Genomic DNA, 57671 nt, shown 5'->3' with positions numbered 1-57671 from the left:
ATGGAAGCCGTATAGTCACTTCCGCCCCTTCCTAAGTTCGTTATATCTCCCGTATCACGATCTTCTGCAATAAATCCAGGGACAATCGAGATACGTGGTAGGCTTTTGAAAGTATCTTTTACTAATTGATTGGTGAGTTCTGTATCAAGCCTTTGCCTTCCATGTTCCTTCTCAGTCTTAATAAACTTACGTGCATCCATCCATTTAGAACCACGGATAAGTGATGCCACAATATTAGAACTCAATCGTTCGCCATAACTTTCTATCGTATCTTGCGTTTTATGACTGAGATCATGTATGAGGAATACACCATAATATATAGACTGAAGTTGCTCAAAGAGGGTATCAACCTTATTGAATAACAGCTCTCGCTCGCTAGTATCAGTAATGATTGTGTCTATCATCTTATGATGACGATCGACCATCGCATCAAATTCTTTGCGCCAACGTTCGTCTCCTTCACGAGCTAGCAACGAGGTTTTAATCAACTGATCAGTTATTCCACCCAAAGCACTCACTACAACAATAATTGATTGGTGCTTTGCTTCTTTCTCAACTATCTGCTTTAAACTAAGAATACTTGATACGGAACCTACGGATGTTCCACCAAACTTTAATACTTTCATTACTGATTTATGTGTTGGTTATTATTTGGTATCCGCCTTACAATGGAGGAAATACAAAACTTATGGGCAAAAATAATAAGAAATATTGCAATAGCCAACGATTTTCTCGATATATTTACCTAATTTTGCGCTAAAAAGAAAGCAATATGACAGAGGATTTTCAGATACGAGTATTACCACAAGTTGCATACAATGAGGCTAATTTAAAGGCATATCTTGCTCAAGAAAAAGGATTTGATCCCGAAACTATTTATCGAGTAAGGGTTCTAAAGCGGTCGATTGATGCACGACATCGTGATATTTATGTGAATCTGAAGGTGCGTGTCTATGTAAATGAGTTCCCACAGGATGATGCGTACGTGAAGACTGAATATCAGGATGTCAGCAATAAGCCCTCTGTTATAGTTGTTGGTGAGGGACCTGGTGGCTTGTTCGCATCTTTAAAACTCATCGAACTAGGTTTGCGCCCTGTGGTTTTGGAGCGAGGAAAGAATGTGCGCGATCGTAAGTTGGATATGGCTTTAATTACCAAAACGCAGGAAGTAGACCCCGAATCGAATTATTGCTTTGGTGAAGGCGGTGCTGGCGCATATTCTGATGGCAAATTATATACACGCAGCAAGAAACGTGGTCCCGTTGATAAAATTCTAAATGTATTTTGCCAACATGGAGCGTCGACTTCTATTCTTGCTGATGCTCATCCACATATTGGTACAGATAAGCTCCCACGTGTGATTGAGAATATGCGTAATACGATTCTCGATTGTGGTGGTGAGGTGCATTTCCAAACCAAAATGACATCTTTGATACTAGATGGCAACAAGGTTGTAGGTGTGAAGGCTATTGACAATCGCAATGCGATTAGCGTTACACGAGAGTTTTTTGGTCCTGTTATCCTAGCCACTGGACACTCCGCACGTGATGTTTATCGTTATCTTGCCGACGCTAATATCGAAATGGAGGCAAAAGGTATAGCTGTTGGCGTTCGTCTTGAACATCCTTCACATCTGATTGACCAAATTCAATACCATAATAAGAATGGTAAAGGTAAATATCTCCCTACAGCCGAATATTCTTTCGTCACACAAGCACAAGGGCGCGGGGTTTATTCTTTCTGTATGTGTCCCGGTGGCTTCGTCATTCCTTCAGCAACAGGTCCTGAACAAACAGTAACAAATGGTATGAGTCCTGCCAATCGTGGTACGCAATGGTCTAATTCTGGTATGGTTGTACAACTTAATCCAGAGGATGTTGAAGGCGACGACTTACTTAGAATCATGCATTATCAAGAGAAATTGGAACATGACACATGGTTACAAGGTAACCGCAAGCAGACTGCTCCAGCACAACGTATGGCTGATTTTATGAATAACCGCCTATCTTATGATCTGCCTAAAGCAAGTTATGCGCCAGGTCTCATCTCTAGTCCACTCCACTTCTGGATGCCGTCATTCATTACCAAACGTCTTCAAGAGGCTTTTAAAACTTTCGGAAAGCAAGCACATGGCTTCTTAACAAATGAAGCGGTTATGATTGCGTCCGAGACACGAACAAGTTCGCCCGTCCGTATCCTACGTAATCATGAGAATCTCATGCACATTCGATTAGAAGGACTCTTCCCTTGTGCCGAGGGAGCGGGATATGCAGGTGGAATCGTAAGTGCAGGCATTGATGGTGAACGCTGTGCAGAAATGGCATCCGCCTATCTCGAACAAATATAGAGATACATTGCAGTCTAATAAAAAAGAAAAAGTGTCTAAAACAAATGTTTTAGACACTTTTTTCAAAAGGTGATTCCGTTGGGGTTCGAACCCAAGACCCACAGCTTAGAAGGCTGTTGCTCTAATCCAACTGAGCTACGGAACCATCATTATGGGTGCAAAGGTACTGATTTAATTCCGTACAGCCAAATTATCAAATATATTTATTGATATTTCTTCAAGAAAGAGTCAGCCTGCGAATTACCTAATTCTTTTGCTTTCTGTATATTCTTGAGTCCCTCTTCTTTCTGCTTATTCTCACATTGGGCTATACCAAGAATCAAATAAGCATCAGCTTGTGAAGGGTCGAGTTGGATAGCTTGTTGAGCTGCACTGATAGCTGCATCCATTTTATTAAGTCGTAACAACAGACTACCAGCCTCAGTAGGATACAATGCTTCTTTGGGATCTAGGCGAGAGGCTATAAGAATATCTTGTAAGGCTTGCTGCCATAAACGCCCTTTTATCTCACATTGTTCACGCATATAATAGAAATCGGCTGATAGGCGTCCTTGATTGAAGTATTCATAAGTGTAATAATCTTGCATTGCTTTACGATACTCTCCCATTTTTTCAAGTTGCTGACCACGCATATAGAAATAAGGTGCAGAAGTTGCAACATAAGGAGTATCGCAAAGTTCTATACTCTTATTGAGCAAGTCAAGGAGTTCTTTATCAGAAGCACCAAGGTGTTGACGGCTCTGTGCCATTTCAAGATAGAGTTCTGGATTATTAAAATCTGTCTTCGTCAGTGCGTCAAACTCATTATAGGCATTTGCATAATCACCTTTTGCGAAAATAATTTGTGCTTGCAGATGACGATAAGCATTAAGGGGTTTAATAGCATAAGCCTTTTTAATCTGATCTAAAGCCTTATCAAGTGTCCAATCAACTCCCTTCATCTTGTCTTTATTTGCTGGATTTACAGTATTATAATAGATTGCTCTGGCATAATTATAATAAGCCTCATCCTTCATATTTGCTTTCGCAATAGCCATTTGTAGCACTTTATCAGCCTCTATGAAATTTGATTTCCCAATCAATACATTAGCTTGTGAATTGTAGCCATCAGCAACCTGTGGGAATTTAGAAATGAAATCATTGATAGTTTCCTCATGAATATTTGCCGACTTCTCTGAAGATAACATCAACGCAACAAGAGCATCCTCTAATTTACTTGGTAAACCGATTCGAAGATTACACTGATTCATTGTGGCATCATTTTGAGATAGTCCCGTCAATGTGAAGTCCTTTGCATAGTTGACATCTACTGCACTCTTATTTGAGCCGGAAGCATTGAAGAGTCCAATGACCTGACCCTTTGTATTTACAACAGGGGCACCATTCAACTTATCCGTTGCAGAAGATGAAAGGATAGTATAATTATACTTATCCATAAACTTCTCAACACTCGAAACATTAGACTTTTCTGGAGTTCCACTCTTTGCCATCGGTACAATCCAAGTTTCTTCACCAGTAGAAACAATATTGGTAAGAGTTGCTGCATTCATTTTCCCACTAACGCAGAACTTCACAATATCATAGATTTCATTGGCACCAAGTAAACAAACAACATCATGTTTCTGTCCTTTGACATCAATGATTACAGCCTTATCAGCACCTATAAAAGGTTTCCAAGGACTCACTGCAACACCATCAGTACTAATGCAAATACCATTTGAGGTAGCCAAGATACTACCATCAGCTTTGAAGGTTGTTAATGTAAAAGCAGCATCGCCCACTTTCTTCACAGCTGAAGATTGTGCCAAGACATTGAGAGAAACTCCCAACAGTAAGATAAGAGACAGTATGAAACTTCCCGTTCTCATATTCATTATTTCTTTCATTGTGTATGTTTAATTAAGGACTATATATTTACTTCTGACTAAGATTTAATAATTCACGGGCATTCTGAAGAGCAGCATCAGAGATATCTGCACCCGAAAGCATTTGTGCAATCTCACAGACACGTTCCTCCTGATTTAATTCTCGCATGTGACTGCGTGTTCCTTCTACCGTTTCTTCTTTCTCAACCTTATAATGTGAGCTACCTAATGCTGCAATCTGTGGTAAATGCGTAATCGAAATAACCTGACGATTATTATTACCCATCTCTTGCATAATAAGTGCCATCTTCTGAGCAATCTTACCACTCACACCAGTATCAATTTCATCAAAGATAATCGTTGGGAGTTTTACAGCTCCACTAATCATTGCTTTCAAAGACAACATAACACGGGCTATCTCACCACCAGAGGCAACTTGTGCAACAGGTTCCATAGCAGTACTTGTGTTGGCAGAGAACAGGAATTGCACTTTATCTGCACCATCCAGCGACAAAGGTTTTGAGGTTATATCGACTTTGAAACGGACATTTGGAATACCAAGAGGTATCAATCGTTGACTCATTTCTTTCTCTACTACCTTACCAGCTTTAAGGCGTAATGCTGTTAACTTAGCAGCTTTCTCCGTACATAGCTTGAGTTCTTCATCTACTTTCTTTGTCAAGGATTCAAGTTCTTCATCGCTATTATCAATACTCTGTAATTGCTCTGCAATGTTATCACGAATCTCTATCAACTCTTTCTCTGTGGAAACATGATATTTCTGCTCAAGTGTGTTTAACTGATCAAGCTGCTGATTGATACTATCCAGACGAGAAGGATCAAACTCTATATTCTCTACCTCGCTACCAACTTCAGTTGAAATATCTTTTAACTCTATATGAACAGACGATAAACGTTGTACCACATCCTTTGCTTTTAGATAGACGTTCTCTATATTACTAAGACTATCTAGACTTTCTCCTAACTTATTAATAATTCCATTATCGTCATCATTCAATAAATGATCTGCCTTAAAGTATGCTGTCTTTATATCTTCCGAATGAGATAGAGTCTCACTCTCCTGTTCTAGTTCCTGCTGTCTTCCTTCTACAAGTCCAGCACTCTCTAGTTCATTAAACTGAAAGCGCATAAACTCTTCATTCTCCTGTGCTTTTGCAATCTGCTCTTTTAGGTCAGACAAACGCTGTAAGGACTCCTTATAATGTTGATAAGAAGAATGATAAGCAGAGAGAGCTGCATTATCCTGTGCTATAATATCAACAACATTCAATTGAAAATCATCCTTTTGTAAAAGCAAGTTCTGGTGCTGAGAATGAATATCTATCAATTGCTCCCCTAGTATGCGCATCATTTGTAAGGAGACGGGAGTATCATTAATAAAAGCACGTGATTTGCCACTAGCAGTTAGTTCACGACGTATAATAGTATCTTCTGGTTCAAAATCAATATCATTGTCTTCAAAGAAAGATTCAAAACCATAATGAGATAAGTCAAAATGCGCTTCTATTGTACATTTCTTCTCACCTTGTTTAATCTGTTTACTATCTGCCCTATTGCCCAGCAATAAACCTATAGCACCAAGAATAATACTCTTTCCTGCTCCAGTCTCACCTGTTATAACAGAGAAACCAGAGTGAAAGGCTATATCTAACTGATCTATTAAAGTGAAGTTCTTTATATATAGATGTTTCAGCATATACTTGCTAGTTATATTTAATACTTTAGATAATTGTTAAGTTCAGATATTGAAAGAGATAAACTTATTGCTTTATCTTATCCCACGTTATATTCTGACTGGCATTAATTCCAAAGAGAATATCATAAACTTGTTCTTTCTCTTTCTGTGTGCCTTTACCTTTATATATATTAGCTAACTCATCCTTCTTATAGTCTGTCCATATTTGAGGAAGAATACTTATAGGACGGTTCTCATGTGCTTTCTTCAAATCGTTCTCTAATGCAGTCGTAATATTCGTTCTGCCACGTTCAGCATTATTTGCCATTTCGTCTAATCCTGTCCTATAGTAATCATATTGTAGTTGACGAAAAGGCTTCATAGCCCCATCTAAATAATCATTGATGAAAGCAAACCGGTTACGAGAACTATCAAAGGCCTTCCAACCTGTGAAACTCAGATTCTGTGCATTATTCGTTAAGTTCATACAACGAAGCAATACATCTTCTCCACCCATCGGTGAGAAAGAATCAAGATCTAATCCTATAATGAGATAAGCATAATAAGCAATTAAAGCTGTTAATTGATTGTCTATATTTTCCTCATTAAAGTCTAGCTGTTCATATTGAGCAAAAGTAAAATTGAAATCACCATCTTGATTATTATAAAGTGTAGAAGTATAGGCAGAATTATAAACAGGACGATTGGCTTGTATCAATGCTGTACAAGTAAACATGTTATTGCTTACATCATATTTGTTTATTGTAATATTGAAGTTACATGCAATACGCTCATTCTTTTGAAACTGATAATGAGTCCATTGCCTCGTATTGATAAACTGTTCCAGTGTCTGTTGAAGATTCTCAAAGACAGACGCATCAGTACCCTCAATTTGATTATGATTGATGGTTACTTTCGCTTGTAGTTCCTGTGCAGTAATATCCTTACTAAAGCAAACTAACAAGCTCGTCAATAATATCACGAGCCACTTCTGACTTGGGTTTCTTGTCATAAACCTTCTTTCTATCTTTACTAATTATTGTGATTTGATTATCATCCGATTGAAATGTTGTACCAGGAATCCTTGTTGAATTCAACACAATAAAATCAGCACTCTTCCTCTCTAACTTCTTACGTGCATTGCGCTCTTCTTCATTTGTTTCTAATGCAAATACCACAAGGCATTGCTTCTCGCTTTTCATCTTTCCAATAGTAGCAGCGATATCTTGTGTTGGTATTAATGTGAGTGCTAAACTATCTCCTTCTCGTTTAATCTTATGCTTTGCTATTTGCTCTGGACGAAAGTCAGCAACTGCGGCACACAAGATAGCTGCATCACATTTAGGATACTCCCTAACCGTAGCATCATACATCTCATTACAGCTTTCAACATCTATTCGCTCTATAGCAGCAGAACAAGTCAAACTTACAGGACCAGCTATAAGGATAACCTTTGCACCACGCAGAAGACAATTTTCAGCTAAAGCAAATCCCATCTTACCCGAAGAATAATTGCCTATGAAGCGAACTGGATCAAGTCTTTCATATGTTGGACCAGCCGTAATAAGGATTGTCTTACCTTGTAAATCCCCTCTTTCTGCATATTTAGAAGTAATACTTTCTGAGAAGAAATACTCCAAAGACTGCACTATATTCTCTGGCTCCTCCATCCTACCTTTCCCTTCTAATCCACTCGCAAGAAAGCCATTAGCAGGCTCAATAATATGATTACCATAGCCACGTAATGTCTCAAGATTCTTCTGCGTTGAAGGATGTTTATACATATCCAAATCCATTGCAGGGGCTATGAATACTGGTGCTTTCATTGAAAGATAGGTTGTTATAAGCATATTATCAGCAACACCATTCGCCATCTTGCCTAATGATGCAGCAGTACATGGGGCTATTATCATTGCATCAGCCCACAAACCCAAATCGACGTGAGAATTCCAAGTACCATCCTTCTGAGAAAAGAACTCACTAATGACGGGTTTATGTGTAAGTGCGGAGAGGGTTATAGGTGTTATAAACTCCTTTCCAGCAGGAGTAATGACGACCTGAACCTCGGCTCCTTTCTTTATTAGCTCACGTATAAGCAGACAACTCTTATATGCGGCTATAGAACCTGTTATGCCTAAAACTATTTTCTTCCCTTCTAACATCCCATTATCTATTATTGAATTCACGTAAACGAATACGTGTCAACACCTGTTTTGTGTTATAAGTAAAGTCACTTGCTAACATCCAACTATAATAACCAGGATCTTTGTGTAATACTTCTGCAACATCCCATCCCTTATACTTACCAAAGTTGAATACTTCATGTTTACGAGCTTTACCAGTAGCATCAAGAAGGGTCTTACCATCTTTATCCTTCATATCTTCCCATACGATACGCCCAGCAAAATCAACAAAGTCATTCATACGCGAAAACTCTGCTAACTCGTCCATATCATTATTGAGGACACGCTCTTCCTCTTGATTGCCTGGGGCATACATGGCAACTTCACCTTGTAACACACGCCAGGTAGCTTCCGTATCTTGATCTGCACGATGCGCTACGAAGTCTTCTTCCATCTTCCTCCCACAATAGAACTTATATGCGGCGGCAAGATTACGGCGTTCCATCTTATGATAGATATTTTGTGCATCAATCAACCTACACTTAGAGAAGTCGAAATCAATCCCAGCTCGCAAGAACTCCTCTGCTAGCATTGGTACATCAAAACGATTAGAATTAAATCCTGCAAAGTCGCAACCTGCGAACTTATCGGCTAACTCCCTTGCCTTCTGCTTGAATGTTGGTGCGTCTGCAACATCCTCATCGGAGATACCTGTCAATTCTGTTACAATTGCGGGAATAGGTTTACCTGGATTAATAAAGAAATTCTCTCTCTCCTCTTTCCCATCAACATATACTTTAATATATGAGATCTGAATTATACGATCAGCTACCAAATCAAGCCCCGTCGTTTCCAGATCAAATACTATTAAAGGTTTCGTCAAATTCAATTTCATACGCTTGCTTATAAGCCCTACTACAATTAGAAAGGAGATGGCTATCTATTAGAGATATAGCCATCCCCCTGTAAGATGTATATTATTAGAATATCCTATTATTCGTTTAACAGCATTGGCATAATCAACATGAGTATGTCTTCGTTCTCTGGTTGTACGCATGGAACAATAACTCCTGCTCGTGAAGGATCAGCCAACTGAATAACTACATCATCACTCTCAAGGTTGTTTAATATCTCAAGCATGCTTGAGCCCTTAAAGCCTATACTCATTGCATTACCATCGTATTCACAAGTAACACTCTCCTTTGCGCTTGTAGAGAAGTCTATGTCTTCAGCGTTCAACTCTAACAAGCCAGTAGAAACCTGGAAACGGATAAGCTGTGATGAATCACTAGCAAATGGTAACACACGACGTAAAGCTCCAATCAGTGATTTGCGGTCGATTGTGATTCTATTAGGATTGTCCTGTGGGATAACACTATTATAATTAGGATACTTTCCTTCTATGAGTCGACAAGACAAATTACCATCAGCAAATGAGATGTCAGCGAAGCGATTGTCGAAGCGAATCACAACATCTCCTCCGTCCTTAGCTAGGACAGTCTTCAACAATGTTGCAGGTTTCTTTGGCAGGATAAAAGCTGATGGAGTCTCGCTCTTAATAGAGTAGTTCTTATTTCTAACGAGCTTATGACCATCACTTGCAACGATAGCCAAGCTGTCACTTGTTAGATCAAAATAAATACCATTCATCACTGGGCGAAGCTCATCTTGTGCTGTTGCAAAGATTGATCGATTAATACTATCAGAGAGTTTCGCTGCATCTATCGTGATTGAAGACGCATTATCAGAGATTGGCTGCACTCTTGGATATTCATCAGCGCCGAGAATTGGGAAGTTATAAGAGCCATTCTGATAAGTGATATAAATCTTCATCTCATTGAAATTCACATCAAGGGCGAGAGGCTGATCAGGGAGTTCTTTCACAGCATCAAGGATGGTCTGATTGTTAACTGCGAAGTCTCCTTCCCCTTCACAACTATCAAGAATCAAAGTTCCACACATCACATTCTCACTATCAGAAGATGTAATCGTTAATTGTCCATTATGTACCTCGAAGAGGAAACAATCAAGAATCGGAAGTGAATTCTTGCTATTAATTACTCGTGAGAGTGTCAACAATCGGCTGCTCAAGGCAGTGCTTGAAAGGTTAAACCTCATTGGTATCTTATTTTAGTTAATATTTCAATCTTTAATATCACGAAGGTAGAACCATTAACAAGTAATATCATAGGCTCTTCGCTTCAACGCACAAAAATACAAAAAAGGATGTGAAAAACAAAATTTAAGTATGAAAGTTTCCGTTTTTAGAACTAATTTATTAATTTCGCAAACACATTTAAATAAATAAGAAACCAAAATAAAGTCAGACAATGGAGTTACAAGGTAAAATTATCGCAGTCCTCGCTCCGCGTGAGGGTACTTCTGCTCGTGGACCATGGAAGTCACAAGAATATGTCATAGAAACACATGACCAGTACCCAAAGAAGATGGTCTTCAACATCTTTGGAGCCGATAGAATTGAGCAATTCGCTATTAAGACTGGTGAGGAGGTTATCGTAAGTTTTGATATTGATGCCCACGAATATAACGGTCGTTGGTTCAATAACATCCGTGCATGGAACATTCAGCGTGTAGATGCTGCTGCTGTTATGGCTGGTGCACCAGCAACGGCTGCCCCTGTCACACCACAACCAGCACAACCTGCTGCGCAACAAGCTCCATTCCCTCCAACACAGGAGAGTGCTGGAAGCCCAGAGGATGACCTTCCATTCTAAGTTCAGAAACTAACAGATCATGCATATCATAAGACAGAACTCTAACATTTGGGTTCTGTCTTTTTTATTACTTATCTTGCTTGAATCTCATGTGCTTTTTACGCTTTTTCTAATACATATGTAATCATGAAATTGACACATATGTGTTAACCGATGTGACACATATGTGTTAGTGGAGGTAACACATATGTGCTAATTCGCTGATACATATGAGTTAATCAAAGGGTACTCTTCTTACAATAAGACAAGCCCTATCTGCGACGATACAGAGGCTTATCTCAAAGGTTCTCAAGCCTCCCCTACTTACTGGCAAACAATGATGGGTGGGAGGCGCAAAATAGAGGCGCAAAACAAAAATGCCCAAGACTATTAAAGTCCTGGGCATCTTATAATAAGATTCTAATTATATACTTTATGCAGCTGCTGCAATCCACTCATATACGAAGCTGCAAACTCCGAAGAGAAGAATGCCTGCCATACAAACAGCCAAAGCGAACTTCGTATTGCAATCGCTCTTGAAGGTTGGCAATGGGTTGTCTGTACGAACAATGTACATTGCCTTCACAATCTTCAAATAGTAGTAGAGCGAGATAACTGTATTAATCAATGCGATGAAGACAACAGCGTATGACCAGGCTCCCATCGTGGTATTAATATCAGCGCCATTAACGCCAGACATAAATACGAAGAACTTTGAGAACATACCTGCGAATGGAGGAATTCCACCAAGCGAGAACATTGCTAAAGTCATCAAGAAGCTCAGACGCGGGTTAGTCTGATAGAAACCATTATAGTCGTCAATGTTAGTCTTACCGCCATTATTCTGCTCTACAACAGAGATAATCGTGAAGACTGCCATATTTGCAACAACATAAATCAGAACGTAATAGCTCAATGCACTCACCGAGCTAGCCCAGTCGTTGCCGATAGCTGTCAACATGATATAACCTGCCTGAGAGATAGAACTGAACGCCATGAAGCGTTTCAACTCATTCTGACGCACGGCGAAGAGGTTAGCAATGGTGATAGAAAGTACAACGACTATCATCAACAATACGTGCCAATACTCAACGATTGCACCAAAGACATGGAACAGGATACTCAACAATGTAAAGGCGGCTGCACCCTTTGAGATTACGCTCAAATAACCAGTAACGGTTGTTGGAGCACCTTGATAAGTATCGGCAGTCCAGAAGTGGAATGGAACGAGAGATATCTTGAAGCCAAGACCACTAAAGAAGAATACGAGTCCCATGATAGTGAGTGGGGTCGCATGCATCTTAGCTGTTATATCAGCAAAATAAAGCGTGCCGAACTCACCATAAAGGAAGCTAATACCATAGAGCATTACGCCACTTGAGAAGGTAGCAGTCAAGATAAACTTAGCTGCAGCTTCCGCAGAGTCATTACGATACATATCGAAGGCAACCGCACATGCCAAAGGCACTGATGCCATCTCAAGCCCGAGGAAGAACATCAAGAAGTTACCTGCACTCATCATGGCAAACATACCGAGGAGTGTTGAAACTATCAGCATATAGAACTCACCCTCCTTACCGCTCTTCGCAGCCCATACACGACTCTGAAGGACAACAATGAATGTACCCATAGAAAGGATAGCCTTCATCACGTTTACAGCAGAAGAGGTAACATACATACCACCAAATGCTGTCTGTGCTTCCATAGGGAGCAAACAAACAAAAGTATTTATCAGAAGGAGCACCGAAGCCAGCGGATTGAACCACTTGCGCTCTTCAGTCTTTGCCGTTGCAAAGTCAGCAACGAACAAAACAATCAGGATGGCAACGAGACTTGCCTCCGGAATCATCTTAAAGAAATCACTATAATTCATTACGCTAGTTTATTAAAGATTACCTAATGTTGGTACATATGTTATGATGTGGTCAAATATAGGATGAACAGCATCAATAATCATATTCTCGAAGAAGAGTGGGCAGAGACCTAAGCCTGCAACGCAGAAGATCAAGCAGCCAATAGCGAATCGCTCGTCCCATGTAGCATCGTGTAACTCATAGAACTTCTTGTTAGGTATGGTCTGGAATAGTATCTTACCAACAACACGAAGAATATAAACCGCTGTGATTACAATCGCTGTACAAGCAATGATTGTTGCTACGCGATGGAACATGCCTGCATTCTCAAACGAACCCACGAAGATAGTCATCTCAGCTACGAATCCAGAGAAACCAGGAAGACCAAGGTTAGCAAGACCTGCTACTACATAAGAGACTGCAAGGAATGGAATAACCTTCATCAAACCACCAAGATAACGTACGTCACGGGTTCCAGCACGATGATAAATCATACCAATACATGCGAAGAACAAGGCTGTCATCAAACCATGAGAGAGCATCTGAAGTATTGCACCCGTGATGGCTGTCTGTGTGGTCATAACCAATGCAAAGAGTACCATACCACAATGGGATACTGATGAATAAGCATTGATATACTTCAAGTCAGTCTGTACACATGCAGAGAGCGCACCATAAACAACCGAAATAGTTGTCAGAACTAGGAAGATAGGAGCCCATGTCTGCAAAGCATCAGGCATCAAGAACATTGCAATACGCAAGCAACCATAGCCACCAAGCTTCATCAACACACCAGCATGGAGCATTGATACGGCTGTAGGCGCTGAAGCATGACCATCAGGAGACCATGTGTGGAATGGGAATAAAGCTCCAAGAACACCAAAGCCAATGAATACGAATGGGAAGAAGATGTTCTGAATATTCTTAGGCATCGCATGCATACGTGCCAACTCTATTACGTCCATCGTGGTAGCACCACTGAAGTAATAGATACCAAGAATACCCAATATCAAAAGTGCTGAACCACCCATCAACATCAAAGTAAGCTTCATTGCTGAATATTCCTTTGGACCTGTTCCCCATACACCGATGAGAAGATACATAGGAATAAGGGCAACCTCATAGAACATGAACATCGTGAACATATCCGTTGAGATAAAGAAGCCAAATACACCTGAAGCCAAAAGTACAAACCAAAGGAAATACTCTTTCTTCATCGGCTCAAGTTGCCAGCTAGCAAAGGTTCCTGTAAAGACAATAATAGCTGAAAGCAAAATCATCACAACAGAGATACCATCAACACCCACCGAGAAGGCAATATGCATAGGCTTGAACCACATCACGGAGTTTGCCAGTAGCATTGCATCATGGTTACCAGCATTACGCTGCTGAACAAAATAGACAGTCAACCAGATAGCACCAATCAAAAGTGCCGTTGAGCCAGCTACCATCACACCACGTACCTGATTATCATTCTTGGCTACCCATAAGCCACAGAGCATCAGGACGGGGATTATTACAAATACAGTTAATATCCAACTCATTTTATTATATCAAACAAAGTAAGATTAATGTTAATGCTACAGTTCCGGTAATAAACCATACGGCATATTGACGTACATCGCCACTCTGCCAAGAACGGATTGACTCGCCTGCCTCTTGTGTACCCCAAGCCATGAAGTTGAATGTACCATCGATAACATGACGATCGAACCATGCGATTGGAATAGAGAAGCAACGGAATACTATCTTATGTGTGAAGAATTGCCATGCATCATCTATATAGAATCGGTTAAGGGCTGCCTTGTGCAGACGTGGGAAGGTACGCTGTAAGGCATCAGCTACTGGCTGCTTCTTACCCATGTACATCCAAGTAGCAAGGGCTATACCGATAACGGCTGCAATGATACTTGTTGTTGCAATGCTCCAATCTATATGAATATCATAGTTTAAGCCATTGGCACTTACGAAGTGACCAAATGGTATCCAACCAGCACATACAGAAATAGCAGCGAGGAATACCAATGGTCCCCACATTACGAATGGAACCTCCTGTGGACGACGACGATTCTCTGGATCTTGCTCATAATAAGACTCACCCCAGAAGATTACGTAGTAGAGACGGAACATATAGAATGCTGTCATACCAGCTACAAGTGTCATAATCCACTTCAAAGCCTGCCCTTCTACGCCTGGTAAGGTGTTACAAGCTGAGATAATCTCATCCTTAGAGAAGAAACCTGCAAATGGTGGAATACCAGCAATAGCTAAACAACCAATCAAGAAGCAGATGTTTGTAATTGGCATGTACTTGTGCAGCCCCCCCATATACTCCTTAAAGTTACTACCAATAATAACAATGATAGCACCAGAGCAAAGGAAGAGTAGAGCCTTGAACATTGCGTGAGTGAAGAGGTGGAACATTGCTGCCATATAGCCGAGACCACCATGGTGGAGGAACTCTGGACTATTGAATGAACCTTCTTTACTATCATAGAAGCAAACTCCAAGTGCGACAAGCATGTAAGCAATCTGTGAAATGGTTGAGAATGCCAAGCCACGCTTAATATCACGTTGAGCACAAGCTACTGCTGCTGCATAGAAGGCAGTAAATGCTGCTATCCAAGCAATCCAATGGAGCTGTTCCTGTGCGCCAAACTGAACATAGATAGGTAACAACGATGCTACTTGGAATACACCAGCAACAACCATCGTAGCTGCGTGAATCAATGCAGATACAGGTGTTGGTCCCTCCATTGCATCTGGCAACCAGATATGCAATGGGAACATTGCTGACTTACCAGCACCACCAATGAACATCAAGAAGAGAGCTGTTGGGAGTACCCAAGTCAAATGTGGGTTCTTAGCCAAGCCACTCAATGTCTCAACAAGACCTGGATTTACACTAAGATCATAGTTGAAAGTTCCTACATAGAAGCTAAAGAACAGAATACCTATCAAGAAGAACAAATCAGCAAAACGTGTAACGATAAAAGCCTTCTTACTAGCATGTACTGCAGTATGCTTTGGATAATAGAAACCTATCAACAGATATGAACAAACACCTACCAACTCCCAGAAAAGATACATCTGAAAAATGTTGGTTGCCACAACGAGTCCAAGCATAGACATCGTAAAGAGTGACAAGTAAGCATAGAAACGCTGGAAGCCGTGCTCATACTCCTCAAACTTGTAGTTCTCATCACGTTCAGCCATATAACCGAATGAATAGATGTGAACCATAAAGCTGACAGTAGTAATAACTATTAACATCATCACACTGATTGGAGAAAGACGGAAACCAATATTAAAGGTCAAAAGCTCAGTAAACTTTAACCATGTTAGATTAAAGACGGTAACAGTTGGATAAGTACCATTAGCTAAACGACCGTCAGTAACATGGAAAGTCTCTCCCATTGCTGTATACTCTCCCGTATAAAAGAAATAGTGATAAGCTGTATAGAGACTGAGCACAAATAACGTTCCCAACACACAGGTGCCAATAATACCAGCAACCTTGCGTGGCATCTTCATTCCGAACAGACCAAGTACAATAGCACTTAGGAACGGGAGAAGAAGTATCAAAAATGCGTAATCAAACATATTTGTTTCTCTTTATAATTTCATATTTTCAATACTGTTCACCTGATCGCTGTGGAAATGACGGTAAACATTGATAATAATAGCGAGTGCAACAGCTGATTCTGCTGCGCTTACACCAATAGAAAAGAGCGTAAAGAACATACCCTCATATCCATCAGGGAAAAGCAGACGATTGAATGCTGCAAAATTGATATCAACGCTATTAAGAACTAACTCTACGGAGATTAGCATTGCAACAAGGTTACGACGAGTTACGAAACCAAATACTCCGATAAAGAACAATAGTCCGCTAAGGACAAAGAAATATCCAACAGGTATCATTTGCTTCCCTCCTTCTTTTTATTATTCAGAATAACTAGGCCACCAATAATACATGCCAAAAGGAATACAGAAATAAATTCAAAAGGAAGTACATATCCATATTTATCTGCACTCATCAAGTTCTGACCAATGGTATCCATCGTTACTTCTTTTGACAACGTATCACCATTAACGATAGTACTATTGATTAAAGCATTCTTTAGCAATACAACAACAACAGTTGCAAAACCTACTAACGCTATTGCTGCTGCAAGAAAAGTACGCTTACCTAACCATCGTTCAGAGAGTCCTTGCAATGTACGTTTGCTCACCAATTGGATTGCAAAGATATACATCATGGTAATACCACCAGCATAAATGCTTATCTGAGCAGCACCAAGGAATGTGTAATCGAGCAGGAAATAGAGACCTGCAACACCAAAGAGCACAAACAGCAATGCTGTTGCTGCTCGCATGATACGTTTCGTCGACACGCAGAATATAGCTGAAGCCAATATTACAACGGCGAGAATCGCAAACATAATTAATCTTGCCATATCCCTTACTCCTTATTTCTTTTTAGTATTGAATGTTCCAACTTTCCAATCTGCTCCACCTTCAATAAGTTTTGGTAGCGAACCACCATTATATATTTCCTTATCAAGATGAAGAACTAGCTTAGAACGATCAAACACAGCATTTTCAAAATCATTTGTAAACTCAATTGCATCGAAGTTGCAGGCATTAACACACAACTCACAAAACATGCAATCACCTAAGTCATACTCATAATCAACGAGCTGTTTCTTCTTCTTACCTGTCTCTTCGTTGGTAACCATCTCAGAAAGAATCTTGATAGTACCATTAGGACAAGCCTTCTCACACATTGTACAAGCAGTACACTTGTGATTCTTTTCTTCGTCACGCTTGAAGACCAAACGGCCACGGTGACGCTTGGCTACGTGAAGGGTTGTCTTGCGATTCTCAGGATACTGCTCGGTAGACTTTGGTGTGAAGTATTCCTTCATGGTCACCTTCATACCCGTAGCAAGTGTCTTGAGTGCGCTCCCGACCTCACCAAAATATGATTGTTTTTTATCTTCCATTCTCTTTAACCATTAATAGTGAATCGTCCAACCGAATGCAACACACACTGTCATCAACACAAGGATAACCAATGATAGTGGCATAAGATACTTCCACTCTAATTTCAGAATCTGATCGATACGGAGACGTGGGAATGTCCACTTAATCCACATCAGCAAGAATACTACTGCGAATGTCTTACCAAGGAACCAAACAATACCTGGAATACAATCCATAATAGCATCAAAGCCATCAAAACCATCCAAGCCAATGTTCAAAGGGGCCCAACCACCTAAGAATACAGTAGCTGCAATACCTGCTACAACAAAAAGATTAAGATATTCTGCCAAGTAGTAAAAACCAAATCCCATACCACTGTACTCTGTATGGTAACCTGCAGTCAACTCACTCTCAGCTTCTGCCAAGTCAAATGGACCACGGTTAGCCTCTGCATTACCAGCAACACAGAATACGAGGAAAGCCAAAGTAGCAGGAACATGTCCCTGTACGATTAACCACCGCAAAGGACCAGTCTGTGCTTCAACAATACCTGAAATCTGCATTGTACCAGTGAGAATAACTGCAGAAATTAAACAGAGTCCCAAAGACAACTCATAAGAAATCATCTGTACCGCACCACGCATAGCAGAGAGAACAGAGTACTTATTATTACTTCCCCAACCTGCAAGGAAGATTCCAAGAACACCAATTGAACTAATAGCTGTTACAAGGAATATACCCACATTAAAGTCTAAGATATTAGCTCCTTTATTCCATGGAAGGAAAGAGAAAGTTCCTACTGAAGCAATAATAACCAAAAATGGAGCAAGATAATAAAGCAATTTATCAGCCTTATCAACTGCAAAAATCTCTTTGATTAACATCTTCAATACATCAGCAAAGACCTGTAAGGTTCCCCACCAACCTACTCTAACAGGACCTATACGGCACTGGAAGTAAGCACAAACCTTACGCTCCATAAAGATAAGTACTATTGCAAGTAAAGCATAAGCAAGAAGTATTGCCAGTCCCACCGCAACGCACTCAATCAGAACGGTCCAGAAGTTACTCAAGCCACAAGTGACACGTAGTAATTCGTCGAACCATGTTGTTACTATTCTAAAATCGAACATAGTATGATTTTAATTCTTAATTGATTACTTTTATGATAAACCTTGTTAACGGTCAATATCAGGGATTACGAAGTCAAGTGCAGCACCAGTAGTAACCAAATCGGCTATCTTCTGACCACGCAACATCTTATCCATAGCACCAACAAGTGTCAATCCCATTGGACGGAACTTCAAACGATAAGCAGTTTTATCACCTCTTGAATCTAAATAAGCACCAAATTCACCACTTGCACCCTCAACAGAGAAGTACCACTGACCTTCTGGAACTTTAATAATTGGCTTCTGCTTGATATAGAACTCACCCTCAGGAATATTATCAATCAATTGCTCTATAATATTGAGACTCTGATAGATTTCCTTAATATGACAGAAGTAACGATCCATAGAATCACCATTTGTCAATGTAATCTCTTCAAAGTTCACCTTATCATACATCGCATAAGGATGATTCTTACGAACGTCATTTTTCCAACCGCTAGCACGACCAGCAGGACCAGTCACACCATAGCTGATACAATCTTCTTCGTTCATAACACCAACACCTTCGAAACGCTGATGTGTAATTACGTTATCACCAAAGACATCAACATACTCCTGAATCATTGGACGAAGATACTTACAGAGTTGCTTTACATTTGATACAAAGTTTGGATCAATATCAGCCTGCAAACCACCTATTCTATAATAGTTCTGTATCAAACGACCACCTGTTGTCTCCTCCATTACATTGAGGACATGCTCACGGTCACGCATACCATAAAGGAATGCTGTAAGAGCACCTAAGTCCTGTGCACAACAAGCTGTATAAAGAAGGTGATTATCAATACGCTGTAACTCATCCATAATAGTACGGATATAGAGAATACGTTCCGACAATTCAATTCCCATACCCTCTTCTATCACACCCACAAGTGCATGACGATGCATCATAGCTGACAGGTAATTCATACGGTCAGTCAATGCCAATGTCTGAGGATAAGTAAACTGTTCACAAAGTTTCTCTATACCACGATGGATATAACCTAAGTGTGGATAGATATTAGTAACTGTCTCACCATCTAATACTGTTTGTAAACGAAGTACACCATGAGTAGAAGGGTGCTGAGGACCAATATTAACAACAAAGTTGTCATCAGTAAACAAAGCATGTTGTGTTCCTACGAGTTCACCATTCTTGTTTAAGTTCCACTCTGTTGTTGTATCAAGTTCAACATCGTCTTCCGTAGTATACATATTCTTTGCAGGATCCATATCGTAATCCTTACGAAGAGGATAACCCTTAAAGTCATTGCGTAAGAAGAGACGACGCATATCTGGATGACCAAGGAACTTAATACCATAGAAGTCATAAACCTCACGTTCCAACAAGTCGGCATCAGCCCATAACTTAATAACAGAAGGAATTACATATTCCTCTCCTACCTTCTTTGCAAGCTGCTTTACAGAACAACGCTCATGTGTTTTTGTATTCTCAAGAATATAAATACATCCAAGCCCTTCTTCTGCACCAAAGTCTTCACCGACAACAGTTACAAGGTAATCGAAATGCTTCTCATTCTTCAACCTTGCCATTTCTGTAGCAAAGCTATCAAAACCGAATTCTTTATTTTCTAGTTTCATTCTCGCGTACCTTATATATTATATGTTAGTTGCACTTTCGTCAGCAGCCTTCTTTGCAGCATCTATCTGATCGATTTCCTTACCCAACTTCTCAACATCATCTTTTGTTACAGGCTGGTTAACGACAATCGTTTCCTTCTTAGGTGCTGCCTCTACTGGAGCAGCAGAAACAGGCTTTGCTGCAGGTTTTGCTGCAGGGCGAGCAGGCTTAGGAGTTGGCTTATGTGCCTCTTCCCATGCAGCTTCACGCTTCTCTTTAATCTCTTCAGGATCAATACCCAATTTCTCCTTAAATATCAGTTCGGCATTACTCTTACCCAACTCACGCTCTTCAGCTGTCTGCTTATGATTAACACCCCCAAAGAATTTCTCAACTTTAACCTTACGCTGAAGTTGCATCATTCCGTAAATAATAGCCTCTGGACGAGGAGGGCAACCTGGGATATATACATCCACTGGAATGATCTCATCAATACCACGCATAACATGATAGCTATCCTTGAAAGGACCACCAGAAATAGCGCATCCACCAACAGCTATAACATACTTAGGCTCTGCCATCTCATCATACAAACGTTTCAATGCTGGTGCCATTTTATTAGTAATAGTACCAGCACACATAATCAAGTCTGCCTGACGAGGAGAGTTACGTGTAACCTCAAATCCAAAACGAGAGAAGTCGTAACGTGCACAACCAACAGCCATAAACTCAATACCACAACAAGAAGTAGCGAAAGTCAATGACCACAGAGAATTACTACGCCCCCAATTTATAAGTTGATCCAAGTTACCTAAAACGAGGTTAGTACCACCATCGTTCAGTTCGCTTGCCATCTTACTGAGCGTATCATTGTCCTTCCATTCATCGTATGGAAGAGACTTGATTTTTGGCTTCCTTATTTCCATTCAAGCGCTCCTTTCCGCCATGCATAAGCAAGGCCAAATACTAATACCAACATAAAGAACCCAATGGTAGCTAGTGCTAAAGGTCCAAATGTCTTAACAACAACAGCCCATGGGTATAAGAAAACTGTTTCCACGTCAAACATCAGGAAGAGGATTGCAAAGAGATAGTATCCGATATGCACTGGTAACCAAGAGGTTCCATAAGTCGGAATACCACACTCAAAAGGCTCACCTTTCACCGGATTGTACGAACGCGGACCAATCAACTTAGCTATGGCATACGCTGCCACTACCAAGAATGCGGCCGTTATCAGAACGGTAACAAAAAGTGTGAAATACATAAACTTTATATAGCTATAATTTAAATATGCAATCTTGTTCTTGTGAAACTTGTTTTAAAACAAATGCAAAGATACAAAAATATTTGAAAAGCAAAGCAATTCTATTAAAAAACATACTCTTATTGCAAACTCCACTTTACAAATAATCTGCTAACGGTTCCTTATTACTCATTCATCTTCCTTATTTTTAACTCTCTTTATAGCTAAAAGTAAGAGAGGAAAGACAGAATAAATTAACGATGATAGTCTATCAGCCCATCAATCGGAGAAGCAAGTACTTTATCAACACTATAACCGAATGATTTAGCGCATTTTCTCAACTGCGTTTCATAAGCAGCAGCAACGCCTCCTACAGCTGATATAGAATATACTGAAGCGTTAGAATATCTCATAATATTCTTTTCAAAGAAGGTAGCTAAATTAGACAATACGAGTTCTTCTAACTCTGCCTTCTCCAAATTAGCATGAATAAACTTTGAGATACTAGCTAAATAACGATTAGCTAAAGGTTGACGATAGACTTTACTGATTATATCTGAATAAGTCAAGCCTGACCATGACAAGTAGGTTTCACCTACTTCTTTAGACAAGCTCCCTTTAAAGATACCATTCAGGAACAGCTTTCCTAGAACCGCTCCACTTCCTTCGTCACCGAGGATATAACCCAAAGGCGGAACATTCTCTACAATCTCTTTACCACTGTATAGACAGCTATTAGCTCCCGTCCCTAAGATACAAACTATACCTGCATGATGACCACAAGTAGCTCTTGCTGCACCTAATAAGTCGCTCTGTACCTCTACGTTAGCTAAGGGAAAGGATTTTGAAAGTGCTTTACACACTTTTATAGACAAATCAGCAGTACAACCAGCACCATAAAAGGCGACACTAGTAACCTCACTAATAATATCAAAAGGCTCGATGAGTTCCGCATTTCTCATGCTTTCTTTCAAAGCTGGTTTCAACTCCGTTTCCAATACGTTGAAAATTATATCCTCCGATTGATGAAAAGGATTTAAGCCCTGTGTACGAACTTTAAGGACAACATTAAAACCATCATTAGGTGTACCCACTAATGCCCAATCAGTCTTCGAGCCACCACTATCAGCTATTAATATCATTGTATCTTTTTGTATGCAAACTTACACTTTTTTATTGATTTATAAGCATTATGGTAACAGAAATAAGTCCCATGACATATCTTTAGTATCATTTTACATAAACAGCAACTGCAAAATCATAAACTTTGCTTATCTTTGCATCAATTATTGTTTAAATAAACTGTTTATCATCACAACCCAGAAGTATGTATAAAAAGATATTCTTCATTACTATCTTGCTGTTTATCATTACACTCCCAGCAAGTGCCGTATTACAGGAAGATTCATTGAAGAACTCACTCTCTGTTCTCCGTCATGAGTTAATTGCACAACATCTTGAACAAACAAAGCAATTAAACAACTCTAAGTTTATTAGTGAGCAAGTGATGAATCAGCTAAAAGAGATTGGAGAGCACTCTGCCCAGGTGTCGCTCATGCTTTATTCTCAAAAGACGGATAACATCTTTGATTTAACTTATGCCTGCCAAGAGGCTACCGAACTATGGAAGGATTTTCAGAGTAAGTCGCGCCCCTTTCATGACCTTATCACCCAGAGTAAGGAGGAGATTGCTCGTTATGATTCTCTTATCAACGTGCTCAGTACAATGTACACCTTTGGCATGACAGACAAGATGAAGACTGACCGCAACGTTTGTTTAACGCTTGCCGTTAGCATACGTCGAATGTTGCAAGAGCGTAACGACTCTTATCAAGAATATATACAATATTACCAATACAACCAACAACAACTTCAATCGCTCGATACGTATGCGCAAAAGAGATATGAGGAGATTCAGACGAGCATCTTTACAAATAGCGGAGTAAATTACTTTAAATTCCTACGCAATGCTCCAACACTTATCTCTCAAATGAGTTCTAACCTTTCTGAGAAATACACGCCACAACGAGTCGTGCAATCTCAATGGGATGTAAGGTGGCTCATTACGCTCTTTTCCATGATACTCATCTATGGTTTAGTGGCAATACTCTTCAATTATTTAAGCATTCGTTTCCTTGTTACGAAGGTAATGAAGACGAATCGGTTTGAGCAGCAGAACAGTGCTTTTCTTGCCAAGCGAACATGTATTATTATGGTGACATCAATCATTACTTTTAGTATCATACTCGTCATCATCAAGATTCTTTCGCCATCCAACTTTGTTCACATGGCATGCAACCTTTTGCTCGAATACACATGGTTACTTACTGTTATCTTTGCCTCATTGTTATTGCGTGTTAGTGGTGCACAAACACACAACACCTATCGCATATATTACCCTCTTATCTTTGTTGGGTTTACCGTCATCACCTTCCGTATTGTGATGTTGCCAAGCTCCATAGTAACACTCGTCTACCCTCCCCTCTTATTGCTCAATGCTTTGTGGCAGGCAAGGATGATTTACAAGCACCGCTTGCAAATTCCTAAATACGACTTATACCTTGCTTATTTATCACTCACGGTATTTGTCTTCTCGCTGATTAGCTCAATAATAGGCTATACCATGCTGGGCGTGCAAGCCTTTATTTGGTGGATGATGCAATTAGCATGTATATTAACAATCGCGTTCTTCCATGATTATCTTGATCAATATAGGGAGAGACATCCTGAAAAGAAATTGTCAATTGTAAAGACTTGGATTATCAGATTTATATACAATGTATTCATACCATCATCATTGGTATCATCTTTCATCATCTCAATTTATTGGGCAGCAGATGTATTCAACCTAAGTGATATAACTTGGAGGTTATTCCGTGCGAACTTCATTGATTCTGATAAGTTCAAGATTAGTATCTACTCTATCGCCGTAGTTACAATCCTTTGGTTCATCTTTAACTATCTCAATCATACGATTAGGGACGCTATAAAAGAATTCTTAAAGAAGAGTGACCCTACAACGGCTGCTGCTAGAGGTACAATGTTTATCAATGTCTTACAAGTAGTTGTATGGGGCGCATGGTTATTGACGACTTTAAGTATATTCCAAATCAGCAACACATGGCTAGTTGTTGTAACTGGCGGCTTATCAACTGGTATCGGTTTCGCCATGAAAGATATTCTTGAGAACATATACTATGGTATATCATTGATGACAGGACGAATCAAGATAGGCGATTATATTGTATGTGATGGCATACGTGGACGTGTAAGCTCTATCAGCTATACCTCAACAATGCTTGAAGCACTAGATGGATCAATCATTGCCTTCCAAAATTCACAGCTCTTTACGAAGAACTATAAGAACATGACAAAGAATCATGGATATGAGCTTGACATCCTAGAAGTAGGCGTAGCATACGGTAGTAATATCAATGAAGTTAAGAAAATGCTGATTGATGCCATCACCGCACTAGACATTACTTACAAGAAAAAGAAGGTAATGGTCTTACTAAAGAGTTTTGATGATAGCTGCATTACACTAAAAGTACTTGTATGGGTTAACGTTTTCACACAAGGACTTGATGATAGCATTATCATGGAATGTATTTATGATACGCTCAATAAGAATGGTATTGAAATTCCATTCCCACAACGTGAGATTACAATTAAGAATCAATAACGACCTAGAACTCTCACCTTTTCTACTTCATTCTAAGTCTTTCTTTAAATCCCTTGGCTGTTTTAATAAGAAACGCAGAAAATTGTTCGCGAAGAATCTAAAAAGAGTTCGCGAACAATTCGGAAATAGTTCGCGAACAATTTTTGTTTTGTTCGCGAACTATTTTTTATGCCTCTTATTATGGTGCCAAATTCGTAAAGCACGGGTGTCGGACTCGTAGACTACGGGTGTCGGATCCGTGGGGCACGAGTCCGACACCCGTACCCCACGAAAGTACATTTCGTTGATGTTAACAGTTCCGACTTAAAAGTTAGAAAGAAACTCGTATGCTGTTGGAAGAAAATTTATATGCTGTTCCCCGTAAATTTCCAACGTGTTTGCGATTTACGGGGAACGTGTTAGAAGAAAATTTATATACTGTTCCCCATAAATTTATATACGGTTAGAAATTTACGGGGAAGCGATTAGAAATAAATTTATATCAAATAAAAATTTTCGGCTAACCGTATATAATTTGAACATTGACCTTTGAGTTTTGAGTTTCGACCTTTGAGCATTGAAAAATGTTACTGTGCTTTATGTCTTTTAAAACACAGAATAAAAGCCAAAAAGAAGAGGGATATATCACTTTAAATGATATATCCCTCTCTTTATCTTCTATCTAAGGGCGATTCCTTAGAAGTTGTAATAAGCACCGAAAGTAATATTATTACCATCAAGGTTTGCACCCCATGCGTGGCTGTCCTTAGATGCGCCCTTTACCTTAATTGACTGCCAACCAGCAAAACCTACGTGAGCAACGAAGCTAACCTTCTTGTTGAGGTTTACAGCGATACCTGGCTTCAAACCTGCTGACCATGCGTTAATCTTGCCATGATAGTGTGTATAACCCAAACTACCATCAACGAAAGCGTTAACGTACTTAGAGTGTACAAATGTGTAACGAACGTAAGGCTGTACGGTGATGTAGTTACGTAGGTTATCCTGCTCAATCTCTGTAGGAGCACCCTTACCCCAACCAATTACAGTACCGATAGCAACATCTTTGTTAACATTGTAACCGATTTCTGGCAATACCTTGTAAGTAGTTACTGCATCATGAGAACCTTCCTTTGAAGAACCAATACCTACACCACCACCAACATAAACCTGGGCGTTAGCAGCTATAGCAACAAAGGCTACAGCAAGTGTCATCAAAATCTTTTTCATCTTAAAAGCTTTAATTGTTAATACTAAATATAAAATCTTTCTACCTATAATTATAACCCACATACGGGGTACATAATAACTTAAATCCGCTGCAAAGGTAAAGTGTTTTGATCGAAAACTCCAAATTTTATCAATAAGATTTGGTACATTTACGTAAACAAAGGTTAAAACCTTGTGCGTTAACCTTATTATATATAACTTTGCACAAACACTTACAAGGAGAAGTTCAATTAAGTTATGAAACAGGAGTAGTCCTACCGAATTATGAACAATAAACCCACTTTCATTGCAGGTCCCTGCGTAATTGAGAGCTCAGAGCTCCTCTGTTCTGTTGCAGAAGAGTTGGTTAGGCTTAACGAGAAATACAATATTAATATCATTTTTAAGGCTAGCTTTGATAAAGCTAACCGAACAAGTATAAACTCTTTCCGTGGTCCTGGATTGGAGAAAGGATTGAGTATGCTTTATGATATTAAGCAGAAGTTTGGTTTAAAACTACTTACTGATATTCATGAGAGCGATCAAGCAGAACCTGTAGGCGAAGTTGTTGATGTTATTCAGATTCCTGCCTTCCTTTGTAGACAAACAGATTTGTTAGTAGCTGCAGCAAAGACGGGCAAAATTGTGAATATCAAGAAGGCACAATTCTTAAGTGGACGAGACATGAAATATCCCGTGCAGAAATGCTTAGAAAGCGGTGCAAAAGAGATTTGGCTTACAGAACGAGGCAACTGCTTTGGTTACAACAATCTAGTTGTAGACTTCCGTAACATTGCAGATATGAAGGAGATTGTTCCGAATGTTATCATGGATTGCACGCATAGTGTACAACGTCCTAGCGCAGGAGACGGTAAGACAATCGGCGATCGGAAGTTTGTTCCTTCTATGGCATTAGCTGCTAAGGCTTTTGGTGCTACAGGTTATTTCTTTGAAGTACATCCAACACCAGACCAAGGTTTGTCTGATGCAGCCAATATGCTAGAGTTAAATAAGTTGGACGAATTAATTAGCAAGTTAATATGATTGAGGCAGAAGAAAGATTAACTCATGTAAGAGACTACGCTATACAATGTATCAAAGAAGAAGCTGATGCGACAATCAATCTTATCAATCAACTTGATGATAACTTTGAGAAAGCTGTCGACTTGATGTATCATTGTACAGGGAAAGTCATTGTGACAGGAGTTGGTAAAAGTGGAAATATTGGAGCGAAGATAGCTGCAACACTTTCTTCTACAGGTACACCTGCTTTCTTCGTTAACCCATTGGATGTATATCATGGTGACTTAGGGGTAATGAAAGAAGAGGATGTCGTACTGGCATTGTCTAACTCTGGTCAGACTGATGAATTACTTCGCTTTATACCGATGGTTCTCCACATGAATATTCCAATCATAGGAATGAGTGCGAATCCCCATTCACTTCTAGCTAAATACTCCACAGCCCATCTCAAGGTTTGGGTTGAGAAAGAAGCGTGCCCGCTAAACCTAGCACCAACAAGTTCAACAACAGCGGCTTTGGTTATGGGCGATGCACTTGCAGTGGCTTTGATGCGTGTAAGAGACTTTAGACCACAGGATTTCGCTCAGTTCCATCCGGGAGGTGAGTTAGGTAAGCGCTTATTGACAACTGCACAAGATGTCATGATATCAGAGAACTTGCCTGTTATCCCTAAGGAGATGCACTTAGGCGAAGCAATTATCCATGTTAGCAAGGGGAAACTGGGCTTGGGTATAGCTTTATCTGGAAAGAAAATCGTAGGTCTGATTACAGATGGTGATATCCGACGGGCTATGGAAAGATGGCAAGCAGAGTTCTTTAACCATACAGTCAAAGATATTATGACTACAGAGCCTAAGATGGTTCTTCCCAACATTAAAATTACAGAAATACAGCAGATTATGCATAGACATAAAGTACATACAGTCTTAGTATGTGATGAAGAAAAGAATCTTCTGGGAGTTGTCGATCACTATAGTTGTATGATTTAACACCTTATATTCTCATTGAGTTAATACCAAGAAAGGAGTATTCCTACAAGAAAATGACAAAAAGGAAACAAGAAAGTTATAGAAAGCCCATCATTACTTGCATTTGTACATTCATAGCCCTACTCTTCCCTTATCATCTAACGGCTAAGACCTTTGAGTATAAGGGTAATGGCAAGGAATTAGCAAATAAGGATGGGAGAGCTGACTCAATGCTTGTATGCCAATTACGTCACAAAGGAATAAGCTTTTCACATAATAACTCGGTCACTCTTCTTTGTACTGGTCAGGAGAAGTTCGATGACTTGTTCAAAGCAATAGACCAAGCACGTTCGAGCATTCACTTAGAATACTTCAACTTTCGCAACGATTCAATCAACGATGAACTCATACGCCATTTAGAGAAAAAGGTAAAGCAAGGTGTTGAAGTGAGGGCTATATTTGATGGGTTTGGGAATGCCAGTAATAACCAACCCATGAAGAAGAGTACTTTGAGGGCTATCCGCAAGAAAGGGATAGAGATATATGAGTTTAAGCCTATAGAGTTCCCTTGGATACATGATATCTTCAATCGAGACCACCGAAAGATTGTTATCATTGATGGTAAGATAGCATATACAGGTGGGATGAACGTGGCTGACTATTATATAAAAGGTACGAAAGTCGTTGGCTCATGGCACGATATGCACTGTAGAATAGAAGGCGATGAGGTAAACACTTTACAGAACATCTTTCTAAGAATGTGGTATCTTGTCTCTACGAAACAGGTGCATGGCGCAAAATATTATCGCGGTATATCGAATGCTGACTATATCAAAGGATTAAAACCTGATACTTGTAAAAGTGCTGGTAAAAAGATGGTTGGTATCATCAATCGAGAGCCACAAGTCAGCAAAGATATTATCCGTTACTTCTATGTTAACGCCATCAATGATGCAAAGGATAGTATAAAGATCATCAATCCTTACTTCACGTTAAGTCCTACTTTAAAGAAGGCTTTGCGTAAGGCTGTAAAAAGGGGTGTGAAAGTTGAGATATTGTTGAGTGTAAGGAGCGATATACCCTTAACGCCAGATTGTGGATTCTATAATGCTCATCAGCTGATGAAAGACGGATGTACGATATGGTTATACAAGGCAGGTTTTCATCATACAAAGATTATCACAGTAGATGGACAATTATGTACTGTTGGGTCTGCAAACCTCAACTCACGGAGTCTTAGGTGGGACAGAGAGGAGAATGCAGTTATCGTTGATAAATGTACAACCCATGAATTGGATACTCTCTTTGAGAATCAAAAGAAAGATAGTTTCAAGCTAACAGAGAAGCTATGGAAACAATGGCGAACTCCATGGCAACGCTTTAGAGGATGGTTTGCACATCTTCTGTCACCTTTCTTATAAAAGGAAAGGGAAAGCTTCTTAGTATTAATAAGGTACAAAAAAGACAAGACTTAATGGAAAAGTCTTGTCCAGGAACTATAAGAATTTATCATTCTATATCTTATTAATGTCAATGTAACCATGCATAACAGCATAGATAGTCAGTGCAGACACGCTTTTCACACCTAACTTATCCATAATATTCTTTCGATGTGAAATAACCGTTGTCAAGCTTATGTTAAGTTTCTCGGCAATCTCTTTATTAATCATTCCTTGAACTATCAAAGATAAGACTTCTATTTCACGATTGCTCAATATCTTATTCTTCAACACTTGTGGAAGTTCAGGTAAGTTCTTTCCACCCGAATGCCCATACTGTTCTATCTTCAAAATTGCTTTAACAAGTTCCTCCTCGGGCACATTAATACAGAAACTATGAAAGCCTGATAATTGAGAATTAGGGTTCTTGGTAATTGTTAGTACAATAGTCTTATGTATGCGTTGAGAAAAGAACTGCCTATTTTCTAAGACTATTACTTGTGCTACAAAATAGTGATAGAATGAATCTGGTTGAGCCTCTTCAAACTCTTGGAATGAAGAAAAGGTCTCTACAGACATGATTGGTATCACATTCTGCAATATCTGTTTTAAGCCTAGGACTGCAAGTGTATTAGGGTCTACGATAGCCATCTTTGGGCGACCCATTTTCTTCATTTCTACATTCTCCATACACACTGACCAAGATATAAATTAATTTTAGAAAAGGATAGTAAGAAGAAACATCATATACCCTATCTATAGATAATTATAATTTCACACTACTTATATCCACCAAATTGTTGACAATAGCATAGATAGTCAAACCCGCAGGAGAATGTATCTGTAATTTCCTTGCTATATTTCGACGATGCGTAATGACAGTATTCGTTGATATACAGAGATGGTTGGCAATCTCTTTATTAGTCATTCCTTGAGCAACAGAAACGATAACATCTTTCTCACGATCGCTAAGAACTTCATTCGATTCTGGACTCTGTGTTATCATGTTAGAGATCTTTACACTAACATCATTTTGCTTACTCTTCTGTTCTAATCGTCTAATAACAGGAATAAAGATATCATCCTCAACTAAAGCATGCTGGTCGAGCCATTCCTCACAATTATATATATCATATAATGTGGCAGTGAGACGGTTATTATGATGGGAGTCAGAAGGAAGATACTTAATGATAATGCTCTTTAACTCACGCAACTTATCATCTGTTTGGCTATGATGTTTAGAGTAGGTTTCTACATCATAAGTATCATTAGCCTCACCTTTTAATAAAGAGTCAACATAAGGGAACACATTCTTTTCCTCATATTGCATATGATTACGAATAGAGTGAGCATACTCATCATAAAGGCGAAGTATGAGTCGAGCAAGGTTATCATTCTCATCCAAAGCACCCGTCAATTCTCTTCGAATGAAAGGTAATTCGTAGTCAAGATAATAAGTGTGACTCGCTCTGAGATACTGCATAAGAGTGGGTATTGATAACCTATCAAGATCATCAAATCCTTTATAACCATTAATAGTATAATTCACAACTGACAAGAACGTATATGTATCAACATTCTGGTCATTACAAACTTCTCTCACCGTTTTATCTCCAAAGCCTAAGCTAATGCCAAAACAACCTAAACTCTGTAATAGACTATAGTTGTCTTTGATAAGGTTTATCATCTTATCATCAGGCTCATACATCTTTTGATTCTTCATCTTGTCTTTCCGTAATGATATCGTATGCAAAATAACAAAAAAAAGTTCAATAACACAATAGGAATCATCAAGTATTTAACCTAATATCCTAATTTATTAGTATTAAAAGCAGAAACAACCTTCCCTAACACATGAATTGTATTGCTTCAAAACGTACAACAAAGTACAAATATTTAGCAAAGTAATGTAAAACTATATCTAGTTAAATTACAACATAATACATTGAGTCTTATAAAGAAAAGTCTTATAACAAACAAATACAACAAAATCATGAAATATTAAAGGTACTCTTTTACGTTAGAAAAGAGTACCTTCTAAAGGCAAAAAGAGCATCTCTTTGCCCTAAAAAGAGCATATATACGAAAGAATAACAATATTATCAATCCCAAAGTTTAAAATGGAACAAATACAACAATACCTATTAATTATGACTCAACAAATGAGTTTTTCGGTCTAAAGTAATACTAAAATAGATAAAAATTCAATAGATATAGGTATTGCCTTATTCAATAAAAGAAAGTAACTTTGCGAACGAAATAATAATAAATAATAGACAAGAACTCTATGAATAATTTTACATTCGGGATTATCTTTGGAGCACTCCTAGCAGGAACGACTACTGCACAAGCACAAGTAAACGCTGCTGACTCTGTAATGAATCATGTCAAAGGAAACAAATTAAGTCTTGGTGGTTATGGTGAGGCTGCTTACTCACGCAACTTCTATAGCGATAATGGTAATCGTTATACAACACCTAGTCTCTATAAGAAAGACCCAAGTCATGGTCGATTTGATATTCCTCATGCAGTTATCTACCTTGGTTACGACTTCGGTAAAGGCTGGTCAATGGGTAGTGAAATAGAGTTTGAACATGGTGGTTCTGGTTCTGCTATTGAATATGAAGCAGATGAAGCTATTGAGTTTGAGCACGAAACAGAGAAAGGTGGAGAAGTAGAACTGGAACAGTTCTGGTTACAAAAATCATTCGGAAAAGCTTTCAATATCCGTGCTGGTCATATCGTTGTACCATTCGGCTTAGTGAATGCTCATCATGAGCCATTAAACTTCTTCACTGTTTATCGTCCAGAGGGAGAAAACACAATTCTTCCAAGTACATGGCATCAAACAGGTATCTCTTTCTGGGGACGTAAGGGTGACTTTAGCTATGTAGCACAAATGATTGCAGGATTGGATGCCTATCACTTTAGTCGTGCTAACTGGATACAGAAAGGTACGTCAAGTCCTTTCGAGTTTGAGGTCGCAAATAAATATGGTTTCCTTACACGTGTAGACAACTACACTATCCCTGGTCTTCGCATTGGTGTTAGTGCTTATGCAGGACAGGCGATGCACAATAACGTACCACACGATAGCGAGAAGGGTGCAAAGAAGAAGATTAAGGGTAACGTCTATCTTGGTAGCTTAGACTTCACCTATAATAAATACAACTGGATTGCAAGAGGTAACATCGATTATGGTTACGTTAGCAATGCAAAAGAGATTACACAACTTTCATACCCTAATGTACAATATGTTAAGCCTTATGAGTCAGGTAATGGTAAATACTTCGGAAGTCATGCTATGGCAATGATGTTTGAAGTAGGTTACGATATCTTCTCTCAGATTAATAAGATGCGTGCCGACAACCAAAAGCTTTATGTCTTCGGTCACATTGAACATTATGATTCTTATATTCACGCTACAACAAAGCAGTGGACTAACAGAACTATCCTTGCAACAGGTATCAACTACTATCCTATCCCACAGATAGCTATCAAGGCGGAGTACAACTATCGTAATCTTAAGAAAGGATACAACGATGAACCTTCTATAAATATAGGTATTGCATACGAGGGCTTCTTCCTATAAGAGAAAACACTATTATAAATTATCATTAAATAAAGATTGTAATGAAAAAAGTAACAAAACTCGCAATGTTCCTTCTTGCAGGAACATTAGCTACAGGCTTCGTATCATGTAGTAGTGATGATGATGAGCCTATTAACACAACAATTCTCACACCTGAACAGCAATCTGCTTTAAGCCAGGCTGCAAGCGAAAGTAGAGCAAACGCTAATAAAACAGAGATGGGCAAGGTTGTTGCCAACTACATTAATGAAGTTGTTAAACCTACATATTTAGACTTGGCAGAGAAGTCTGATATCCTTTATAAGGCTTGCCAGAATCTTTATCAGAAGCGTAAAGCAGGTACTTTGACTCAGAGTGATATTGATGCAGCTTGTGAGGCTTTCAAAGGAGCACGTAGAGATTGGGAGCAGAGTGAGTCATTCCTTTATGGCGCAGCTTCTGATAATGAGATCGACCCACATATCGACTCATGGCCACTCGACCATGATCAGTTGACAAGGGCATTAAATGATGCTTCCGTTATTGCTGGTATCAATGGTGAGAACCCAACCAAGTATGTTTATGACAACAATGGTAACTTCGACTCTGTGTTAGGTTTCCACGGATTGGAGTTCGTTCTCTTCCGTAATGGTAAGAATCGTACAGTAGCAGACTTCAATGCTGAGAAAGAGACAGAACAAGGTCTTACAAGTGTAAGTACTGTAAACGAAGCAGCCTTTGCAGCAGCTGTTGCAGGTGACCTCCGTAACATGACTTACCTTTTGGAATATGGCTGGTTAGGTACAAGTATCCCAACATCACACTTGAATCAGCTTGCAAATGCAATGTGGGTAGTTAATGGAACACGTCACAAAGGACTTTCTCCAAAGTTGATTCCATACCGTGATTATTCACAGTTCGCTACAACGGAGAATGGTATGTTTGCATCATGGCATGAGACATTGAACAATATATTCATTGGCGGATGCTCTGGCATCTGCGAAGAAGTTGCTTCACAAAAACTTGGTCAGGCTTATCGTAAGGCTACAGGTACTGGTACGGCAGACGATGCAGCTAACTACATCGAGTCACCTTACAGCAAGCGTTCATTCCAAGACTACCAGGATAACATCTATTCTATCAAGAACTCACTCTATGGCGTACGTGGTACAGAGAACATCTCTACCCCAGCTAAGTACTCTATCATGAACTTCTTGAAAAATAACAATTATCCTAAGTACAATGAGTTGAACAACGCTCTCAACGAGGCAATCGCATCTTTGGAGACAGCTAAGAAGAGCGGTATTGCCTTTATTGATCAGCCTGGTCATCCACAGGTTAAGAATTGTATTGAAAAGGTTGATGCCTTGAACGAAGCACTTAATGCTGCTGGTACATGGATTAATCAACAGACTGACAAGTAAATTAGTACTTGTATATCTGAAAATCAAAGATAATTAAAAACGTAGCTTTGTCTTCTTTAGGCAAGGCTACGTTTCAAACGTAAATTTAAACTATAAAACATTATGAGACACAACAGCTATAGCAAATTCTTACTTGCAGGAGCATTATTATGTTCATTTGCTGCTTGCTCTGACGACAATGTTACGCCAGACAGACCACAGAAACCCCAAGAGCCAGAAACCAAATACATTGGTCAGGCTGTAGGTAACTTCTCTGCTGATGAGTGGTATCCAGGTGGTAAGCTCGGAACAACAGAGAATACTGCTGCAGGTGGTTATGAAGACAACACACCAGCTATCGACGAACAAGGACTAACCGATCTCTTCAACCAAGGAGATATGATGGCAAGTGCTAAGTACACCCTTAGCACCGAACCATACAAAGGTTGGGGTCCGGTAGCTTCACGTCGTTCATGTGAGTACTGCCACTCTGGTGGTTATGCTCACGGTCATAGCCGCAATGACATGGAGCCAGTAAAGGGCAATGGTTACATTGTTTCTGTTTATACACCTGATGCTCCAGGCAGCAACAATGGTACTCCTATCAATCAGCTCACAACATTCACAATGTTGCAAGCCGTTGAGCCATTCTTGCCTCCTGTTGATCCGAAGCAAATACACATCACATGGCATGACGTAACATCTATGCCAAGTGGATTGCCAATGCAGTTCCCTGATGGTGAGAAGTATAATCTTCGTTATCCATCAGTATCTATTCCACAATCTGCATTCAACACAGACCCAGTACCAAGCAACTATGAGGTACGCTTGATAGCATCTTGTAATTTCCAAGGTCTTGGTTTGATTGATGCAATCTCTAACGAAGACCTGGAGAAGCAATACAAGGCAGAAGGACAATACGTAGAGTTGAACCCAGAGTTCTTCGATAACACAACAAAGCAGTTGAAGCCTGAGGCATGGGCAGAAGATGCTTTTGGTAATAAGTTTGTAAAGCGTTTCAACTACGACTTACTTGATGGTTGTCTTGAGAACGACGTTGCTCTTTGGGACGAGTTGAATGTTCTTCGTTCAGACATCAAGCACATTTGTTCTACAGAGCCATGGGCTAAAGCAATGTCAGAGAACGAGAACGTAATTAGTTACATCCAACAGCATGGTAGTGATCCAAACTCTTACGTACATCCATACTACAACGATGGAACACGTGAAGGTATCAAGAAGGCTGTTCGTTACTTGCTTTCACCAAGCGACAACGTAAACCTTTACAACAATCCTTACTATAACTTCAAACCAGAGGTGAGCGATGAAGCTTATCACGCATTCATGGTTTGGCACAGAGGAATTGCCGTTCCACGTGCAAGAAACTTAAATGACAAGGACGTACAGCGTGGTAAGGAACTCTTCACAGGAGAGTTAGGATGTGCACATTGTCACAAGGCATCTTGGACAACAGGTGCTGATAACCATGGTTCTTCTGTAATCCTTGGTAACAAGCAGTTGCCTAAGTATGCTAATCAGAAGATCTATCCATACTCTGACTTCATCCAGCATAAGCTCGACATGAAGAACGATATCCACGGATCTTGGTGCCGCACCACTCCGCTTTGGGGCAGAGGTCTTTCATTGATTAACTCTGGTGCAGAAGATCGTCTACACGATGCTCGTGCTCGCAATGAGATTGAGGCGATCATGTGGCACGCTTATAGCAAGAACAGTCAGGCTTATAGAGCAGCTGTTCAATTCTATAACTTGCCAAAGAAGGATAGAGATGCTGTTGTTAAGTTCATCCGCTCTATCTAATGAATAGCAATTAACCAAACATTAATAAGAAGAAGATGGGATTCGCAAAAGAATTCCGTCTTCTTTTATCTTACAATAATGCGAACAAAAAGATTACTTGAGATTGTGTATATTCTCATTGTTGCCATAATGGCGATAGGAACAGTTATAGGAAAATACACAAGTCTTGATTATGTTTCAGATAATATCTTCGGTTCTTGGTGGTTCATCCTATTATGGGCAATAGGTACAGCTACAGGAATCATTTATTTTATTAAGCGGAAAGTCCGCCGCCCTATCATCGTCTTATTACATTTGTCATTCGTCATCATTCTCCTTGGTGCTTTACTCACTCATCTAACAGCACACAAAGGAATGATACATCTAAGACAAGGGAAGCCTGTAAGTACCTATATAACAAAAGATGGTAATAAGGCACAATTACCATTCTCGGTTGTTCTAAATAGATTCAATATTACATATCACGCAGGCAATATGGCTGCAATGGATTATGCTTCTGTAATTACTATAATAGAAGGTGAAAGGAAAGAAGAGTTTCAGGTATCTATGAACAAGATATATTCAGGCTATGGCACACGTCTTTATCAAAGTAGTTTCGATGAAGATATGAAAGGCTCATACTTATCCGTCAATTCTGATCCATACGGAATCCCCGTAACATATATAGGTTATGCCCTACTCTTCCTTGGACTCATTGCCATGCTTATCGAACCCAAAGGGAACTTCCGTCGATTACTTCGTAGTAATAGTGGTAAAGCCATTGCGTTACTCTTACTACTTCTAGCTGGAACATCACCTATCAGTGCACAACCATCATTAACACGTGAGACTGCAGATGAGTTCGGAAAGGTTCTTATTGTTTATAATGGTCGTATCTGTCCTATGCAAACCTACGCCATTGACTTCACAAAGAAACTATATGGTAAAAAGAATTACAAGGACTTCACTCCCTGCCAAGTACTAACAGGTTTCATGTTCTGGGGGAAGGAATGGATGAAAGAACCTATCTTTAAGATAAAAGGAAGTGAGCTACGTAATAAATTAGGGCTCAGTGAATATATATCCCCTATGAGTCTTTTCGGACAACAAGGATATATCCTCGGTCCATATCTTGAAGATGCACAGAGTCAACCTAACGATGCTGTCGCTAAACAGATTCTTGACACTGACGACAAGATGATGTTATTAATGGATCTTATGCAAGGCAAAACGCTCAAGATATTCCCTTATACATCAAACAAAGGAAACATTGACTGGTTTGCACCTACCGATCGTATGCCCAAAGCTATGCCTAAGGCACAACAGCAATACATTCATACGATTCTCTCCTTAGCAAGACAATTAGCCAACCAAGGAAACACAGGAATGCTGAACGAACTTGCTCTAAAGTTGCAGAAATATCAACAAGTTTATGGTGGTAATACGATCCCTACACCAACGGAAATAAAAGCAGAGAATATCTATAATTCTTGCTCGTTCGCAACGATTCTATTCATCGTCAATCTGACGTTAGGACTTTTATCCATCTTATTCTTAAACAAAAAGAAGAGATACAGAATTTTCACCTGTCTCATGGGCTTATCATGGCTTATCCTTACATTTACATTAGCTTTAAGATGGATTATCAACGGGACGATTCCTATTGCAAATGGCTATGAAACAATGCTTTTACTCTCATGGCTCATTATGATTGTATCAATCCTAACAACCCATAAGATGCAACTAATGACCACTTTCGGACTACTCATGAGTGGATTCATGCTACTCGTAAGTCATCTTGGTGAGATGGATCCGAGTATCACGCCACGTATGCCCGTACTAAATAGTCCGTTGCTGAGCATACATGTCAGTATTATCATGATATCCTATGCTCTATTTTCTTTGACATTCATCAGTGCAATCGCCTATTTCTTTACAAATAAAAGTAAAAAAGCAAGTATCATTCAGATTAATAAGCAACTGACAACGCTCTCACAAATATTCCTCTATCCTGCTATAACCACCCTCGGATTAGGAATATTCATAGGAGCAATTTGGGCAAATATCAGTTGGGGTACTTATTGGGGATGGGACCCGAAAGAGACATGGGCACTCATAACATTCATGATTTATGCTATTCCATTGCATAAAGCAAGTTTACAATCATTAAGAAGTGAGAAGAAATATCACATCTTTATGTTTATTGCATTCTTAAGTATCCTAATGACTTACTTCGGTGTCAATTACATTCTTGGTGGTATGCACTCTTACGCTTAGAAAAAGCATAGTAGCATCAAGTGCTTTCGTCCTAGCTTACAGACTTTCAGTGAGTAAGTTCTGAGACGATTCCATAAGATAAACAAGGAAAAGTTCGCAAACAAAATCGAAATTGTTTGCGGACTTTTTTCATATTGTTCGTAAACAATTCTCTGTATTTCATAGCTCTATTATCATCCTTCTAATAATTGAATTTCCTATTACAGATTAGCGAATATGCGCCACATCGCTAGGTTCATTTTTTCATGCTAATAGGTGTACCGTGAATGGTAACAGAAATCGTCCCACTTAATTCGGAGGAATAACTTAGAAAAACTCTATCTTCATTACAAAAATATATTACATTTAATTTTATTATTCTAGCGTATTCTAGAAAACAATTTATCTATCAAACACGTAAAATAGGACTTAAAAATAAAAAGTAATTACATTTTAAGAGATTTCCCAGTACTTTTCACCCGAAAAATAAGGACTTTTCATAAAAAACGATACTATCTTTTGATGAAAACGATAGTACTTTTTGACGGAAACGATAGTACTTTTTAATCAAAACGATAGCACATTTCAGTAAAATAGATAGGATTTTCTTCTCAAAACAATCGAACTATTTGTAACTCTATGACTATCAGATTATTACAAAAAGTAGGAAGAATTATCTCAAAAATCGTATATTTCAGATGGAAATATAAGTTGCTTTCGAATAACGAAATTATAGGTATCAAAAATAACAATATTACTTTACATTTATTTCTCCATAGGAACACAACACCATCTGGAAATCTTTAGCATTACACCGATACCAGGAATCTCCTTTAATAAATAATACTTTTTGTTAGAACGAACCAATCGCCCAGTCATTCCTTTCATGGGTCCGAACTTGACCAATACTTTGTCACCAGCTTTTAGATGTGCCTCGTCGGAAGAAACGAACTTTCGCATTGTCACTTCAGGATTACACATAAGACGAAATTCATACATCTGGTCGTGCGGAATAAGGCAATATTCCTGAGAACTGATTGATTTGCGCAGAACACTTATCTTATAGTTCATCTCGCTAACAATATGGCGAAACTGCTTTTCGTCAATGGACTGTTTCACAAAAACAAGATTACGAACGACAGGACGTAATACTTTACGTGGCTTGCCATCACGTCCTTCTATCGTAATATATTGCTCGGGAATGAAACATTCTAAGTCTTTTTCCTCAAAATAGGTTCTTACTTCTTGTTGACGAATGGTAAAGAGTTTTACTGCATACCATGATAATCCGTCGTCAATAATTGTATCTATATATTTAGTTGTCTCTACCATCGATGATTATAGATGTAATAAATATTGTTCAAAGCACTAACCAGTTGTGAAGAATCCTATTGCCTTGTGGCGTTAAAACACTTTCAGGATGGAATTGAATGCCATATAAATTATAGTCACGATGCCTCAATGCCATGATAATCCCATCAGACGTTTCAGCAATTATCTCTAAACAATCGGGAAAATCATCCTTTGAAACCGCCCAACTGTGATAACGCCCTACGATGATTGGACGCTTTAATCCTGCAAATAAAGGGGAGTTGACGGGCTGAATTATCTCTGCGGAAACTCCGTGAAATACGTCTGAAAGGTTCTCCAGCTTAGCCCCGAAGCTCTCCGCAATAGCTTGATGTCCCAAACAAACACCTAAGATTGGTTTGTGACCAGCATAATGACGAATGACATTCATTAATTGACCCGCTTGAGAAGGTAGCCCTGGTCCAGGACTAAGTATTATCTTATCGAAACATTCTAACTCATTAAGTTGGAAGTCATCATTATGAAAAATGGTTACTTCTCCCCCAACTTCTTTGATAAGATGCGCTAGATTATAGGTGAATGAATCATAGTTATCAATGATAACACACTTCATTTTCATAAGTTTCATTTATGCGTCCCCGTTTATCTTCGCACGCCTTCTAAGAAAGTCTTAAGCAGAGTAATATCTTTCATGGCTGGTTCTTTCTCAAACTTCTGATCAATGTTAATGCCATAGAACTGAGGATGAGAAAAATCGTTAATGCTTGATAGATCCTCTATGCCAATATTTCCTGACAACAGAAAAGGAATATTCCCATCGTATTCATTTAAAATTGTCCAATCCTTAGAACAATCTTCCGAAGTTTGCATATCAAATAGGAAATAATCTGCACTATTTACATACGGCTTATACTGGTTAATATCCTCACGAGTCCTAACCGAAATAGTCTTCATAATCTTTATTCCAGCATGAATGTCGGGATCAATCGTGCGACGAAGATTATCTAACATGACAGGACTTTCCTCGCCATCAAGCTGAACGATATCAAGATTAAAATTATAGACACACGTAACTATGTTCTGTGGCATATCATCTTTAAAAATACCACATAACTTCGGGCGATTACTTTCAGATGTATCCACCTTTAACGAACCATAATCTGGGATAATACCAGCGCGCGAGGAGATTTGACTGACATAACGTTTATCTGATGGGCAGAAGTTTAATCCTAACCACTCAATACCTAATTGCGATACACCATGTATATTCACGGCATCACGCATGCCACATATCTTTACTATCATAGTTATATTTTTTGTGCTACAAAGATAATCAAAAAAAAGATTGTACCCGTAGTATCGCTATAAAAACATTGCGAATGTGGGAGATAAAAGGAAATAATGTTTCTATCAGATATAATAATCTTTAGACAAGCACGTTTAAAAAACAAAGAACTCTCTAATTAATAGCATAATTTAAGCCTATGGTGAATATTTTTACTCCTGAGGAATTAAAGCCTTCTGAGAAGACTTTAGCTCTTATTCGACAGATAGCTTACACCTATCGTACCTTTAAAATGAATGGGAAAATACAGTCTTATTGCTTGAATTAAGAATAAAAAAGTATGGAAACAATAGTATCTCCTTCCCTTCTCTCTGCTGATTTTTTGCATTTAGACAAAGAGATTGAAATGATTAATGAGAGCGATGCCGATTGGCTTCACATGGATGTTATGGATGGTGTATTCGTTCCTAACATTTCCTTTGGATTTCCCATCTTGGAAGCAGTGGGTAAGGCTTGTAAGAAACCTATGGATGTACACTTTATGATTGTTCATCCAGAGAATTACATCCAGCAGACTGCTTCGACAGGAGCTGCAATTATGAACGTACAATATGAGGCTTGTGTGCACCTTCACCGAACAATACAAGCAATTCATAGTGCAGGAATGAAAGCGGGAGTAACACTTAACCCATCTACTCCTGTGAATGTTCTTGAAGATATTATTTGCGATGTGGATATTGTACAACTCATGAGCGTTAATCCTGGCTTCGGTGGTCAGAAGTTTATAGAACATACAATTAAAAAGGTTCAACGACTTCGCCAAATGATTGATAACGAAAATAGCAAAGTTCTCATTGAAGTTGATGGCGGTGTACAACAAGAAACAGCACCACGCCTTATAAAAGCTGGAGTTGATATCCTCGTTAGCGGTAGTTATGTCTTCAAAGCGGCTGATCCGAAAGCCACAATCCATTCGTTGAAGACTTTGAAACGATAAAATGAAAAGGTGTTGAATATTAGAAGTATATAAAGGTTATGGTTACATAACGTCTAATATTCAACACCTTCTTATATTAAGCAAACTGTAAATTTAGATTATATTCACGCACCATCCTTCTCAGATTAAGGATTGCATAACGCATACGTCCAAGACTTGTATTAATGCTCACACCAGTTGTCTCGGCAATCTCCTTAAATGACATCTCCTGATAAAAACGCATGTATACAACTTCTCGTTGTGGTGCAGGCAATAAGTTCATTAAACGCTTAACTTCTGAAAGAGTTTGGGTATTAATAAACTGACATTCAATATCCCCTATGGTAGTTTCACTGCCAGCTATGTTAGAAAGGTTATTTTCTTTTGGCGCATCAACAATCTTGTCTGCACGCTGAGCACGATACCAATCCATTATCACATTGTGAGCAATACGCATAATCCAAGCATAGAACTTTCCCGTTGGAGAGTACTTACCTTGTTGTAGTCTAGTTATAACCTTCACAAATGTTTCCTGAAATAAATCATTAGCAGCATCTTGGTCATGCACTACAAAAAGAATATATGAGAATAGTTTTGATTGATTACGTAAAAGCAATAAATCAAAAGCCTCGTTACTTCCATTAATATATGACAATGCCAACTGCTCGTCGGTCATATCACTTAGATTCTTCATTTATATGTTTATTGTTTTATGAAGTATAATTGTTCCGATAGGCTTTTATTGCTTTATCTTAATTTAAAAATAATCATTCCGTACTCACTGAAAAAACTTAGGCAGATAAAGGTAAAATCATTCTCTTTCATCTTACCCATTGCAGTTAAAGTTCTGCAAATATAGCAACTTTTATCCTTTGCAGCAAACTTTTCATACAAAAATCATTCATCTAACCATTGTCCGCCCACAACATTCTTCTTCATTCCTGGTACACCAAGATACTTTTGCTTTGTACCATAGAACGCAACACTACGCCCATAATTATCAGGTGTTGTAGCTAAACCAAACTCTGCCTTCATTGCTTTTGTCCTTAACTGAATAGCAATAACCTTCTCTGGAGTACAATCTCCTAAACTATCTGCTAATAAAATTGCATTATCATAGGTGAATGGATCCATCCATTCTGCATATTTAATACTCTTACTACAAGCTCCTACAATAATTCCCTTCACCCAAACATATCTATCGCCTAATTCTGTATTTCGAAATTCTTCGACGCTATAAACTTTCTGTTCTGAAGAAGGATCGTCATCCTCCTCTTCATATCTAGGTAAAGTCTCGCTATTATCTGCAGGACTTGTTTTCTGACATCCAAAGCAAATAACACAAACTAAAAATAGTATTATCAATCTATTCATTTTCATAGAATCAAGTTTATATTAACTCCACAAAGATATGAAAAGATTCAGATAATGTCAAGGAAATCAATAAAAAAGAGGTTGGTGCAGGAAGCTACCAACCTCGAACTAGATTTAGCAAAACATCTAAATCTGTGAAAAACACGCTACAAATATAGTGTATATAAAGGAATAAAACAAATTTTATTGATATAAAAAGGAGAATTTAACATTAAAAGCGCACACATGAAGAAAACGAGGAAAGAAATATCGTTATTTATCAATTCAAGTTCAAATTATAATAAGAAACTTAATTGCAAATATCATATCAAATACCTAAATTTGCATTGTTATTTATTCTTTTAATCATTAAACAATTTTATTATGAACAAAACTTTACGCTTAATTCTCACTATTGCTTTCACGGCAATCAGTTCTTTTTCATTTGCACAGAAGAAAGTTGTTATCAGTTCTGAGGAACTACAAGGTCCGAAAGCTGGCAAAGACATCAGTATTAATAAAGATGGAATAACTATAACGATGTCAAACGGAGCAATGAATAACAAGTTTTCATACCGCCTCTATCAGAAAGCTACAATGACTATCACATCTGCCAATTATAATATGACAAATATCATAATCGAATGTGATACATACAAAAACGATGAAAAGAGATATCTTGCCGATGGGTTTGCTGATAATATGGAAGGAGTCACTGTTTCTAGTGATAAAGTTACCGTTACATGGACTGGTGATGCAAAAACAACTTCTTTCACTGCAGCAAAGAAACAAGTACGCATTAAAAAGTTCACCATAACTTTAAAGGATACACCTAATGATATCACAGGAATAAATGTAGAGTCTAATAATAATGCACAACCAATGTATAACCTTTCAGGGCAGCGTGTAGACAAAAACTACAAAGGAGTTGTTATTCAGAATGGTAAAAAATTTATCAACAAATAAGACTGTCTATACATAAAGTTCTAACAAATTAAATTTCAGAAGAGCCTTTTCTCCAACGAAGAAAAGGCTCTTCTCATGTAAAGAAAGGTACTATGTCACATCAAAGAGAGTCTTCTTTCAATATTTAATAAACAGCTTAATCGAAATTAATAGGTATTAATGTAAAAAATGATAGGTACAGATGAATCTTTCCGTACCTATCATTTATTTTAGTAAACCATTATAACTTATAACGGATAAGTAATATTTTACTTACTTTGTTGCAGTTTTTGCTTTCTTTGAAGTGGCCTTCTTTGTCGATGTCTTTTTGGTAGAAGTCTTCTTAGCAAGCTCTGCTCTCAACTCTTCTTCCTGTATCTCTAACTTTTGAACCTTAGCCTGAAGATGAGAGATCTCCTTTGTTTTGATATCAATCTCTTCACCTTGATTACGGATAGTTGTAAGTAAGCCATTCAACTCCTCATTATCAATTTCTGCAGGATAGAGGCTATTGACACGACTAATGAAATCACCAAGAATGTTCATATAATTGGTAAAGGCATCAAAAGGACTCGCATATATCCCTCGATCCATTCCAACACGTGAAGGCTTGGTTGACATGAATCGGAAGTTATCACTAGCTTGCAAATAATCCCAATCTTGATTTATTTTAGGATCATTGGCAATACGGACACGATCAGCAATACCATAAAGTTTATTGAAGGCTTCACGTTGCATTGCGTTTCCTAACCATGTACTAACATCACGTTCTTCATCCATCCAACTTAACGTATCAGGTACAGAGAGACTATCAACGCTCTTTAGTTTCATGCAAATCTCTGTCGGGGTAGAGAATGTTATGCCACGCTGTTTAGCACACGCAGGCAATGCCTTGAGGAATTCTAAGATATTACTTGATAATGGCTGTTCTATACCCAAAGCCGAGAGATTCATAAAGATACCTATTACCTGTTCTTCGTTGGGTAGCGCCGCAATCTCATCCATATAAGCATCAGCAAACAAAGGATAGCCTTCCCAGTCAGAATTATTAAAGCGAAGAGAGATATCATCACTCAATTTGACATCACGCAATAGTAGTTTTAGATTAGGATCTAATGCACAATTATATACATAATGTGGACTCTTCCAGCCTAAAACATGTTTTGCACCTTCAGTCAACATCGCCTTAAAACCCATTTGCGAAGCAAGTAAACCAATTTCGTCACTATAGATAAGCGAAGAGTTACGAAGAACCTTTGGTGTTTGACCAAAGTATTCCTTTATTTTATGCGCTTGACGCTTTACTTCAGACTTAAAGCTTTCCTCATTAGCCAATGAGGCAAGACCATGCGAATAAGGTTCTGCTAAGAACTCTACACAACCAGTATTATTTAATTCTTGCAATTTCTCAAGAACTTGTGGGGCGTGCATTTCAAGTTCCTCTATTCCTACTCCTGATAATGAGAAAGCCACCTTGAAAGCTTTTCCATGTTCATGAACCATTTGTAACATAGCCTCCAATGCTGGCATATAACTCTTCTCAGCTATATCTGTTATCGAACGTTCATTCTCAAAGCTATCATAATAATAATGGTCAGTCCCAATATCAAAAAAACGATAACGCTTTAAGTGAATAACCTGATGTATCTCGAAATATAAACAAATTGTCTTCATTGCTAATTATTTTGGTTTTTAAAGATTATGGTTTTTTATTTTGCTTTTATTGCCAACCTAATGTGCGGAGATAGAGTTCACGAATCCATGCACCAACTTTCTCCCACGTAATCTGATCGACTTCTCTCTTCCCTTCTACAGATAAGTAATCAAAGAGACTCTCATTATGACAAATAGAATAGATGGCATCAGCCATTGCATTAATATCCCAATAATCAACCTTTATACAATTATCGAGAATCTCAGCACATCCACTTTGTTTTGATATAATCGTTGGTGTTCCGCACTGCATAGCCTCTAAAGGAGAAATTCCGAAAGGTTCGCTGACTGATGGCATAACATAAACATCTGAGGCTTTTAAGCACTCATAGACTTGTTTACCACGCATAAAACCAGGGAAATGGAATCTATCAGCAATTCCACGTTCTGCCACTAAAGTTATCATTTGCTCCATCATATCCCCCGAGCCTGCCATACAAAAACGGACATTACGCGTACGATGGAGAACCATATTAGCAGCCTCAACAAAATATTCTGGTCCTTTTTGCATTGTCAATCGTCCAAGGAAAGTAACAACCTTCTCCTTACCTTTATGGTCTGGGCGTGGTATTTCTGTAATCTCCTTATCTAATGGATAAACAGCATTGTGTACCGTGAATACCTTTCGGGGATCTTGATGATACTGATGTATAACTGTCTGGCGTGTCAATTCTGATACACACATGATACAATCCGCATTATCCATACCATCTTTTTCTATACCATACACGATAGGATTTACTTTACCACGCGAACGGTCGAAATCAGTTGCATGTACATGAATACACAAGGGCTTACCACTAACACGTTTCGCATGTATACCAGCAGGATAAGTCAGCCAATCATGTGCATGAATAATATCGAAATCGTATGTACGTGCAACAACACCTGCTATAATCGAATAATTATTAATCTCCTCGTGCAAATTTGAAGGATAACCACCAGCAAAGTCCATTGCACCAAGCTCGTTAACATGCATGTAATTGAAGTCGGCATAGATATGCTCACGTAACTTGAAATAAAGTTCTGGAGTCATGACATTGCCTAATCTATTCTTCACATAATCATAACTGAGCTCACGATAAGCAATAGGAACACGATTCATTGCTACAATTTCAGCATAGTTATGGTCTTCATCACCGAAAGGATGAGGCAAACAAAGAATTGTCTCAATATCACCTTGCGCGTGGAGTCCCTCAGAAATACCAAAATTAGCAGTTGCAAGACCACCATATACATGAGGAGGATACTCCCATCCAAACATTAAAACTTTCATACTTGTTCTGCCTTTTAATATTTATACTTCTCTAGCAACTCTAATGTACGCAGAACTTCGGCTACATTCATAGCAAAAGAGATTGCACCACGACCACTGAATGGTGGATTGCCATCGAATAGTTCTGGTAATGTACTTAGACAATGATAGAACATTTCATCTTCATAACCAACTAACTGTCGCTCAACAAAGCTTAATCTAGTTTGCTTATAGAGCTTTAAACAAGCCTCAAGATAGAAACCTTCTAGCCATGGCCAAGCTGTTCCCTGATGATATGCCTGATCACGTTGCGCTTGTGGTCCAGTATACATTGGATTATAACCACCACTCTTTGGGGAAAGCGAACGAAGCCCCTTTGGAGTTAACAATTCACGTGTACAAATATCTAATACACCTCGCTTTTGTTTCTGATCAAGTGGAGAATAATCAAGAGCTACGGCGAAAACCATATTAGGGCGAACGCTCCAATCAATCATCTTACCATCAACAAAGTCGTAAAGATAACCATACTCATTTAAGAAGGTATCAATGAAGGAGGCTTTACACTTATCTGCTAATGTGTCCAGTTTCTCCGCATATTCTTCATTCCCTGATTCCCGCTCTATTGTTGCTACAAAGCGTAACGCATTATACCAAAGGGCATTGAACTCAACAATATATCCAGAACGAGGAACAACAGGCTGACCATTATTCATAGAGTTCATCCATGTAATAGCCTCTCCCTTAGCGTCTGCATAGAGTAAGCCGTTCTCATCAAGAACAAGATTAGGATGTTTGTCTGTGGCAAGATAGTCTATAATGTCATGCAAGAAAGTTCCATAAAGTTCTTTACAACGAGCTTTACCAGCCTTCTTTGCATATTGTTGTATTGCCCAAATACACCAAAGAGGGACATCCGGTTTATCCATCTCATAGATGTCTACACTAACAGGTTTGTCATTCATAAACTCGCGTAAACCTTTCTCTGCAGTCTGCATAACAAGTTCAAAGTAGTCCTGTTCTTCTATACTCAATGTTAATCCTGGCAATGAAATAAATTGATCACGAGCACGGCATTTAAACCATGGATAACCAGCAAGAATATAGCGTTCATCATTCTTTGTACGATTATGAAATTGATGAGCTGCATTAACAAGACAATGGAAGAAATTGTCTCTCGGACTTCTTGTCTCAACTTCTTTATCAAATAAATCTTGTAAAATTGACGTGTCACACTCTGCCGTTGACGCCGCAAAAACGATACTTTCCCCTTTACTAATGTTCATCTCAAAGTAGCCTGGAACATATAAATCTTCATTAGAATCATAGCCTCGTTCCTGCTCTTTTGGGTATTCTAAGCCACGATACCAATAAGGTTCAAAATGAAACTCATTACTCTTTGAAAATTGCATAAATAGCAAGGGGTAACCAGCATACATACAAGTGCTAATACCATTATCTACTTGTTCATAAGAGCGATTTATAGCCGAATTCTCGTGAGTAAACTGTCGAACACTACGAAAAGCTAGAAATGGGCGGAATTGTAAAGTAGTTTGAGAATGAGCTTCTAATAATGTATAACGAATTAAGATGCGATCCTCATAGTGTTGGAAAACTACTTCTTTCTTTAACAATACACCACCAACACGATAAATCGTGGTCGGAACAATATCACAATCAAACTCTCGAATATACTTGTGTCCTTGCGGACTAAAATTCCCTCCTTGGTACTTATGCAATCCTAAATTGAAAGCAGCACCATGCTGGATAACCGTTGGATCAAGCGAACTCAGCAGTACATGATTCTCATCATCCAGTTCAGGGACAGGGACGACAAGTAATCCATGGTACTTGCGCGTGTTACAATCAACGATTGTGGAACAAGAATAGGCACCAGAGCGATTGGTTCGTAATAACTCTCTAGGAAGCGAGTCCTGAAGATTTGCCATGAGGGCTTTTTCAAATTTTAAGTAGCTCATGTCTGTTAAGGTTTACTATTTGGTTTTTATATCATTCGGGTAGAATCCTTTACTGATTTTACCATTTGGCACTTCAAAGATACAAATATTTTTCATAACAGCATTAAAAGTAAGATATTATTTTCAAGGTTAGATTTATCTTATAACAGTTATACGAAAAAGTTTTAAATTCCTTTGCCTTAAAAGTTCTTATAAACAATAGGAAAAACTTAAGAGCTTTTTAGAGAAACCTTAAGAGCTTTTTAGAGAAAGCTTAGGAGCTTTTGGGAGAAAGCTTAGGAGCTTTTTGGAGAAAGCTTAAGAGCTTTTTAGGAAAAGCTTAGGAGCTTTTTAGAGAAAGCTTAAGAGCTTTTTGGAGAAAGTTTAAGAGCTTTTTAGGAAAAGCTTAGGAGCTTTTGAAGGAATAATTAGGATCTACCTATAATTTGCATAAAAGGAAAAAGGATTTCCTTCTATAAAAAGCAAGAAAATAGATAGAACCTATATAATATATAAGGTGTATTAACTCGGTATGATAAAGTTAATAACTTCCTTCTCCACACTAATTCTAAATGTACCAACAGGCGTACCATTCAAGAGTCTTCCATCAACACTGACTGGTGTATGCGGAGCTATCTGTGCGCTCAATTCTTGTGTTCTATAAGGTAATACACTACGATGATTCAATATCTTGTCCCGTAATAAAAGATACATCCCCTCCATTGCTTGTAACATCTTTGGCTGAGAAACGATTGAAACATCTAGCAAACCATTATAAGGAACAGCATTTGGCGTCTGTCCATAGCCTTGAGCATTACCAACACAAACTGTCATCAGACGCTGTTTGATAGTATCTGTATTAATTTTCAATGACATTAAATAATCCATACGCTGAAACAAAAGTAGGAAGAATGAGAGGATAAACGAGATTGTGCGAGAAATAAAGAGGTGACGCATACGACGACGCATACTCATGATATTTGCTACCATACCTATGTTCACACAATTAAGGAAATATCTACGACAACGTTCTTTCTTTTTGTTTTCATAGTGAATGCATCCAATATCTACTCGTCTTACACGCTTCTGCTTGAGCCAAGCAATCGTCTGTTCCAAGTGTGACTCATCAAATCCCCAAAAATGTGCAAAATCATTCAGTACACCATTTGGAATAACTCCCAACGTTATACGATTACGCTCTTCAGACTTTAAGAGCATGAGATAGTTGACTGCGTCATTCAGTGCCGAATCGCCACCATAAATGATAATGGTCTTGTAACCATTACTAATCAGCATGCGAACCAAACGATCCACACCTCGAGGATTCTCGCTCTGTACCATATCATATTGTATACCATGTTCTAGCAGACAACGTTCAGCCTGCTCCCAACGCTTTACAGGATTAGTAAACAATCGACCTTTTGGACAATAAATAATGCCCCATCTTCCTTCCTCTACCATAATTTCAATATTTCTTCTACTTTATCTTCCATCTTCCGCGCAGCATTTACCCAATGAATCGTAAAGCCACGACGCTCCATACCACGAAACCACGTCATCTGCCGCTTAGCAAACTGATGAATAGCTATTTCTAACTGTTGGAACATTTCATCATAAGACAATTTTCCTATAAGATATTCCGTCACAAATTTATATTCCAAGCCATAATAGATAAGATCTTCTGCAGGGATGCCACGCTTCAATAATCCATCTATCTCGTCAACCATACCCCCTTCAAGGCGTGTTTTCAAACGATGAGTAATCTTTTCTCTTCGCGCTTCTCGTTCAATATCCACTCCTATTATTAATGAATCAATCGGCGGACACAGGCGTTCTTCTGTCGGCTTTGTGAGGTTATAGGTTTCTATCTCTATCGCACGAATAGCACGCTGGCATGAATCAACATCCGTCTTATTGTGCATAACAGAATGATTTCTTCTCTTCAGATCTACCAATATGTTTGTAAGTTCATCGAGATTCTTACCCTCTAATTCAGTACGTAAGGCTGGATTCTGAGGTACGGGCGAGAGGCTATAACCTTTCAATACGGCTTCTATATAGAGACCTGTACCACCACAGAGGATAGGCAATGCTCCTCTACTTCGTATATCCTCATAACAATCAAGGAAATCTTGTTGATAGCGGAAGAGATTATACTTCGTACCAGGTTCACAAATATCTATCAAATGATAAGGTATAACATGACCATCAACCACGTAATCAGCCAAATCCTTACCCGTACCAATATCCATGCCATGATACACCTGGCGACTATCAGCACTGATAATTTCAGCATTGAGGCGAGCTGCTAAATGCGTTGCAAGATCTGTCTTGCCCGAAGCCGTAGGACCTAATATTGTTATCATACGCCTTGCTGGACTATCTTTCGAAACCATTAATTCACTTGCTTGTTCATGATTCATGTCACAAAGATAACAAAAAAATCCCTGCCAGCAAGCTGACAGGGACTAATATTTTATCCGTCAATAACTCTCTAGCAAGAGAGAATTGCAGATGACCTTTCGGTTGGTATTACTTCAACTCTGCGAAGTACTTGATTGTACGAACCATCTGAGAAGTATAAGAGTTCTCATTGTCGTACCAAGAAACAACCTGTACCTGATAAGTATCATCGTCGATCTTGCTTACCATAGTCTGAGTTGCATCGAACAAAGAACCGAAACGCATACCGATGATATCAGAAGAAACGATCTGATCCTCGTTGTAACCGAAGCTCTCTGTTGCAGCAGCCTTCATTGCAGCGTTGATACCTTCAACAGTTACGTCCTTACCCTTAACAACAGCAACAAGGATTGTTGTAGAACCTGTTGGAGTTGGAACACGCTGTGCAGAACCAATCAACTTACCATTCAACTCTGGGATAACGAGACCGATAGCCTTAGCTGCACCAGTTGAGTTAGGAACGATGTTGCAAGCACCTGCACGTGAACGACGGAGGTCGCCCTTACGCTGTGGACCATCAAGAATCATCTGATCACCAGTGTAAGCGTGGATTGTTGACATGATACCTGACTGGATTGGAGCGTATGCATTCAAAGCAGCTGCCATTGGAGCCAAGCAGTTTGTTGTACAAGAAGCTGCAGAAATAACAGTATCAGCTGCAGTCAAAGTCTTGTGGTTTGTATTGAAAACGATTGTAGGAAGATCGTTACCTGCAGGAGCAGAGATAACTACCTTCTTAGCACCAGCCTTCAAGTGAGCAGAAGCCTTCTCCTTAGATGTGTAGAAACCTGTACACTCGAGTACAACATCTACCTTATTAGCAGCCCATGGGCAGTTTGCAGCGTCCTTCTCAGCAGAAATCTTAATCTCCTTACCATCAACGATAATTGAGTCCTCAGTAGCCTCTACAGTGTGCTTACCCTCGCCGAACTTGCCAGCGAAACCACCCTGAGCGGTATCATACTTCAACAGATGAGCAAGCATCTTAGGACTTGTCAAGTCGTTGATTGCAACAACCTCATAACCTTCAGCCTCAAACATCTGACGGAATGCGAGACGACCAATACGGCCAAAGCCGTTAATAGCTACATTTACCATTTTTACTTTAATTTATTTATAAAAGTTTATAAAACTAGTTGTCTTTTTACCTCCTAATGAACATTATTCTATGTTACGATTGCAAAGATACAATATTTTTTTTATTTTTGCAGTCGCTTTGCGTTTAAATATTATAAAAAATGGTTCGTTTCAGTTGCATGATAGAATCAACGATAACACTATAATCCATGTTTGTAATATCTATGTAGCAAAGCACATAAAAAGAACATATAATCAATAAAAGAACAAATTAATAACATTTAGAATCATGGGTAAATTCATTCAAGAGTTTAAAGATTTTGCAGTTAAGGGTAACGCAGTTGACATGGCTGTCGGTGTAATCATTGGTGGCGCATTCGGCAAGATTGTTTCGTCTATCGTTGATGACATCATCATGCCTCCTATTGGCTGGTTGATTGGTGGTGTAAAGTTCACAGATCTTAAGTACACCCTCCCAGCAGTTCACCTTCCAGGAATAGAGAAGATGGAAGCTGCGACTATTAATTATGGTAACTTTTTACAGACAACACTAGATTTCATCATCATTGCATTCTGTGTATTCCTTCTAGTAAAGGGTATCAACAAACTTTCAAAGAAGAAGGCGGAAGAACCTGCAGCACCAGCTCCTGATCCAGAGCCAACAGCAGAAGAGAAGCTCCTTACAGAAATTCGAGACTTACTTAAGAAAAAGTAATAGTAATCATATAAATGAGAAGTCCGAGTCTATGATAGACTCGGACTTTTTATTTATAAAGATTTACTTTATCATTCCTATTCCTAAAAGGGAGACTCTCCTTCTTTCAGAGAGAGCCTTTGCTATCCTCGAGAATAGCCTTTGCTAAACTATAAACAATACTTCCTTCAAATTATGATTATAACTAAGTGGAAATCAGCTAAGATACTTTTCTATAATTCAAAAGTGCACTCCCCATTTAGCAAGAGTCTTTACTCCCATTCAATAGTCGAAGGTGGTTTTGATGAGATATCGTAACATACACGATTAACTCCCTTCACCTTACGAATAATCTCATTAGAGACATCTGCCATAAAGTCGTATGGAAGATGTGCCCAGTCAGCTGTCATTGCATCCATAGAGGTAACAGCACGCAAAGCAACTGGATGTTCGTAGGTGCGCTCATCGCCCATCACTCCTACCGAACGGATTGTTGAAAGCAATACGGTGCCTGCCTGCCAAACATGATCATAAAGACTCGAACCATCTGGCAATGTATAATCGTGCATCTTCTCGATATAGATATCATCCGCATCTTGAAGAATACGAACTTTCTCACGAGTAATATCACCTAAAATACGAACAGCTAATCCAGGACCAGGGAACGGATGACGCTTAATGAGACGTTCTGGCATTCCCATCTCATGCCCTACACGACGCACTTCATCTTTAAACAACCAACGAAGTGGTTCACAGAGCTGCAAGTGCATCTCTTTTGGCAATCCGCCAACATTATGGTGGCTCTTAATAACCATACCCGTTATGCTCAAGCTCTCTATGCGATCAGGATAGATTGTTCCTTGTGCGAGCCATTTAGCATCAGTAATCTTCTTTGCCTCTGCATTGAATACCTCAACAAAGTCACGACCTATTATCTTGCGTTTCTCCTCTGGGTCACTCACTCCCTCAAGATCTTTAAAGAACTTTTCTGAAGCATCAACACCAATAACATTCAATCCAAGTCCCTTATAAGCATCCATCACCTTTTGGAACTCATTCTTACGCAACATACCATGATCAACGAAGATACAAGTAAGATTCTTGCCAATAGCTTTATTCAATAAGGTAGCACAAACGGATGAATCTACACCACCAGAAAGCCCAAGGATAACACGATCATTACCAACTTGCTCGCGAATCTCTTGCACTGCGCTCTCTACGAATGAGGCTGCACTCCACTCCTGTTTACTACCGCAAATATCTACAACAAAGTTCTTCAGGAGCTGCTTTCCTTGTAATGAGTGATAAACTTCAGGATGGAACTGAACAGCCCATACAGGTTGTGTCTTTGAGGCAAAGGCTGCATACTTAACATCTCCTGTAGAAGCAATGATCTCATAATCTGAAGGAATAGCCGTAATGGTGTCACCATGGCTCATCCATACTTGAGAGCCCTTTTCAAAATCTGCGAAGAGGCGGTTATCAAGATTGATTGTCTCTAGATTCGCACGACCATACTCACGTGTACCTGTCTGTTCCACCTTACCTCCATTAGAATAAGAGATGAATTGTGCACCATAGCAGATACCCAATACAGGCACCTTTCCAATGAATTGGCTAAGATCAACCTTAAAGGCTTCTGCATCATGTACCGAATAAGGCGAACCAGAAAGGATTACACCTATCACGGACGGATCATCTTTTGGGAACTTGTTGTAAGGTAGGATTTCGCAGAAGGTATCCAACTCGCGTACACGTCGACCTATCAACTGTGTTGTCTGCGAACCGAAATCCAAAATGATTATCTTCTGTTGCATATTAGTGATGATATGTTTTAAAAAGTATCATTGCTCCGCTTTGGGGCTTTGATAACCTAAATTTACAATAAAGTCTTCTGCTGCTTGCAGTGTATCGAGCTTACCTACATCAAGAAGTTGTAGGTCGCTCTTCAATTCTCCATAGATATTCAACTTGTCACAATTACGAAGATAGAAGTCCATTATGGGGAACTTATCCTCATCAACAGCCTCAACCGCCTGTATAGCAGTGGGAGCTAAGACATGAATACCCGAGAAAGCATAGAGATAATGACCCTTCTGATGATAAGAAGTAGTATCATCAGTTGGTTGCACAAAATGTAATTGTCGCACATCCTCATACGGCGATTTCACTTCTCCTGTAGCAACATTCGTCCAACCAACAAGGCGCATATCTGAATTAAAGACTAGATAACGCTGCGTGATACGACGGCTTACCAACAGAAGTGCATCCGTTTTACTATCTACGGCATGTTGATAGAACGCCTTCAAATCAACATTACTCAGAATGTCTACATTATGAATGAGGACAGGCAAGCTATCATCAAAAAGCGAAGCAGCTCGCTTGATACCACCACCGGTATCAAGGAGCTGCTTTGTTTCGTCAGACACAAGAATATCCACCCCATAATCATGCATATTCAGATAGTCAATAATCTGATTAGCGAAGTGATGGACATTAACAACCATACGCTTGCATCCTGCGTCTATCAATCTATTTATTACATGTTCAAGCAGTGGCGCACCCCCTACCCTTACTAACGCCTTTGGCATTGTGTCAGTAAGTGGTTTCAAACGAGTGCCGAGACCGGCTGCAAAAATCATTGATTGCATTAGCTTTTCTTTTATATTTGCAAAATTACGGCTTTTATTTCAGTTGACAAAGGATTCACAAGCCTAATCTTCTCCCGTTGTTCTTATTGCTTCTTGGCTATTCTATAATAATAAAGGTGGGAGGAGTTAGGCTGAAGCCTTCTTACTTTGCCGCCAATACTTGCTCAATACCTTGTTCTCTATGCGTTATCCGCACCTCAATGCCATATTTCTTATTGAGATGTTCGGCAAGATGTTGCGCACTATAGACGGAACGATGCTGCCCACCTGTACAGCCAAAACTGAACATTAGATCCGTAAAACCACGTTGCATATAACGTTCTACATGATGATCAGCCAACTGATAAACGGGTTTCAAGAATTCAAGTATCTCACCATCATCCTCTAAGAAACGAATAACAGGTTCATCCAAACCAGTAATCTTCTTATAGGGTTCATACCGACCCGGATTATGCGTGCTCCGACAATCGAATACATAACCGCCCCCATTACCAGTTGTATCCTCGGGAATACCCTTCTTAAAGGAGAAACTAAACACCCGAACCACCAACGGACCTTTCCCATCATATTTAGAGAATGTAGCAGGACCATCCAACGGATTCGCCTGATAAACATCCTTCTCTGCCGTTTTAAATCCATCGGTTCTATTAGCCGCCGACTTCTCAATGTGCGCAAATTGCGGTAATTGTGTGAGTCGTTTCAGCATATCAAGCATATAAGGATAAGGGAAAACATCTTCGCCTAATGCCAATATGTCACGCAAATTCTGTATTGCTGGAGGTATAGAATCAATAAAATGCTTCTTACGCTCGAAGTAACCACGGAATCCATAAGCCCCAAGCACTTGCAACGTTCGGAACAAAACGAAGAGAGAAAGGCGATTAACAAAGTGACGTTTTGAGGGTACTTCAGTATAATTCTTCAAACTTTGATAGTATTCAAACACAAGTTCACGACGTAACTTGAAAGAATACTTCGCACTTGCTTGCCATAAGAATGAAGCTAAATCGTAATAAAATGGTCCTTTACGCCCTCCTTGGAAGTCGATAAAATAAGGATTACCAGCAGTATCTAACATGACATTCCGAGCCTGA

General features: G+C 39.0%; 49 protein-coding genes and 1 tRNA gene (2 of these 50 cut by a window edge). 14 read left to right on the top strand and 36 right to left on the bottom strand.

All coding sequences use genetic code 11. The features are described 5' to 3' along the window. Positions 1-626 carry the 5' end (the start) of a bifunctional aspartate kinase/homoserine dehydrogenase I gene (thrA, locus tag F0475_RS06280; protein WP_155715948.1) on the bottom strand. 1810 nt of this gene lie to the left of the window's left edge, so 626 of the gene's 2436 nt are visible here — the first part of the coding sequence; its start codon is at positions 624-626; its stop codon lies off the left edge, out of view. 146 nt (positions 627-772) lie between these two features. Between thrA and F0475_RS06275 the strand changes: the two genes are divergently transcribed. Further along, positions 773-2347, top strand: a complete 1575-nt coding sequence (locus tag F0475_RS06275) for an NAD(P)/FAD-dependent oxidoreductase (protein WP_155715947.1) — start codon at positions 773-775, stop codon at positions 2345-2347. Between the two features lie 70 nt (positions 2348-2417). Here the strand turns inward: F0475_RS06275 and F0475_RS06270 are convergent. The 7 genes from F0475_RS06270 to dnaN form a co-directional block, all read right to left on the bottom strand. Then, positions 2418-2492: transfer RNA gene (locus F0475_RS06270), tRNA-Arg, on the bottom strand. A 58-nt stretch (positions 2493-2550) separates the two neighbouring features. Further along, positions 2551-4233, bottom strand: coding sequence for a tetratricopeptide repeat protein (locus F0475_RS06265; protein ID WP_155715946.1), 1683 nt, complete (start codon positions 4231-4233; stop codon positions 2551-2553). A gap of 28 nt (positions 4234-4261) precedes the next feature. Further along, complete coding sequence (gene recN / locus F0475_RS06260) at positions 4262-5929, bottom strand: DNA repair protein RecN (RefSeq protein WP_155715945.1); 1668 nt, start codon at positions 5927-5929, stop codon at positions 4262-4264. A gap of 64 nt (positions 5930-5993) precedes the next feature. Then, positions 5994-6920, bottom strand: coding sequence for a type IX secretion system protein PorD (porD, locus tag F0475_RS06255; protein ID WP_234422971.1), 927 nt, complete (start codon positions 6918-6920; stop codon positions 5994-5996). Next, complete coding sequence (gene coaBC, locus F0475_RS06250; protein WP_155715993.1) at positions 6856-8070, bottom strand: bifunctional phosphopantothenoylcysteine decarboxylase/phosphopantothenate--cysteine ligase CoaBC; 1215 nt, start codon at positions 8068-8070, stop codon at positions 6856-6858. Before coaBC ends, porD begins: the two co-directional genes overlap by 65 nt. 4 nt (positions 8071-8074) lie before the next feature. Continuing rightward, a complete protein-coding gene (locus F0475_RS06245) occupies positions 8075-8926 on the bottom strand; it encodes a 3'-5' exonuclease (RefSeq protein ID WP_155715944.1) in 852 nt (283 codons plus the stop codon). Positions 8927-9024: 98 nt separating this feature from the next. Continuing rightward, positions 9025-10149, bottom strand: a complete 1125-nt coding sequence (gene dnaN, locus F0475_RS06240) for a DNA polymerase III subunit beta (protein WP_155715943.1) — start codon at positions 10147-10149, stop codon at positions 9025-9027. A gap of 212 nt (positions 10150-10361) precedes the next feature. On the opposite strand from dnaN, the gene F0475_RS06235 reads away from it, so the two are divergent. Beyond that, the gene (locus F0475_RS06235) at positions 10362-10766 is read left to right on the top strand and encodes a DUF3127 domain-containing protein (RefSeq protein ID WP_155715942.1); all 405 of its coding nucleotides are present in this window, start codon (positions 10362-10364) and stop codon (positions 10764-10766) included. Between the two features lie 412 nt (positions 10767-11178). Here F0475_RS06235 and F0475_RS06230 read toward each other — a convergent pair whose 3' ends face one another. The 11 genes from F0475_RS06230 to F0475_RS06180 all read right to left on the bottom strand — a co-directional run bounded on the left by F0475_RS06230 (position 11179) and on the right by F0475_RS06180 (position 22708). Continuing rightward, positions 11179-12618 carry an NADH-quinone oxidoreductase subunit N gene (locus F0475_RS06230; protein WP_155715941.1) on the bottom strand — a complete coding sequence of 480 codons (1440 nt, stop codon included), beginning with the start codon at positions 12616-12618 and terminating at the stop codon, positions 11179-11181. Positions 12619-12630: 12 nt separating this feature from the next. Further along, positions 12631-14142 (bottom strand): complex I subunit 4 family protein, encoded by a 1512-nt coding sequence (locus tag F0475_RS06225; RefSeq protein ID WP_155715940.1) that lies wholly within the window; start codon positions 14140-14142, stop codon positions 12631-12633. Between the two features lie 4 nt (positions 14143-14146). After that, positions 14147-16201, bottom strand: coding sequence for an NADH-quinone oxidoreductase subunit 5 family protein (locus tag F0475_RS06220; protein ID WP_155715939.1), 2055 nt, complete (start codon positions 16199-16201; stop codon positions 14147-14149). A 12-nt stretch (positions 16202-16213) separates the two neighbouring features. Beyond that, a complete protein-coding gene (gene nuoK / locus F0475_RS06215; RefSeq protein ID WP_004360908.1) occupies positions 16214-16522 on the bottom strand; it encodes an NADH-quinone oxidoreductase subunit NuoK in 309 nt (102 codons plus the stop codon). Further along, the gene (locus F0475_RS06210; RefSeq protein WP_009434127.1) at positions 16519-17058 is read right to left on the bottom strand and encodes an NADH-quinone oxidoreductase subunit J family protein; all 540 of its coding nucleotides are present in this window, start codon (positions 17056-17058) and stop codon (positions 16519-16521) included. The genes nuoK and F0475_RS06210 overlap by 4 nt, the downstream gene beginning before the upstream one ends. Before the next feature lie 12 nt (positions 17059-17070). Further along, a complete protein-coding gene (locus F0475_RS06205; protein WP_155715938.1) occupies positions 17071-17607 on the bottom strand; it encodes a 4Fe-4S dicluster domain-containing protein in 537 nt (178 codons plus the stop codon). A gap of 12 nt (positions 17608-17619) precedes the next feature. After that, positions 17620-18720: an NADH-quinone oxidoreductase subunit NuoH gene (gene nuoH, locus F0475_RS06200; protein WP_155715937.1), complete on the bottom strand. Its 1101-nt coding sequence runs from the start codon at positions 18718-18720 to the stop codon at positions 17620-17622. A gap of 45 nt (positions 18721-18765) precedes the next feature. Beyond that, complete coding sequence (locus F0475_RS06195; protein WP_009434062.1) at positions 18766-20340, bottom strand: NADH-quinone oxidoreductase subunit D-related protein; 1575 nt, start codon at positions 20338-20340, stop codon at positions 18766-18768. Between the two features lie 18 nt (positions 20341-20358). Next, on the bottom strand, positions 20359-21246 hold the full coding sequence (locus tag F0475_RS06190) for an NADH-quinone oxidoreductase subunit B (protein ID WP_155715936.1): 888 nt from the start codon (positions 21244-21246) through the stop codon (positions 20359-20361). Next, positions 21237-21587: an NADH-quinone oxidoreductase subunit A gene (locus tag F0475_RS06185; RefSeq protein WP_008822630.1), complete on the bottom strand. Its 351-nt coding sequence runs from the start codon at positions 21585-21587 to the stop codon at positions 21237-21239. The genes F0475_RS06190 and F0475_RS06185 overlap by 10 nt, the downstream gene beginning before the upstream one ends. Before the next feature lie 233 nt (positions 21588-21820). Then, positions 21821-22708: an ATPase gene (locus F0475_RS06180; protein WP_155715935.1), complete on the bottom strand. Its 888-nt coding sequence runs from the start codon at positions 22706-22708 to the stop codon at positions 21821-21823. A gap of 185 nt (positions 22709-22893) precedes the next feature. Between F0475_RS06180 and F0475_RS06175 the strand changes: the two genes are divergently transcribed. Continuing rightward, positions 22894-25248, top strand: a complete 2355-nt coding sequence (locus F0475_RS06175; protein ID WP_155715934.1) for a mechanosensitive ion channel family protein — start codon at positions 22894-22896, stop codon at positions 25246-25248. Between the two features lie 675 nt (positions 25249-25923). Here the strand turns inward: F0475_RS06175 and F0475_RS06170 are convergent. Then, entirely contained in the window at positions 25924-26457 is a 534-nt protein-coding gene (locus tag F0475_RS06170) for an outer membrane beta-barrel protein (protein WP_155715933.1), read from the bottom strand. 264 nt (positions 26458-26721) lie between these two features. Here F0475_RS06170 and kdsA point away from each other — a divergent pair, with 264 nt between their 5' ends. From kdsA to cls, 3 genes are read left to right on the top strand one after another with little or no spacing between them, the layout of a single operon-like run. Then, a complete protein-coding gene (gene kdsA / locus F0475_RS06165; RefSeq protein WP_009434084.1) occupies positions 26722-27480 on the top strand; it encodes a 3-deoxy-8-phosphooctulonate synthase in 759 nt (252 codons plus the stop codon). After that, positions 27477-28448, top strand: coding sequence for a KpsF/GutQ family sugar-phosphate isomerase (locus F0475_RS06160; protein WP_155715932.1), 972 nt, complete (start codon positions 27477-27479; stop codon positions 28446-28448). Before kdsA ends, F0475_RS06160 begins: the two co-directional genes overlap by 4 nt. Continuing rightward, positions 28436-29848: a cardiolipin synthase gene (cls, locus tag F0475_RS06155; RefSeq protein ID WP_155715931.1), complete on the top strand. Its 1413-nt coding sequence runs from the start codon at positions 28436-28438 to the stop codon at positions 29846-29848. The genes F0475_RS06160 and cls overlap by 13 nt, the downstream gene beginning before the upstream one ends. A gap of 93 nt (positions 29849-29941) precedes the next feature. Here cls and F0475_RS06150 read toward each other — a convergent pair whose 3' ends face one another. After that, the gene (locus F0475_RS06150; protein WP_155715930.1) at positions 29942-30556 is read right to left on the bottom strand and encodes a response regulator transcription factor; all 615 of its coding nucleotides are present in this window, start codon (positions 30554-30556) and stop codon (positions 29942-29944) included. 76 nt (positions 30557-30632) lie between these two features. Continuing rightward, a complete protein-coding gene (locus F0475_RS06145) occupies positions 30633-31589 on the bottom strand; it encodes a LuxR C-terminal-related transcriptional regulator (RefSeq protein ID WP_155715929.1) in 957 nt (318 codons plus the stop codon). Between the two features lie 564 nt (positions 31590-32153). Here F0475_RS06145 and F0475_RS06140 point away from each other — a divergent pair. From F0475_RS06140 to ccsA, 4 genes are all read left to right on the top strand, one after another. Further along, positions 32154-33458 carry a hypothetical protein gene (locus tag F0475_RS06140; protein ID WP_155715928.1) on the top strand — a complete coding sequence of 435 codons (1305 nt, stop codon included), beginning with the start codon at positions 32154-32156 and terminating at the stop codon, positions 33456-33458. Between the two features lie 41 nt (positions 33459-33499). Then, positions 33500-34861, top strand: a complete 1362-nt coding sequence (locus F0475_RS06135) for an imelysin family protein (protein WP_155715927.1) — start codon at positions 33500-33502, stop codon at positions 34859-34861. A gap of 102 nt (positions 34862-34963) precedes the next feature. Next, entirely contained in the window at positions 34964-36661 is a 1698-nt protein-coding gene (locus F0475_RS06130; protein WP_155715926.1) for a di-heme oxidoredictase family protein, read from the top strand. Between the two features lie 78 nt (positions 36662-36739). Then, the gene (ccsA, locus tag F0475_RS06125; RefSeq protein ID WP_155715925.1) at positions 36740-38917 is read left to right on the top strand and encodes a cytochrome c biogenesis protein CcsA; all 2178 of its coding nucleotides are present in this window, start codon (positions 36740-36742) and stop codon (positions 38915-38917) included. A gap of 744 nt (positions 38918-39661) precedes the next feature. On the opposite strand, the gene F0475_RS06120 is transcribed toward ccsA, so the two are convergent. The 3 genes from F0475_RS06120 to F0475_RS06110 are packed head-to-tail and all read right to left on the bottom strand — an operon-like array spanning position 39662 to position 41512. Beyond that, entirely contained in the window at positions 39662-40228 is a 567-nt protein-coding gene (locus F0475_RS06120) for a UpxY family transcription antiterminator (RefSeq protein ID WP_155715924.1), read from the bottom strand. Between the two features lie 28 nt (positions 40229-40256). Next, positions 40257-40835, bottom strand: a complete 579-nt coding sequence (locus tag F0475_RS06115; RefSeq protein ID WP_155715923.1) for an anthranilate synthase component II — start codon at positions 40833-40835, stop codon at positions 40257-40259. A 14-nt stretch (positions 40836-40849) separates the two neighbouring features. Continuing rightward, positions 40850-41512 carry a phosphoribosylanthranilate isomerase gene (locus F0475_RS06110; RefSeq protein WP_155715922.1) on the bottom strand — a complete coding sequence of 221 codons (663 nt, stop codon included), beginning with the start codon at positions 41510-41512 and terminating at the stop codon, positions 40850-40852. Positions 41513-41691: 179 nt separating this feature from the next. Between F0475_RS06110 and F0475_RS11930 the strand changes: the two genes are divergently transcribed. Together F0475_RS11930 and rpe are read left to right on the top strand one after the other, a co-directional pair. Further along, positions 41692-41820: a hypothetical protein gene (locus tag F0475_RS11930; protein ID WP_009434083.1), complete on the top strand. Its 129-nt coding sequence runs from the start codon at positions 41692-41694 to the stop codon at positions 41818-41820. Positions 41821-41832: 12 nt separating this feature from the next. Further along, positions 41833-42489 (top strand): ribulose-phosphate 3-epimerase, encoded by a 657-nt coding sequence (gene rpe, locus F0475_RS06105; RefSeq protein ID WP_155715921.1) that lies wholly within the window; start codon positions 41833-41835, stop codon positions 42487-42489. A 76-nt stretch (positions 42490-42565) separates the two neighbouring features. Here the strand turns inward: rpe and F0475_RS06100 are convergent, their stop codons facing one another. Both F0475_RS06100 and F0475_RS06095 read right to left on the bottom strand, forming a co-directional pair. Beyond that, complete coding sequence (locus F0475_RS06100) at positions 42566-43162, bottom strand: RNA polymerase sigma factor (RefSeq protein ID WP_155715920.1); 597 nt, start codon at positions 43160-43162, stop codon at positions 42566-42568. A 203-nt stretch (positions 43163-43365) separates the two neighbouring features. Next, the gene (locus F0475_RS06095; protein WP_155715919.1) at positions 43366-43848 is read right to left on the bottom strand and encodes a DUF6359 domain-containing protein; all 483 of its coding nucleotides are present in this window, start codon (positions 43846-43848) and stop codon (positions 43366-43368) included. A gap of 357 nt (positions 43849-44205) precedes the next feature. On the opposite strand from F0475_RS06095, the gene F0475_RS06090 reads away from it, so the two are divergent. Further along, positions 44206-44787, top strand: a complete 582-nt coding sequence (locus F0475_RS06090) for a hypothetical protein (protein WP_155715918.1) — start codon at positions 44206-44208, stop codon at positions 44785-44787. Between the two features lie 252 nt (positions 44788-45039). Here F0475_RS06090 and F0475_RS06085 read toward each other — a convergent pair whose 3' ends face one another. The 6 genes from F0475_RS06085 to gap form a co-directional block, all read right to left on the bottom strand. After that, complete coding sequence (locus F0475_RS06085) at positions 45040-46440, bottom strand: glycoside hydrolase family 57 protein (protein ID WP_155715917.1); 1401 nt, start codon at positions 46438-46440, stop codon at positions 45040-45042. 46 nt (positions 46441-46486) lie between these two features. After that, complete coding sequence (locus F0475_RS06080) at positions 46487-47755, bottom strand: glycosyltransferase family 4 protein (RefSeq protein ID WP_155715916.1); 1269 nt, start codon at positions 47753-47755, stop codon at positions 46487-46489. Positions 47756-47769: 14 nt separating this feature from the next. Further along, entirely contained in the window at positions 47770-49713 is a 1944-nt protein-coding gene (locus tag F0475_RS06075) for a glycogen debranching enzyme N-terminal domain-containing protein (protein ID WP_155715915.1), read from the bottom strand. Between the two features lie 501 nt (positions 49714-50214). Beyond that, positions 50215-51153 (bottom strand): diacylglycerol/lipid kinase family protein, encoded by a 939-nt coding sequence (locus tag F0475_RS06070; RefSeq protein WP_155715914.1) that lies wholly within the window; start codon positions 51151-51153, stop codon positions 50215-50217. Continuing rightward, a complete protein-coding gene (gene miaA, locus F0475_RS06065) occupies positions 51147-52115 on the bottom strand; it encodes a tRNA (adenosine(37)-N6)-dimethylallyltransferase MiaA (RefSeq protein ID WP_155715913.1) in 969 nt (322 codons plus the stop codon). The genes F0475_RS06070 and miaA overlap by 7 nt, the downstream gene beginning before the upstream one ends. Positions 52116-52224: 109 nt before the next feature. Continuing rightward, positions 52225-53253 carry a type I glyceraldehyde-3-phosphate dehydrogenase gene (gene gap / locus F0475_RS06060; RefSeq protein ID WP_009434068.1) on the bottom strand — a complete coding sequence of 343 codons (1029 nt, stop codon included), beginning with the start codon at positions 53251-53253 and terminating at the stop codon, positions 52225-52227. Between the two features lie 268 nt (positions 53254-53521). On the opposite strand from gap, the gene mscL reads away from it, so the two are divergent. Then, the gene (gene mscL / locus F0475_RS06055; RefSeq protein WP_155715912.1) at positions 53522-53947 is read left to right on the top strand and encodes a large-conductance mechanosensitive channel protein MscL; all 426 of its coding nucleotides are present in this window, start codon (positions 53522-53524) and stop codon (positions 53945-53947) included. Between the two features lie 251 nt (positions 53948-54198). On the opposite strand, the gene guaA is transcribed toward mscL, so the two are convergent. The 3 genes from guaA to F0475_RS06040 form a co-directional block, all read right to left on the bottom strand. Beyond that, the gene (gene guaA / locus F0475_RS06050) at positions 54199-55743 is read right to left on the bottom strand and encodes a glutamine-hydrolyzing GMP synthase (RefSeq protein ID WP_004383348.1); all 1545 of its coding nucleotides are present in this window, start codon (positions 55741-55743) and stop codon (positions 54199-54201) included. 27 nt (positions 55744-55770) lie between these two features. Beyond that, the gene (locus F0475_RS06045) at positions 55771-56577 is read right to left on the bottom strand and encodes a nucleotidyltransferase family protein (RefSeq protein ID WP_155715911.1); all 807 of its coding nucleotides are present in this window, start codon (positions 56575-56577) and stop codon (positions 55771-55773) included. A gap of 142 nt (positions 56578-56719) precedes the next feature. After that, positions 56720-57671: the 3' portion of a RapZ C-terminal domain-containing protein gene (locus tag F0475_RS06040; protein ID WP_155715910.1), read on the bottom strand. 590 nt of this gene lie beyond the right edge of the window; only the last 952 of its 1542 coding nucleotides appear in the window; its start codon lies beyond the right edge, outside the window; the stop codon is at positions 56720-56722.

The organism is Prevotella vespertina (assembly GCF_009728485.1).
In the GTDB taxonomy this organism is placed as follows: Bacteria; Bacteroidota; Bacteroidia; order Bacteroidales; family Bacteroidaceae; genus Prevotella; species Prevotella vespertina.
The sequence above is the reverse complement of the archived record's forward strand: the minus strand, read 5'-3'. Positions and strand labels throughout refer to the sequence as shown.

Coding starts and splice junctions, on each gene's coding strand:
- F0475_RS06275 (WP_155715947.1), top strand. CDS start 773: ATGACAGAGGATTTTCAGATACGAGTATTACCACAAGTTGCATACAAT.
- F0475_RS06265 (WP_155715946.1), bottom strand. CDS start 4,233: ATGAAAGAAATAATGAATATGAGAACGGGAAGTTTCATACTGTCTCTT.
- recN (WP_155715945.1), bottom strand. CDS start 5,929: ATGCTGAAACATCTATATATAAAGAACTTCACTTTAATAGATCAGTTA.
- porD (WP_234422971.1), bottom strand. CDS start 6,920: ATGACAAGAAACCCAAGTCAGAAGTGGCTCGTGATATTATTGACGAGC.
- coaBC (WP_155715993.1), bottom strand. CDS start 8,070: ATGTTAGAAGGGAAGAAAATAGTTTTAGGCATAACAGGTTCTATAGCC.
- F0475_RS06245 (WP_155715944.1), bottom strand. CDS start 8,926: ATGAAATTGAATTTGACGAAACCTTTAATAGTATTTGATCTGGAAACG.
- dnaN (WP_155715943.1), bottom strand. CDS start 10,149: ATGAGGTTTAACCTTTCAAGCACTGCCTTGAGCAGCCGATTGTTGACA.
- F0475_RS06235 (WP_155715942.1), top strand. CDS start 10,362: ATGGAGTTACAAGGTAAAATTATCGCAGTCCTCGCTCCGCGTGAGGGT.
- F0475_RS06230 (WP_155715941.1), bottom strand. CDS start 12,618: ATGAATTATAGTGATTTCTTTAAGATGATTCCGGAGGCAAGTCTCGTT.
- F0475_RS06225 (WP_155715940.1), bottom strand. CDS start 14,142: ATGAGTTGGATATTAACTGTATTTGTAATAATCCCCGTCCTGATGCTC.
- F0475_RS06220 (WP_155715939.1), bottom strand. CDS start 16,201: ATGTTTGATTACGCATTTTTGATACTTCTTCTCCCGTTCCTAAGTGCT.
- nuoK (WP_004360908.1), bottom strand. CDS start 16,522: ATGATACCTGTTGGATATTTCTTTGTCCTTAGCGGACTATTGTTCTTT.
- F0475_RS06210 (WP_009434127.1), bottom strand. CDS start 17,058: ATGGCAAGATTAATTATGTTTGCGATTCTCGCCGTTGTAATATTGGCT.
- F0475_RS06205 (WP_155715938.1), bottom strand. CDS start 17,607: ATGGAAGATAAAAAACAATCATATTTTGGTGAGGTCGGGAGCGCACTC.
- nuoH (WP_155715937.1), bottom strand. CDS start 18,720: ATGTTCGATTTTAGAATAGTAACAACATGGTTCGACGAATTACTACGT.
- F0475_RS06195 (WP_009434062.1), bottom strand. CDS start 20,340: ATGAAACTAGAAAATAAAGAATTCGGTTTTGATAGCTTTGCTACAGAA.
- F0475_RS06190 (WP_155715936.1), bottom strand. CDS start 21,246: ATGGAAATAAGGAAGCCAAAAATCAAGTCTCTTCCATACGATGAATGG.
- F0475_RS06185 (WP_008822630.1), bottom strand. CDS start 21,587: ATGTATTTCACACTTTTTGTTACCGTTCTGATAACGGCCGCATTCTTG.
- F0475_RS06180 (WP_155715935.1), bottom strand. CDS start 22,708: ATGATATTAATAGCTGATAGTGGTGGCTCGAAGACTGATTGGGCATTA.
- F0475_RS06175 (WP_155715934.1), top strand. CDS start 22,894: ATGTATAAAAAGATATTCTTCATTACTATCTTGCTGTTTATCATTACA.
- F0475_RS06170 (WP_155715933.1), bottom strand. CDS start 26,457: ATGAAAAAGATTTTGATGACACTTGCTGTAGCCTTTGTTGCTATAGCT.
- kdsA (WP_009434084.1), top strand. CDS start 26,722: ATGAACAATAAACCCACTTTCATTGCAGGTCCCTGCGTAATTGAGAGC.
- F0475_RS06160 (WP_155715932.1), top strand. CDS start 27,477: ATGATTGAGGCAGAAGAAAGATTAACTCATGTAAGAGACTACGCTATA.
- F0475_RS06150 (WP_155715930.1), bottom strand. CDS start 30,556: ATGGAGAATGTAGAAATGAAGAAAATGGGTCGCCCAAAGATGGCTATC.
- F0475_RS06145 (WP_155715929.1), bottom strand. CDS start 31,589: ATGAAGAATCAAAAGATGTATGAGCCTGATGATAAGATGATAAACCTT.
- F0475_RS06140 (WP_155715928.1), top strand. CDS start 32,154: ATGAATAATTTTACATTCGGGATTATCTTTGGAGCACTCCTAGCAGGA.
- F0475_RS06135 (WP_155715927.1), top strand. CDS start 33,500: ATGAAAAAAGTAACAAAACTCGCAATGTTCCTTCTTGCAGGAACATTA.
- F0475_RS06130 (WP_155715926.1), top strand. CDS start 34,964: ATGAGACACAACAGCTATAGCAAATTCTTACTTGCAGGAGCATTATTA.
- ccsA (WP_155715925.1), top strand. CDS start 36,740: ATGCGAACAAAAAGATTACTTGAGATTGTGTATATTCTCATTGTTGCC.
- F0475_RS06120 (WP_155715924.1), bottom strand. CDS start 40,228: ATGGTAGAGACAACTAAATATATAGATACAATTATTGACGACGGATTA.
- F0475_RS06115 (WP_155715923.1), bottom strand. CDS start 40,835: ATGAAACTTATGAAAATGAAGTGTGTTATCATTGATAACTATGATTCA.
- F0475_RS06110 (WP_155715922.1), bottom strand. CDS start 41,512: ATGATAGTAAAGATATGTGGCATGCGTGATGCCGTGAATATACATGGT.
- F0475_RS11930 (WP_009434083.1), top strand. CDS start 41,692: ATGGTGAATATTTTTACTCCTGAGGAATTAAAGCCTTCTGAGAAGACT.
- rpe (WP_155715921.1), top strand. CDS start 41,833: ATGGAAACAATAGTATCTCCTTCCCTTCTCTCTGCTGATTTTTTGCAT.
- F0475_RS06100 (WP_155715920.1), bottom strand. CDS start 43,162: ATGAAGAATCTAAGTGATATGACCGACGAGCAGTTGGCATTGTCATAT.
- F0475_RS06095 (WP_155715919.1), bottom strand. CDS start 43,848: ATGAAAATGAATAGATTGATAATACTATTTTTAGTTTGTGTTATTTGC.
- F0475_RS06090 (WP_155715918.1), top strand. CDS start 44,206: ATGAACAAAACTTTACGCTTAATTCTCACTATTGCTTTCACGGCAATC.
- F0475_RS06085 (WP_155715917.1), bottom strand. CDS start 46,440: ATGAAGACAATTTGTTTATATTTCGAGATACATCAGGTTATTCACTTA.
- F0475_RS06080 (WP_155715916.1), bottom strand. CDS start 47,755: ATGAAAGTTTTAATGTTTGGATGGGAGTATCCTCCTCATGTATATGGT.
- F0475_RS06075 (WP_155715915.1), bottom strand. CDS start 49,713: ATGAGCTACTTAAAATTTGAAAAAGCCCTCATGGCAAATCTTCAGGAC.
- F0475_RS06070 (WP_155715914.1), bottom strand. CDS start 51,153: ATGGTAGAGGAAGGAAGATGGGGCATTATTTATTGTCCAAAAGGTCGA.
- miaA (WP_155715913.1), bottom strand. CDS start 52,115: ATGAATCATGAACAAGCAAGTGAATTAATGGTTTCGAAAGATAGTCCA.
- gap (WP_009434068.1), bottom strand. CDS start 53,253: ATGGTAAATGTAGCTATTAACGGCTTTGGCCGTATTGGTCGTCTCGCA.
- mscL (WP_155715912.1), top strand. CDS start 53,522: ATGGGTAAATTCATTCAAGAGTTTAAAGATTTTGCAGTTAAGGGTAAC.
- guaA (WP_004383348.1), bottom strand. CDS start 55,743: ATGCAACAGAAGATAATCATTTTGGATTTCGGTTCGCAGACAACACAG.
- F0475_RS06045 (WP_155715911.1), bottom strand. CDS start 56,577: ATGCAATCAATGATTTTTGCAGCCGGTCTCGGCACTCGTTTGAAACCA.